This window comes from Streptomyces sp. NPDC005551 (assembly GCF_042871785.1).
Classification (GTDB): domain Bacteria; phylum Actinomycetota; class Actinomycetes; order Streptomycetales; family Streptomycetaceae; genus Streptomyces.
The window spans coordinates 112,565-170,235 of the sequence record NZ_JBIAJE010000008.1 but is presented as its reverse complement, the minus strand read 5'-3'; the positions used below and the strand labels follow the sequence as shown (position 1 = coordinate 170,235).

At 71.2% G+C, this 57,671-nt stretch carries 40 protein-coding genes, 1 pseudogene and 1 riboswitch (2 of these 42 running past the window's edge); of the genes and pseudogenes, 22 read left to right on the top strand and 19 right to left on the bottom strand.

The features are described 5' to 3' along the window. On the bottom strand, positions 1–98 hold the beginning of the coding sequence (locus ACFYP4_RS23800) for a glycosyltransferase family 4 protein (protein ID WP_388787857.1). 2,116 nt of this gene lie to the left of the window's left edge; only the first 98 of its 2,214 coding nucleotides appear in the window; it begins with the start codon at positions 96–98; the stop codon falls past the left edge of the window. An 840-nt stretch (positions 99–938) separates the two neighbouring features. On the opposite strand from ACFYP4_RS23800, the gene ACFYP4_RS23795 reads away from it, so the two are divergent. The 4 genes from ACFYP4_RS23795 (at position 939) to ACFYP4_RS23780 (ending at position 13,450) form a co-directional block, all read left to right on the top strand. Beyond that, positions 939–2,333: an integrin alpha gene (locus ACFYP4_RS23795; protein ID WP_358852846.1), complete on the top strand. Its 1,395-nt coding sequence runs from the start codon at positions 939–941 to the stop codon at positions 2,331–2,333. 44 nt (positions 2,334–2,377) lie between these two features. Beyond that, the gene (locus ACFYP4_RS23790; RefSeq protein WP_358852847.1) at positions 2,378–6,016 is read left to right on the top strand and encodes a LamG-like jellyroll fold domain-containing protein; all 3,639 of its coding nucleotides are present in this window, start codon (positions 2,378–2,380) and stop codon (positions 6,014–6,016) included. A gap of 94 nt (positions 6,017–6,110) precedes the next feature. Continuing rightward, positions 6,111–13,001, top strand: coding sequence for an RHS repeat-associated core domain-containing protein (locus tag ACFYP4_RS23785; RefSeq protein WP_388787853.1), 6,891 nt, complete (start codon positions 6,111–6,113; stop codon positions 12,999–13,001). A gap of 8 nt (positions 13,002–13,009) precedes the next feature. Beyond that, positions 13,010–13,450: a hypothetical protein gene (locus ACFYP4_RS23780; RefSeq protein WP_388787850.1), complete on the top strand. Its 441-nt coding sequence runs from the start codon at positions 13,010–13,012 to the stop codon at positions 13,448–13,450. A 115-nt stretch (positions 13,451–13,565) separates the two neighbouring features. Here the strand turns inward: ACFYP4_RS23780 and ACFYP4_RS23775 are convergent, their stop codons facing one another. The 5 genes and pseudogenes from ACFYP4_RS23775 to ACFYP4_RS23755 form a co-directional block, all read right to left on the bottom strand. Next, the gene (locus ACFYP4_RS23775; RefSeq protein WP_388787847.1) at positions 13,566–14,675 is read right to left on the bottom strand and encodes a tyrosine-type recombinase/integrase; all 1,110 of its coding nucleotides are present in this window, start codon (positions 14,673–14,675) and stop codon (positions 13,566–13,568) included. After that, positions 14,675–14,899 (bottom strand): helix-turn-helix domain-containing protein, encoded by a 225-nt coding sequence (locus ACFYP4_RS23770; protein ID WP_388787844.1) that lies wholly within the window; start codon positions 14,897–14,899, stop codon positions 14,675–14,677. The genes ACFYP4_RS23775 and ACFYP4_RS23770 overlap by 1 nt, the downstream gene beginning before the upstream one ends. A gap of 31 nt (positions 14,900–14,930) precedes the next feature. Further along, positions 14,931–15,326 carry a replication initiator gene (locus ACFYP4_RS23765; protein ID WP_388787841.1) on the bottom strand — a complete coding sequence of 132 codons (396 nt, stop codon included), beginning with the start codon at positions 15,324–15,326 and terminating at the stop codon, positions 14,931–14,933. 336 nt (positions 15,327–15,662) lie between these two features. Beyond that, positions 15,663–15,767 (bottom strand): annotated as a pseudogene (locus ACFYP4_RS23760) (replication initiator); the annotation flags it as partial. Positions 15,768–15,847: 80 nt separating this feature from the next. After that, positions 15,848–16,225, bottom strand: a complete 378-nt coding sequence (locus tag ACFYP4_RS23755) for a replication initiator (protein ID WP_388787838.1) — start codon at positions 16,223–16,225, stop codon at positions 15,848–15,850. Between the two features lie 167 nt (positions 16,226–16,392). Here ACFYP4_RS23755 and ACFYP4_RS23750 point away from each other — a divergent pair, with 167 nt between their 5' ends. Together ACFYP4_RS23750 and ACFYP4_RS23745 are read left to right on the top strand one after the other, a co-directional pair. Further along, on the top strand, positions 16,393–18,054 hold the full coding sequence (locus ACFYP4_RS23750) for a succinic semialdehyde dehydrogenase (protein ID WP_358852850.1): 1,662 nt from the start codon (positions 16,393–16,395) through the stop codon (positions 18,052–18,054). A 114-nt stretch (positions 18,055–18,168) separates the two neighbouring features. Continuing rightward, positions 18,169–20,034 (top strand): GMC oxidoreductase, encoded by a 1,866-nt coding sequence (locus tag ACFYP4_RS23745; protein ID WP_388787835.1) that lies wholly within the window; start codon positions 18,169–18,171, stop codon positions 20,032–20,034. Between the two features lie 97 nt (positions 20,035–20,131). Here ACFYP4_RS23745 and ACFYP4_RS23740 read toward each other — a convergent pair whose 3' ends face one another. Beyond that, positions 20,132–21,127 carry an LAETG motif-containing sortase-dependent surface protein gene (locus tag ACFYP4_RS23740; protein WP_388787832.1) on the bottom strand — a complete coding sequence of 332 codons (996 nt, stop codon included), beginning with the start codon at positions 21,125–21,127 and terminating at the stop codon, positions 20,132–20,134. A 347-nt stretch (positions 21,128–21,474) separates the two neighbouring features. On the opposite strand from ACFYP4_RS23740, the gene ACFYP4_RS23735 reads away from it, so the two are divergent. Then, positions 21,475–22,269, top strand: a complete 795-nt coding sequence (locus ACFYP4_RS23735; protein ID WP_388787829.1) for a hypothetical protein — start codon at positions 21,475–21,477, stop codon at positions 22,267–22,269. A gap of 345 nt (positions 22,270–22,614) precedes the next feature. Here ACFYP4_RS23735 and ACFYP4_RS23730 read toward each other — a convergent pair whose 3' ends face one another. Further along, entirely contained in the window at positions 22,615–22,899 is a 285-nt protein-coding gene (locus tag ACFYP4_RS23730) for a chorismate mutase (RefSeq protein ID WP_358852853.1), read from the bottom strand. Positions 22,900–23,433: 534 nt separating this feature from the next. Here ACFYP4_RS23730 and guaA point away from each other — a divergent pair. Beyond that, entirely contained in the window at positions 23,434–25,020 is a 1,587-nt protein-coding gene (guaA, locus tag ACFYP4_RS23725) for a glutamine-hydrolyzing GMP synthase (RefSeq protein ID WP_388787826.1), read from the top strand. 187 nt (positions 25,021–25,207) lie between these two features. On the opposite strand, the gene ACFYP4_RS23720 is transcribed toward guaA, so the two are convergent. Next, on the bottom strand, positions 25,208–25,696 hold the full coding sequence (locus ACFYP4_RS23720) for a pyridoxamine 5'-phosphate oxidase family protein (protein WP_358852855.1): 489 nt from the start codon (positions 25,694–25,696) through the stop codon (positions 25,208–25,210). A gap of 183 nt (positions 25,697–25,879) precedes the next feature. Here ACFYP4_RS23720 and ACFYP4_RS23715 point away from each other — a divergent pair, with 183 nt between their 5' ends. From ACFYP4_RS23715 to ACFYP4_RS23705, 3 genes are all read left to right on the top strand, one after another. Continuing rightward, positions 25,880–26,674 carry a class II aldolase/adducin family protein gene (locus ACFYP4_RS23715; RefSeq protein WP_358852856.1) on the top strand — a complete coding sequence of 265 codons (795 nt, stop codon included), beginning with the start codon at positions 25,880–25,882 and terminating at the stop codon, positions 26,672–26,674. Between the two features lie 419 nt (positions 26,675–27,093). Next, positions 27,094–28,419, top strand: a complete 1,326-nt coding sequence (locus tag ACFYP4_RS23710; protein WP_358852857.1) for a hypothetical protein — start codon at positions 27,094–27,096, stop codon at positions 28,417–28,419. A gap of 481 nt (positions 28,420–28,900) precedes the next feature. Further along, the gene (locus ACFYP4_RS23705; protein ID WP_388787821.1) at positions 28,901–29,422 is read left to right on the top strand and encodes a DoxX family protein; all 522 of its coding nucleotides are present in this window, start codon (positions 28,901–28,903) and stop codon (positions 29,420–29,422) included. Between the two features lie 7 nt (positions 29,423–29,429). Here the strand turns inward: ACFYP4_RS23705 and ACFYP4_RS23700 are convergent, their stop codons facing one another. Continuing rightward, positions 29,430–29,669: a hypothetical protein gene (locus tag ACFYP4_RS23700; protein WP_358852859.1), complete on the bottom strand. Its 240-nt coding sequence runs from the start codon at positions 29,667–29,669 to the stop codon at positions 29,430–29,432. Further along, complete coding sequence (locus ACFYP4_RS23695; RefSeq protein WP_358852860.1) at positions 29,656–31,071, bottom strand: PspC domain-containing protein; 1,416 nt, start codon at positions 31,069–31,071, stop codon at positions 29,656–29,658. The genes ACFYP4_RS23700 and ACFYP4_RS23695 overlap by 14 nt, the downstream gene beginning before the upstream one ends. Before the next feature lie 141 nt (positions 31,072–31,212). Here ACFYP4_RS23695 and ACFYP4_RS23690 point away from each other — a divergent pair, with 141 nt between their 5' ends. Both ACFYP4_RS23690 and ACFYP4_RS23685 read left to right on the top strand, forming a co-directional pair. Further along, positions 31,213–32,538, top strand: coding sequence for a PspC domain-containing protein (locus tag ACFYP4_RS23690; RefSeq protein ID WP_388787817.1), 1,326 nt, complete (start codon positions 31,213–31,215; stop codon positions 32,536–32,538). Between the two features lie 5 nt (positions 32,539–32,543). After that, positions 32,544–33,317, top strand: coding sequence for a LuxR C-terminal-related transcriptional regulator (locus ACFYP4_RS23685; RefSeq protein ID WP_388788213.1), 774 nt, complete (start codon positions 32,544–32,546; stop codon positions 33,315–33,317). A 10-nt stretch (positions 33,318–33,327) separates the two neighbouring features. On the opposite strand, the gene ACFYP4_RS23680 is transcribed toward ACFYP4_RS23685, so the two are convergent. Together ACFYP4_RS23680 and ACFYP4_RS23675 are read right to left on the bottom strand one after the other, a co-directional pair. Continuing rightward, positions 33,328–33,954, bottom strand: a complete 627-nt coding sequence (locus ACFYP4_RS23680; protein WP_388787814.1) for a hypothetical protein — start codon at positions 33,952–33,954, stop codon at positions 33,328–33,330. A gap of 151 nt (positions 33,955–34,105) precedes the next feature. Continuing rightward, positions 34,106–35,182, bottom strand: a complete 1,077-nt coding sequence (locus ACFYP4_RS23675; protein ID WP_358852864.1) for an NlpC/P60 family protein — start codon at positions 35,180–35,182, stop codon at positions 34,106–34,108. A gap of 530 nt (positions 35,183–35,712) precedes the next feature. On the opposite strand from ACFYP4_RS23675, the gene ACFYP4_RS23670 reads away from it, so the two are divergent. Then, the gene (locus ACFYP4_RS23670; RefSeq protein WP_358852865.1) at positions 35,713–36,066 is read left to right on the top strand and encodes a hypothetical protein; all 354 of its coding nucleotides are present in this window, start codon (positions 35,713–35,715) and stop codon (positions 36,064–36,066) included. Positions 36,067–36,159: 93 nt separating this feature from the next. On the opposite strand, the gene ACFYP4_RS23665 is transcribed toward ACFYP4_RS23670, so the two are convergent. Next, entirely contained in the window at positions 36,160–37,422 is a 1,263-nt protein-coding gene (locus ACFYP4_RS23665; RefSeq protein WP_388787810.1) for an NlpC/P60 family protein, read from the bottom strand. A 7-nt stretch (positions 37,423–37,429) separates the two neighbouring features. Next, positions 37,430–37,602, bottom strand: a riboswitch (cyclic di-AMP (ydaO/yuaA leader). Between the two features lie 392 nt (positions 37,603–37,994). On the opposite strand from ACFYP4_RS23665, the gene pcrA reads away from it, so the two are divergent. After that, the gene (pcrA, locus tag ACFYP4_RS23660) at positions 37,995–40,502 is read left to right on the top strand and encodes a DNA helicase PcrA (protein ID WP_358852867.1); all 2,508 of its coding nucleotides are present in this window, start codon (positions 37,995–37,997) and stop codon (positions 40,500–40,502) included. 181 nt (positions 40,503–40,683) lie between these two features. Here the strand turns inward: pcrA and ACFYP4_RS23655 are convergent, their stop codons facing one another. Both ACFYP4_RS23655 and ACFYP4_RS23650 read right to left on the bottom strand, forming a co-directional pair. Then, positions 40,684–42,381 carry a peptidoglycan DD-metalloendopeptidase family protein gene (locus ACFYP4_RS23655; RefSeq protein ID WP_388787807.1) on the bottom strand — a complete coding sequence of 566 codons (1,698 nt, stop codon included), beginning with the start codon at positions 42,379–42,381 and terminating at the stop codon, positions 40,684–40,686. Between the two features lie 62 nt (positions 42,382–42,443). Next, positions 42,444–43,304, bottom strand: a complete 861-nt coding sequence (locus ACFYP4_RS23650; protein ID WP_358852869.1) for an alpha/beta fold hydrolase — start codon at positions 43,302–43,304, stop codon at positions 42,444–42,446. A gap of 378 nt (positions 43,305–43,682) precedes the next feature. Between ACFYP4_RS23650 and ACFYP4_RS23645 the strand changes: the two genes are divergently transcribed. Further along, positions 43,683–44,099 carry a cobalamin B12-binding domain-containing protein gene (locus tag ACFYP4_RS23645; RefSeq protein ID WP_358852878.1) on the top strand — a complete coding sequence of 139 codons (417 nt, stop codon included), beginning with the start codon at positions 43,683–43,685 and terminating at the stop codon, positions 44,097–44,099. A 190-nt stretch (positions 44,100–44,289) separates the two neighbouring features. Here the strand turns inward: ACFYP4_RS23645 and ACFYP4_RS23640 are convergent, their stop codons facing one another. Continuing rightward, complete coding sequence (locus ACFYP4_RS23640) at positions 44,290–45,918, bottom strand: DUF5691 domain-containing protein (RefSeq protein ID WP_358852870.1); 1,629 nt, start codon at positions 45,916–45,918, stop codon at positions 44,290–44,292. A 49-nt stretch (positions 45,919–45,967) separates the two neighbouring features. After that, positions 45,968–47,320 carry an SWIM zinc finger family protein gene (locus ACFYP4_RS23635; protein ID WP_358852871.1) on the bottom strand — a complete coding sequence of 451 codons (1,353 nt, stop codon included), beginning with the start codon at positions 47,318–47,320 and terminating at the stop codon, positions 45,968–45,970. A 132-nt stretch (positions 47,321–47,452) separates the two neighbouring features. Between ACFYP4_RS23635 and ACFYP4_RS23630 the strand changes: the two genes are divergently transcribed. From ACFYP4_RS23630 to sucD, 6 genes are all read left to right on the top strand, one after another. Next, a complete protein-coding gene (locus ACFYP4_RS23630) occupies positions 47,453–48,607 on the top strand; it encodes an AAA family ATPase (RefSeq protein WP_358852872.1) in 1,155 nt (384 codons plus the stop codon). A gap of 146 nt (positions 48,608–48,753) precedes the next feature. Then, positions 48,754–51,360: a DUF5682 family protein gene (locus ACFYP4_RS23625; RefSeq protein WP_388788210.1), complete on the top strand. Its 2,607-nt coding sequence runs from the start codon at positions 48,754–48,756 to the stop codon at positions 51,358–51,360. Continuing rightward, positions 51,360–52,565: a VWA domain-containing protein gene (locus tag ACFYP4_RS23620; RefSeq protein ID WP_388787802.1), complete on the top strand. Its 1,206-nt coding sequence runs from the start codon at positions 51,360–51,362 to the stop codon at positions 52,563–52,565. The genes ACFYP4_RS23625 and ACFYP4_RS23620 overlap by 1 nt, the downstream gene beginning before the upstream one ends. A 170-nt stretch (positions 52,566–52,735) precedes the next feature. After that, complete coding sequence (locus tag ACFYP4_RS23615) at positions 52,736–53,968, top strand: hypothetical protein (protein WP_388787799.1); 1,233 nt, start codon at positions 52,736–52,738, stop codon at positions 53,966–53,968. Between the two features lie 719 nt (positions 53,969–54,687). Then, complete coding sequence (sucC, locus tag ACFYP4_RS23610; RefSeq protein WP_121405576.1) at positions 54,688–55,866, top strand: ADP-forming succinate--CoA ligase subunit beta; 1,179 nt, start codon at positions 54,688–54,690, stop codon at positions 55,864–55,866. Positions 55,867–55,887: 21 nt separating this feature from the next. Then, entirely contained in the window at positions 55,888–56,772 is an 885-nt protein-coding gene (gene sucD, locus ACFYP4_RS23605; protein ID WP_355794457.1) for a succinate--CoA ligase subunit alpha, read from the top strand. A gap of 177 nt (positions 56,773–56,949) precedes the next feature. Here the strand turns inward: sucD and ACFYP4_RS23600 are convergent, their stop codons facing one another. After that, a protein-coding gene (locus ACFYP4_RS23600) for a helix-turn-helix domain-containing protein (protein ID WP_388787795.1) crosses the window boundary here: on the bottom strand, positions 56,950–57,671 show its 3' portion. Its footprint extends 520 nt past the window's final position; the window shows 722 of its 1,242 coding nt (coding positions 521–1,242); the start codon falls outside the window, past its right edge; its stop codon occupies positions 56,950–56,952.

Sequence of the window (57,671 nt, the reverse complement as noted above, 5' to 3'; positions counted from 1 at the left end):
ACCTCGCCTCTGGCGGGCACGAAGTGGTCATGATGCGTTCGATGGGTATTCCCATGCGCTGACATCCTCGCGCAGGCACGGTCACTGCGCTCGCCCATCCAGCCAATGGCCGAAAATGTGTCACCGCGCCGGGCGGCACGATGCCGCGATTCGACAGATGCCTGTCCGATAATCTCGCATGACCTGTGCCTGTAAAGGATTCAGTCAAACGGGACCGCTCGGAAACCTCGCACCGGAAATCTCTAGGAGAAGGTGCAGCATAAAATCGAGTGGATGCCGCGCAATCCCAGGTTCCACCGATGTGATGATGTTCTCCGGCGGAACTGAGGTCGACGCCGCGGTGATTGACAGGTTGGGTCCGCCCCGTGCGCATGAATGGCCGACGAACTGAATTGCCTAAGAAGGATAAGTGCCACGGCCGACGCATGGTCCGCTCTCCTGTTTCCTGGTAGCAGCCTTGGGCGGTTCACGGTGGTGACCGCCATTGCCGACAGGCCGTTGTGAAGAGTCCGCGAAGCACCCAGGTGATCGTGGTGAAGAGACTATGAATCGCATACAGCAGCGGTGTCAAGCGCTTACAGAGCGTACTGTCCGACTCGCGCGGTATCGGCGACAAGGTGCACTTGCGCCCTTTTGTGATTAATCGATTGCACCTTACATGCGTAAAACGGTCACGCGCTTGACATGCGTGGTTCAGGGGTCGCTAACTTTGCGGTTGTTTTGCGTGGGCTAGGGAGATCCGCGACCGGCTCGCGCAGCATTCATAGGGGTGGGGTGTGCGTATGCGAGCCGATACGGCCGGAATCGTGGGGGTGGCCGTTTCCGCCCTCTTGACGACAGCTGGATTTTCCTGTCTGGGCGTCTCTCAAGCGGCTGCGGCAGCCACTTGCACGGCAGGGACATCCACCGATTTCAACGGTGACAGCGTCGTTGACACCGTGATCGCCGACCCGGACGCAACCGTGGGCGGCGCCAAGGGTGCCGGGTTGGTGCGTGTCATTCTGGGCGGCGGAAAAGGGATGTTCGAAATTTCGCAGGCGACCAGCGGAATGAATGCCACGCCTGAGCCCGGGGATCATTTCGGTTTCTCCCGCACCTCTTATGACGCCGACCGGGATGGGTGTACCGACCTGGTGGTAGGCGTCCCGTACGAGGATGTGACCAAGGACGGCGCCAAGCTCATCGACGCCGGAGCCGTCTACGTCATCCACGGCACGCCCACCGGCCTCGGCGCCGGTTCGAAGATCGAGAGCTACAGCCAGTCCGGTCTCGACTCCAACACCACGACAGAGGCTTACGACTGGTTCGGCTACGCGGTGAAGGCAGGGGACACCTCGACCGGTTCGCCCTACCTGGCCGTCGGAGTTCCCGGCGAAAACGTCACCAGCGGCGGCAAGACCTACTCCGACGCTGGATGTGTGCACTACATACAGGGGTCCACGAAGACCACCGTCAACCAGGACGACGCGGGAGTTCCCGGCATCGTCGAGGCGCAGGACCGCTTCGGGTACTCGCTGGCAGGCACCAACCGCTACTTCGCGGCAGGTGCACCGGGGGAGGGGATCGAGGCCACGAAGTTCGCCGGCGGAGTGACGATCTTCAACCACACCGTCGCCGACGGTCTGCCCACCCCCCTGGCCGGACTCGACCAGGATGCCACCGGCATAACCGGCACCGCAGAGCCCGGCGACAACTTCGGAGCATCAGTCTCCATGACGCATTACCGCCCCGGCGACCAGACGTACAACTCCGACGTCCTCTTGGCCATCGGCACCCCTGGTGAGGACATCGGTACTGTTCCTGACGCGGGCGGTGCCGCGGTGATACGTATCCAGCCCTCCGGCGCGTACACAGAGATCACAGCGATCGACGCCACCGTCCCCGACGTTGAAGGGGAGGCGGTCGCCGGGGACTTCTTCGGTCAGCGAGTGACGATCGCCAACACCAACACCGATGTCGTCACCAGCGCGGACACCGTGCGGCTGGCAGTCGGTGCTCCGGGTAAGGACACCGGTTCGGTCAAGGACGCGGGCGCCGTGCAGATCTTCCGGCCGCTGGCCGCCATCGGCGCTGCCGACAAGCTCCTGACCCGTGGATCGGGTCTGCCAGGTACGGCCACAAATCGCGACTACAACGGCTTCGCCCTGACTTCGGGTGCCAGCAAACTCTACGTCGGCGTGCCCTACAGCAAGGCCTCGTCCGCACCCAGGGGTGCGCTCTACGTCCTCTCCTGGACGGACATCGACGGGACGACGAGTACCGGCACCACCACGTACCAGCCGGGCTCGGGCGGACTGCCCGATGTCGGTGTCGCGTTCGGAACGGTCGGGTGACCGGCGACATGCGAGGAGAGAGACCAATCACTGTGAAGTCCCGGATGACGGCCCATCACCGTACAGCCACCATCGCCACGGCCGTCACCGCGCTGCTGGTCGCGGGTCTGGGGGGCTTCCCGTCCCCGGGCAGGGCAACCCCCGCCGCCGCCGAGGCCAGCAGCGCCGGCGGTTCGTCGGACCCCGCGCTCACCCAGGACGCCGCGCAGTCAAAGGCTGCCCGGACGGGCAAGTCCGTCGAGATCGGCAGCTTGCGCGACGAGCGGAGCAGCACGGTCGCGAACCCGGATGGCACCTTCACTGTTTCCGAATACGTTCAGCCTGTCCGCACCCGCAAGAACGGGAAGTGGACGCCGATCGACACCACTCTGGTCAAGCAGGCGAACGGGACGTTCGCTCCCAGAGCCGCCCTGAGCGCGATGCGGTTCTCTGGTGGCGGTGACGACACGTTCGCGCAGATCGAGAAAGACGGTCGTTCTCTCGCGCTGGACTGGGTGAACAAACTGCCGAAACCGAAGATCGACGGCTCGACCGCTACCTACGGAAACGTCCTGCCCGGCGTGGATCTGAAGGTCACGGCAAGCGCCGAGGGCTTCTCGCACGTCCTGGTGGTCAAGAACGCCAAGGCGGCGGCCAGCCCCGAGCTGGCCGAACTCGTCCTGCCGGTCGACTCGTCGGCCGTCAAGCTGGAGGAGTCCGAGGGCGGTGGTCTGACGGCCGTGGACAGCGCGTCCGGGGGCACGGTGTTCGAAGCCCCGCAGCCCCTGATGTGGGACTCCAGCCACCAGGCCGACATGTCGACGTCCGCCGAACCGTCCGTCTCGCCCTCCTCGGCCGAAGCGGAGTCCGAGGCCGCTACGCCGCCTGACGGCGCGCAGGTGGCCGACGTGTCGCTGGACATGGCATCGGGCGCGATGAAGCTCACGCCGGACGCGGATCTGCTCTCCAACAAGGACACGGTGTACCCGGTCTATATCGATCCCGTGGTAAAGACCGCCAACCGTTCCAGCTGGACCATGGTGTCCTCGAACTTCTCGTCGTCCTCCTTCTGGAAGTTCGACGACGACGAGGGCGTCGGCAAGTGCCCCTCCGACGTCTCCTACCGCTGCTCCAGCAGCGTGGACGTGAAGAGGCAGTTCTTCGCGATCCCGACGGGGACGTTCGAGAGCAAGGACATCGTCGAAGCAGAATTCGCCGTGACGATGGTGCACACATACAGCACCTCGGCCCGCGAAGTGCAGTTGGCCCGCGTGAACAGCAGTGGCGCGAGCGCGATCAGCGCGTCGACGAACTGGTCGAATCAGCCGTCCTCCAAGGGCACGTTGGACTCGAAGTCACCCACGAATCCGGCCGGTTCATGTACGTCGACCAATCAGAACGTGCGGTTCGACGTCAGGAGCACCGTCCAGAAGGCGGCCGACAGCGGCTGGGACACCACCACGTTCCGCCTCAAGGCGGCCAGCGAGTCCGACACCGCGTACTGGAAGCGCTTTTGCGGCAACGCCCACCTGGAGGTGACGTACAACCGCCCGCCGCTGCAGCCGGACACGGACCAGCTGGAGATGACCCCGGGTGGCGCCTGCGAGTACGGGCATGCCACCGAGCACTACGTGGCAGAGACTCCGCACGTCACAGCCGTCATCAAGGACTACGACCACAACGACACCGGAGGCAAATCCGAGAGCCTGCAGGCGCGCTTCAAGGTCTGGTGGACGAGCAGCTCGGGTGCCACGGTCACGCACTACGCGACGACCGGCAGGGTGAGCACAAGGGGCAAGGGCCAGACCGGCCAGGCCTTCTTCTCCTACACCATCGGCAGTGACGTCTCAGGTGACGGCGAAGCGGGGTTCACCATCCCGCCGGCCACCACGATCGCCTGGGCGGTCCAGGGATACGACCAGACCTCCTACGGTCCGTGGTCCACCGACGGCGACCAGAACCGCTGTGAGTTCATCTACGACACCGGCAAACCGAAGTCCAGTGTTGTGACCTCGCCTCAGTATCCCAACGACGAGGCGTGGCACGCGGGCACGGGGGACTACGGCAGCTTCACCATGGACTCGCCTTCCGCCGACGTGGCCAAGTACAGGTACTACTTCACCGGTCCGCTCGCCGTGAACACGCCTGTGACCGTGACCGCCACGTCCGTCGGCGGTCCGGCGACCATCCGCTGGATGCCGCCTGGTGAGGGTCCGTATTACCTGCATGTCTCCGCCATCGACGGAGCGGGCAACATTCAGAAGACGCCGACCACGCACGTCTTTCTCGTCAGCGACGGCCGTGCTCCAATCGCCGCCTGGACGCTCGGTGACGCGAAGGGATCGACAGCGGGCGCGGGCAGCAGCGGTGCGCCCAACGCGGCAGCCGGGTCGGGTGTGACCTTCGGTGCTCAGGGGCCGCTCGGCTCCACCGACACCGCGGCTTCGTTCGACGGCACGGCTAACGCCTACCTGACCACAAGTAGGCCGGCGGTCGACACCAGTGGCACGTTCTCTGTGAGCGCCTGGGTCATGCTGCCCTCGCTGCCCACCGAGAACGTCACGGTCGTCAGTCAGGACGGCACGGCGCAGCCCGGCTTCGAGCTCGGCTACGACGTGGACAGCGCGTCCTGGACCTTCCGGATTCCCCTGAGCGACATGGAGTCCCTCGGCACCTGGAAGGTCTCGGGAGCGGCTGCTGTCGCAGGCAGCTGGACTCACCTCATCGGGGTGTACGACGCCGAGGCCGGTGTGACCGGCAAGATGATGCTGTACGTCAACGGCGTCCTGGTCGCGGACGACGTCCAGGCGCGGCACACCAGGTGGAACGCTACCGGCTCGCTGCAGATCGGCCGCAAGATCTCGCTGGGCGGCTACACGAATTACCTCAGGGGCAGTGTCGCGGACGTGAAACTCCACGACCGGGTGATCCCGGAGACAGAGGGCCAGGAGCTGGGCGGCATTCAGCCGCACCAACTCGCCTATTGGCAGGTTGACGAGGCGACGTCCGGTGTTTCTCCTGAGTCCAGCGGTGGTACCGGGCTGGCGCTGGCCGGCGGAGCCTCCGTCTATCTGCCCGATGACTCCTGTGACCCCGAACTCGACCCGGACTGCCTGCCTCCGGCTGAACCCCTCTGGGGCGACGGCCACCTGGCTTTGAATGGCACGAGCGCCTACGCGTCCAGAGCCGCGGGTCTGCTGACCGCGGAGGACAGCTTCACGGTCACCGCTCGTGCCCGGCTCGCCGCGGCGAATCCCTCGGCGAACCAGACGGTGATGTCGGTGTCGGGCACCAACGGAAGTGCGGTATCCGTGAAGTACTCGGCCGCGGACCGTCGTTGGCAGTTGACCGTCACATCCGCGGACGCGGCCACTGCCGTGACCACCACGGTGCTCGACAACGGTGACGTGCCGAGCTCGGAGGGGGACGGCGACCACGTGGCACTCGTCTACAACGCGGTCTTCGGTGACGTACTCCTGTATGTCAACGGTGTGGCGGTGGCGACCGCGCCATGGGACAACACCTGGGACTTCACCAAGACGAGTCTTCAGGTCGGCCGCTCACTGAAGGGTGCGACCGCGAGCGAGTACTTCGCCGGTGCGGTTGACGAGGTGCGCATGTACCAGGGGCCGCTGGATGCCTCATTGGTGACGCTGGTTGCGGTCATGCCGGCCGGCGCCAGCATCGACGAGACCTCGGCATAACCCCGACGCGCGGGTGGGCGGCAGTTCGCCCATCCGCGCATTCCCTTTTACGTCCATCAATTCCCCAGCATGCCCCGAGTCCGATGGAGATGTCATGTCCTCGCCCCCTTGGTTCCGGTCGTCCGGACCGGCATTGCGCAGCGGTAGACGCCGCGCCGCGCTGGTCCTCGGCCTGGCGCTGTCCATCGGGCTGCTGCCCCAGTACGCACCCCCGGCGACTGCCGGGGACGGAGGCCTCACCAGGCCGAAGGCGCAGACGGACCTCGATGATCCGGTCCGCGGCACGAATGGCAAACCCAAGCAGTTCGGCAAGGTCAACGCTGCCGGGAAGGCCGCTGTCAAGCGTGCGGACGAAGCGCACTGGCCGAAGGCGGGCAGCGCCGAGATAGCCCTCTCAGGCAAGGCGGAAAAGGCCAAGGGGCTTCCGTTTACCGCCAAGGCCACCGGGGGCAAGAAGGACGCGCGGTCCGTGCGGGTCGAGGTACTGAGCCGCAAGGCCACCTGGGCTGCCGGCGTGGACGGCATGCTGTTCACCGTCGCTCGTGCGGACAGGGGAGGAACAAAGGGGACCGCTCAGGTGTCCCTGGATTATTCGGACTTTGCGGATGCCTACGGCGGCGGCTACGGCTCGCGGCTGCGGCTGGTGCAGTACCCGGAGTGTGTACTGACCACGCCTGATAAGAAGGGGTGCTCCACACCGACGTACTTGCACAGCAGCAACGACGCCGCGGGGCAGACTCTCACAGCGAAGGTGAACGCGGCCGCCGACACGTCGGGCGACACCGCGCAGCTGGTCACCGCAAGTGCCGCCGTCGCACCGTCGGCTACGGTACTCGCCGCCACCGCCAGCGCCGGCGGTGACCAGGGCGACTACAAGGCGACCAGCCTGGCTCCCTCCTCGGAGTGGGGTGTGGACACCAGCTCCGGAGCCTTCACGTGGTCGTACCCGATCACGACCCCTCCGGTGCCGGGTGGGATGCAGCCGACGGTCGGACTGAGCTACAACTCGCAGTCCATCGACGGCCAGACAGCCACGACCAACAACCAGGGTTCCTGGGCCGGTCAGGGATTCTCCTACGATCCCGGGTTCATCGAGCGCAGCTACAAGGGCTGTGCGGATGACGGTCAGGCAACCAACCTGGGTGACCAGTGTTGGGCGTTCGACAACGCGACGCTCTCGCTCACGGGCGGCACGTCCGGGGAGATCATCAAGGACGACACCACCGGCGGGTGGCGGATCAGTAACGATGACAACTCCAAGGTCGAGCATCTGACCGGGGCCTCGAACGGTGACAACGACGGTGAGTACTGGAAGGTCACTACAGTCGATGGCACCCAGTACTTCTTCGGTCTGAACCGGCTGCCCGGCTACGCGAGCGGTAACGAGGAGACCGACTCCACCTGGGCCGTTCCTGTGTACGGCGACGACTCCGGTGAGCCGTGCTACAACGCGACCTTCGCGAACGCGTACTGCACGCAGGCCTGGCGCTGGAACCTCGACCACGTCATCGACCCGCACGGCAACGTGATGTCGTATTTCTACGGCAAAGAGACGAACTACTACACGCAGGGCTTGAAGACCGGCGAGAACGGCAAGTCGTACGTCCGCGGCGGATATCTCAAGCGCGTCGACTACGGTCAGCGCGAGGGCAAGGCCTACTCCACCAAGCCCGCCGCCCAGGTCGTCTTCACCACAGCGGAGCGTTGCATCGGCGCACTGACCGATTGCTCGGCGAGCGCCCTGACGGCCTCCACGGCCGCTGACTGGCCGGACGTGCCCTGGGATCAGAACTGCAAGGCCGACACCAAGTGTGCGGGCCAGAACTCGCCGACCTTCTGGACCCGCAAGAAGATCACCAAGATCACTACGCAGATCCGGACCGGTGACTCTACCTATACCCCGGTCGATGAATGGGGCCTGTCGCACATCTTCACGGACAATGGTGACGGCTCCAAGTCCCTGTGGCTGAACGACATCAAGCACACCGGCAAGGTCGGCACCGACGTGTCGGTGCCGTCCGTCGAACTGCACGGCATACAGCTTGCCAACCGCGTCGACGATCCGAGTGACAATCTGCAGCCCTTCTACCGCTTCCGCCTCGCCGGTGTGAAGAGCGAGTCCGGCAGCATGCTCAGCGTCAACTACGCGGACACGCAGTGCACCACGAGCAGCGTGCCCGCCGAGGACTCCTCTGCCAAGCGCTGTTTCCCGGTGAAGTGGAACCCGCCGGGAGTCGCCGACCCGATCGTGGACTGGTTCCACAAGTACGTGGTCGCCTCTGTCGTCGAGCAGGACCTGACCGGTGGCAACCCGAGCCAGGTCACTTCCTACACGTATCTGGGTGACGCGGGCTGGCGGAAGGCCAGGGCGGACGGCATCACCAAGTCCGAGTACCGGACCTGGGGCGACTGGCGTGGCTACGGCAAGGTTCGCGTCGAGACCTCCGACGGCACGAACTCCGCCTCGAACACGAAGACCGAGCACACCTTCTTCCGCGGTCTCGACGGAGACGTCAATGCCGTGGGGACGACCCGCTCGGTCTCGGTCACGGACTCCGACGGCACCAGCTATGCCGACTCGGACTGGAAGGCAGGCTCCGAGCTCGAGACGATCACCTACAACGGCGCCGTCATCACCGAGAAATCCGTCAGCAAGCCGTGGTCGGCGGTGACTGCCACCCGGGCCAAGGACTGGGGCACGCGTTACGCGCGCTACGTCCAGAAGAGCGGAAGCACCACCACCAAGACGGCTCTGACGGCAGGCACCTGGCGCACCACGAAGTCGGTCAACACGTACGACGACAAGACCGGGCGTCTTCTCCAAGTGGCCGACTACGGTGACACCGGGGTGGCGGCCGACAACCAGTGCACGCGGACCGAGTACGCGGACAACGCGAGCAAGAACATGTACGCGTACGTCTCGCGGACCGAGAAGGTCTCCGTCGACTGCGCCACCACCCCGAAGCGAGCCACCCAGGTCATCTCAGACGACCTGACGCTGTACGACGGTTCGACCACCTTGGGCGCGGCACCCATCAAGGGCGACGCGACGCTCACCAAGCAGCTGACTGCGCACGACGGCACCCAGGCGACGTACCGGTCGACCGCCGACACGACGTACGACTCCTACGGGCGCCCGCTCACCGTCAAGGACGCGGAGTCGCACACCACCAGGACCGTATACCAGGAGAACGCCTACGGTCTCGCCACCAAGTCCACGGTCACCAACACCCTGGACTGGACGACGTCGACCGAGTACGCCCCGCAGTGGGGCATGGCGACCGCCAAGGTCGACCAGAACGGCAAGCGCACCGAGCTGGCCTACGACGGCCTGGGCCGGCTGACCTCCGTCTGGCTTCCCGACCGCGTCGGTCTGACCCCTTCGCTGAAGTACGAGTACCTGATTCGCGGTGACTCCGGACCGGTCGCCGTCCACACGGAGAAGATCGAGAAGAACGGGACCTCGTACGGCAGCGAGTGGACCCTGTACGACGGCCTGCTGCGACCGCGCCAGGAGCAGACCGAGGGTGCGGACGGCGGCCGCATGGTCGCCGATACTCTCTATGACGGTTCCAACCGTGTGGTGAAGATCAACGACACCTACTACGCGTCCGGTGCCCCGTCCGCCACACTCTTCAAGCCGCTCAACTCGGACCTGCACGCGCAAACGGTCACGGAGTACGACGGCGCGGGCCGCACCAAGGCGACGATCTTCAATGTCGCCGGGACCGAGAAGTACCGTACGTCGTACACCTACGGCGGCGACCGGGTGACGACGAACCCGCCTGCGGGGCAGCCGACCACGACGGTGGTCTCCGACGCACGGGACCGGGCGACGAACCGTATCGAGTACCCCGCGGTAGGCGCCGCGGTCACGACGTCGTACGGGTACACGCCCGCCGGCCAGCTGTCGAAGGTCACCGACGACGCCGGGAACGTCTGGACGTACGAGTACGACCAGTTGGGCCGGAAGAAGAAGACCTCCGACCCGGACACCGGTGACGCCACGTTCACATATGACGTGATGGACCGGCAGACCTCCGTCACGACCAACGGCGACAAGACTTCGACGAAATACGACGAACTGGGCCGTGCAGTCTCGACTTGGCAGGGCGAGCCGGACACCGGAACCAAACTGTCAGTGACGAAATATGACACCATTGTCAAGGGCGAGTTGTACGGCACGTACACGTACAAGGATGGCGCGGTCTACTCGTCGGTGATCTACCCGGTCCTCGACGCGGACAACAATTACCAGCCGACCTCGGCGAAGTACACGTTGTCGAAGACGGCCGAACCGCTGCTCGGTGGCACCTACGAGTACACCACGCAGTACAACGACGACGGGACGGTGCAGGGGCAGGGGCTGCCTGCCGCCGGTGACCTGACGCCCGAGGCTCTTTCGTACGACTACGACGACCTTCAGCGGCTGGCCGGCCTCAAGACTTCGATCGGCGGCCTCAGCTACGTCAGCGACGTGACCTACTCACCCACCTCCAACCTTGAGCAGTTGGAGCTGTACACAGGTGGGTCCGCGGACAAGAAGTCCTGGCTGTCGTACACCTACGAAAAGGGCACCGACCGGCTCAAGAACGCCAGTGTGAGAGTCGAGGCTGCCGCAAACGCCGCGTACGAGGCCGACTACACCTACGACGCCAGCGGGAACATCCTCTCCATCGCGGACACCCCGAGCGGTGGCACGAACGACGTGCAGTGCTTCACCTACGACGGGCTGCGCCGCCTTACGGATGCCTGGACCTCTTCTACGACGCCCAACGGAGCGTCCGGAACGGGAAATGCGGACGCGGCATGCTCTTCGGACGCGTCGGCCTCGACGGTCGGCGGAGTGTCGCCCTACTGGACGGAGTACGACTACGACTCCATCGGAAACCGCACGAGCGAGATCCGGCACGGTCTGAAGGGAGCCGGTACCGCGACCCGCTCGTACAAGTACGGGGTGGGTTCGGGACCGAACGGGACGAACTCCGGTCCGCACACGGTTTCGTCGGTCGTGGAGAAGACCGCGGCCACCGGCACCACACCCGAGGTCACGTCCCAGGACTCGTACACGTACGACGCCAAGGGCAACACCAGGACACGTGTGCTGTCCGGTGACTCGCAAACCCTGGACTGGGACAAGCAGGGCGAGCTGACGCAGGTCACCAACGCCGACAAGACGGTGACGTCGTACAAGTACGACGCGTCCGGTCAGCGCATCCTGCGCGACACGACGACCGAGAAGACCCTCTACCTGCCGGGCATGGAACTCCGCCTGGACAAGGCCACCTCCAAGGTGACTGCCACTCGCTATTACACCTTCGGCGCGACGACGGTTGCGATGCGGGATGCGAGCGGGGTGCACTTCCTCGCCGCCGACCACCAGGGCACGGCGGAACTCTCGATCGACGCCAAGACGGGCGCGACGTCCCGCCGACGGACGGATCCGTTCGGCAACACACGTGACGAGACGTCGTCCTCCGGCTCCTTGTGGGTCAACGACAAGGGATTCGTCGGTGGCACGATCCAGAAGTCCACGGGATTGACCACCCTGGGCGCCCGCGAGTACGACTCCGACACCGGTCGCTTCATCTCGGCCGACCCGATCATCGACTACAACGACCCGCAACAGATCAACGGCTACGCGTACGCCAACAACAGTCCGGTCAGCTTCAGCGACGCGTCGGGGCTGCGGCTCGCGGACTGTGTGGGCGGTTGGAACGAGTGCGGACCCGGGCCGTCGAAGAAGCGCGGCGCCGTAGCCGACACCCCTGACTACGGCGCGTCGTACACGCCCGCCGACCAGAAGCGGGACGAGGCGCGCGCACGGGAGGACGCGGCCAAGCAACGCGCGATCGCCATCGCCAAGGAACTCGGCAAGATCATCGCCGACGAGCTGGGCATCACGGACGCGCTGGACTGCTTCACCACGGGCAGTTTGGGGGCCTGTGGTTCTACAGCAGTCAACGTCGTCTCCTCACTCATCAGCGGCGGTCCGCTCGGCCGACTCGCGGCGAAGTACGGACTCCGGGTCGACAAGGCCATCGCGGTGGGTAAGAGGATCGTCGGGCTCGGCAAGAAGCTGTGGGGCGAGTTCAAGGGGTGGAAGCGCAGCAAGAAGGCTGCGGACAAGGCCGCAGAGATCGCTGTGGGCTGCGAAAAGGAAAAGAATAGCTTCACCCCTGACGTCAGGGTGTTGATGGCCGACGGCTCGACGAAGAAGATCAGAGACGTCGACATCGGCGACAAGGTCTTGGCAACCGATCCGGAAACCGGCAAGACCGAGAGCGAGACGGTTACTGCCGAGATCAAGGGAACCGGACTCAAGCATCTGGTCAGGATCACGATCGACATCGACGGGAAGGCGGGATCCAAGACGGCGTCGGTCACGGCGACCGACGGCCACCCGATCTGGGTTCCCGAACTCGGTGAGTGGATCAAGGCGACTGATCTGCGTGTGGGCGAGAGCGTCCGGGCCAGTGACGGCATGGACGCGCAGATCACTAAGATCAGGCGCTGGACGGCCCTGACGGCCACGGTCCACAACCTCACTGTCAGCGCACTGCACACGTACTATGTACTCGCTGGAACTACCCCGGTCTTGGTGCACAACTGCAATGAAGCGGGCGAGTATCTCTATCGCGGAATTCCCAAGGGGCATCCTGCGTATGACGATGCCCTTCAGGGACGCGCAGTGCCCAGAGGTGGCCATTCCGACCCTGGGCGCCATGCAGGAGGTAATACCGAAAGCGAGTTCACCTCGTGGACCCACGACTATGAAGGCGTGGCCCTTGATGCCGCAGAGGAGCTTGGTCCGGGTGGAATCGTTCTGAGGATTCCAAGATCCAGTGTTCCGAAGGGAATCGACACTCAGATTCACGGCACGGACTTGGAATCGTACGAGGAGATGGAGCACGCGCTCCGAGGCCCGGTAGGAGGCGCGGAGATCAGCATCAACAGAGGGCCGTGGACTCTGCCAGGGGGGTAGGGTCCTGCATGAGACAGCCTGCTGGGGTCGAGCACGACAACTTGGCCCCAGCAGGCTATGACCTGGAGGTAAGTGACTTGGAGCGGATGGAACTCGCCGAACTCCTCGTAGGTGATAGGGAGATCTTCCGCCTTTGTAGGTCCGCATTGACTGGCGGTGCCGATTTTGAAGTATGGATCGAGCCGACATCGACGCGGGAGATCGCGTCCATCTATTCCCGTCGGATGCGGACCATGAATCGAACCGGGCAACCTTCAATCGGTGTAGCTGAGGCAGTTGCCGATCTCAAAGCGTGTGCAGATACGGAACTCCTCATCGGATATGTCGATGATCGCCCGACGGGCGGGTACTACTTCCAGATCTTCCTGACGTCGAGCTTCGAGAAGGTAATTTCATGCCTTGGGGTCCGACTCTCAGTGACGGATTCTGATCCGGCGGATTCGGAATAATTCTGTGCGGCTGAGAACTTCCGAGGCGACCCTTTGGAAATAGTGCAGAGGCCCCACCGGAGATTTCTTCCGGTGGGGCCTCTGGGGTATCTGACGGCAGTAGTTGACGGCAACGTCAGCGGACGGGTGCGGCGCAGAGGGGCGGTTCGCCGCCTTCATCGAGCCGGTTGACGGCCCCGGCGGGGCCATGGAGGGCGTGGCTGAGGAGGTCGATGGCGTCGCGCTGGAGGCGGAGCCGGACGTGGGCGTACACGGTGGCGGTGACGCCGATGTGGGCGTGTCCCAACAGTTCCTTGATGACGACGAGTTCGACGCCCTGTTCCAGGAGGAGGGTCGCGGTCGAGTGGCGGAGGTCGTGGAAACGGATCCGGCGAAGCCTCGCCCGGTGGAGCAGAGCGGTGAAGTGCCGGGTGAGGGTGGCCCCTTCGATCGGGGCACCGTTGGGTCGGGTGAAGACGTAGCCGCTGTCCTGCCAGTCCTTGCCTGCCGCTTTGCGTTCCTGGCGTTGTCGGTCGCGGTGCTGTTCGAGGGAGCGCAGGCATGGTGTCGGCAGGGCGATGCGCCGTTCGGAACTCTGTGTCTTGGTCGGGAGGGCGGTCAGGCCGCCGGAGTTGGTGCGCTGGAGGGTGCGTCGGATGCTGGCGGTTCCGCCGGCCAGGTCGAGGTCTTCCCAGCGCAGGCCGAGGAGTTCGCCTTTGCGGAGTCCGGTGCGCAGGGCGAGTTCGAACAGCGGCTGCAACCGGTGCCCACTGGTGGTGGCCAGGAACGTGCGCGCTTCGTCGGCGGTGAGGGGTTCGAAGCGGCGGGGGCGGGGTGTGCCGGTGCGGACATTGCGAGCGACGTTGCGCGGGATCTCCTCCTCACGTACCGCGTGCTCCAGGGCGGACTTGAGGACGGAGTGCACGTAGGCCAGGGTCAGGGGTGAGAGCTGCTTGGAGCAGCACTTTCCGGCGGCGCAGCAGAGGGGTTGGTCGCGGGCGGTGTCGAGGCCGCGGGTGCAGCACTGGCAGGTGGTGCGGAGCTGGTTGAGCCAGGTGCGGACGTCCTTAGCGGTGAGCTTGGCCAGCGCTTCCTTGCGGGTTGTGCCGTAGACGCGGACGCGCTTGCGGGCGTTGCTGGGGGCGAGGACGTATCCGGCGGCTTCCCAGCGGCTGTCCTTGCGCTGGGTTTCGTCGCCGTTGGCGCGTACGCGGCGGGAGGCGGGGTTGTCTCGGGGTGTGGTCATCAGGCGACTTCCTGTTCGAGGCGGGTGCGGATGAAGTCGGTCAGCGCGTGGGTGGGGATGCGGCGGGCGCGACCGAGGGTGATCGAGGCGAGCTGGCCGGTGCGGAGCAGGTCGTAGACGGCGGAGCGGCCGAGTTGGAGGCGGGCCATGACCTGGGGCACGGTCAGCAGCTCTTCCGGCGTACTCAGTCCCCGCCGGGTCGGGGCGGGTTCCTGCGCGTTCATCCGCAGCCCCCTTCGGCGATGAACCGGCGTTTCAGTTCCCGGCGGTGCCAGACGTGGGCCGCGAGGAGCGCGCCGCCGGGGTTGTAGCCCGAGCCCTGGTAGTCCCAGTGGCCGACGACGAGAGTGGTTGTCGGGTCCAGTTCGGGGAGGCCGGCGTGGGCCTGTTCGGTGCGCCATGTGCGGCCTCGGCGCGCAGCGCGCCGAGGGTGGTGGAGTAGCGGCGGGACTTGGTGGAGAAGTGGCCCCGGAAGCCGAGCATGTGCGCCCACTTCCAGAGCTTCAGTTCGGCGAACTCGGGCAGCTTGCCCAGCTCCCAGCAGGTGCGGATCATCTGCCGCACGTGCCGGGCGACGGCGAGCTGGGGCAGGGGGCGGGCCTGTCCGGTGCCGTCGCAGGCGGTGCAGGGGAGCGGGGTGCCGTGGGGCAAGAGGGTGGCGCCGCGTCCCTGGCAGGGGCGGCAGAACAGGCGTGGTCGAGAGTGCCGGAGGCGTCGGCGGACTTGGTGGCGTACTACTTGGCCACGTAAGCGGCCACGGCCTGATCGGTGAGTTCGGCGCCGGCGCCGAAGGCGGCGATCTCGCGCACGTCGAGCTGCGTGCCTCAGGTGAGTTCGCGCTCCCCGATGGCGTCCGAGGCGACGGCCACCCGGACCCGGAGGGCTGCGGCCCGGATGGCGTCCGTAAGCACGGCGACGGTCGCAGACGGGGCGGGGCGTGATGTTGCCGTCGGGGCCATCGAGCCGAATCACGGCGTGGAAGTGAACCAGGCCGCGCTTTTGGTACTCGGCGACCTTGGCGAAGGAGATCCGCAGCACAGCGCGGGCGGCCTTCTGCGTGAGGCCGAGCCGGGCGGCGAGCTGGCGGCGCAGGTAGATGGTGAAGCGGGCTCACAGGGTGGAGGCGTGGGCGTTGAACAGGACCGCGCCTGTGTAGTCGTACGTCGCCGGGTTCAGCAGCGTGCCCAGCAAGGCGTCCGTGGGTCCGTGGGTCCGTGGAGTTGGTGGCAGCGGCAGGGCCTGGTGTCGCCGCCGGGAGCGGTGGGGCGGTTGTGGATGGGGCCGAAGGAGGGTGCGGTGAGGGTGGCGAAGACGCGGGGGTGGGTGCGGACGGTGTCGGGGACGGTTTTTCCGCCGGACAGGCCGGCGCGGATGAGGTGGTAGGTGTCGGCGGCGTAGAGGCGGGAGCAGGCGGGGCAGCGGGAGGCGCGGCGGTTGCCGCAGGTGGTGAGCAGACTGCCCGTCGGCTCGGCGGAGGAGGTGTAGGTACGTAGTACCTCGCCGGTCGTGGTGTCGACGGTGGTGGTGCGGCCGGTCAGGCGGACGGGCATCACCCTTTGCTGCGCTCCGCCACGAGTGACCATTCCGTGATCGCCGGAGCCACAACGCGCTGATCAGCGCATTCGTTGCCAGCGATCACTGGCACCGTGTGTGTACTCCGTGAAAGCCCGTTACCGACGGGTACCCAAAGCGTACGGGCGGGCATACGCTGCGGCTCATGACGGACTCGCAGGCCCCGGAGAAGACCGGCACCGACGACACGGCCGGGACGGGCACCACCGGCACCGGTGCCCACGGCACCAACCCCCTCGCGCCCGCCCCCAAGGGCGCCCGCACCGCCGCCGACGTCGTCACGCCCGAGCTGGTCGCCCAGCTCACCAAGGGCGTGGCCGGCTCCGGCCGTACCGCCAACCACACGCCGCTCACCGGCGCGAAGCTGGCGGATCTGCCCGAGTCCACTCCCGACGACGTCCGTACGGCCTTCGAGCGGGCCCGCGAGGCGCAGGCCGTCTGGGCCGCGGTCCCGGTCCGCGAGCGCGCCGCCGTGCTGCTCCGCTTCCACGACCTGGTGCTCGCCCGGCAGGCCGAGGTCCTCGACCTGATCCAGCTGGAGACCGGCAAGGCCCGGCTGCACGCCCACGAGGAGGTGCAGGCGGTGGCCGTCGCCGCCCGGCACTACGGCCGCAAGGCCCCTTCGTATCTCGGGCCCAAGCGGCACGCCGGCGCCGTCCCGACGCTCACCAAGGTCACCGAGCTGCGTCACCCGCGCGGTGTCGTCGGCCAGATCGCACCCTGGAACTACCCCCTGGAGCTGTCCGTCGGCGACGCGCTCCCCGCCTTCGTCGCGGGCAACGCCGTCGTGATGAAACCCGACACGGAGACCTGCCTGACCGCGCTGTGGGCACGTGACCTGCTCATCGAGGCCGGGCTGCCCGCCGAGGTCTTCCAGGTCGTCATCGGCGAGGGCCCGGTCGTCGGCCCCGAGGTCGTCCGGCACGCCGACTACGTCTCCTTCACCGGTTCCACGCGCACCGGCCGCGAGGTCGCGCAGGGCGCCGCCGCCCGCCTGGTCGGCGTCTCCCTCGAACTCGGCGGCAAGAACGCCATGCTGGTGCTCGCCGACGCCGACCTCGACAAGGCCGCCGCGGGTGCCGTCCGCGCCTGCTTCTCCTCCGCCGGCCAGCTCTGCATCTCCATCGAGCGGCTGTACGTCCACGAGTCCGTCGCGGACGCGTTCCTCGAGCGGTTCGCCGCCCGCACCAGGGCGATGCGCCTCGGCACGTCCCTCGCGTACGGCGCCGACATGGGTTCGCTGGTCGGCGAGCGGCAGCTGGAGACCGTCACCCGGCACGTCGCCGAGGCGGTCGCCAAGGGGGCCCGGGTCGTGGCCGGCGGTGTGGCCCGCCCGGACATCGGCCCGTACTTCTTCGAGCCGACCATCCTCGACGGTGTCGAGTCGCCCATGGCCGTCTGCACCGAGGAGACCTTCGGCCCCGTCGTGTCCGTCTACCGCTTCCGGACCGAGGACGAGGCGGTGGAACGGGCCAACGACACGCCGTACGGCCTGAACGCCTCGGTCTGGACGAAGGACGGGCGGCGCGGACGCGCCGTCGCGGCCCGGCTCCGCAGCGGCACCGTCAACATCAACGAGGGCTACGCGTCCGCGTACGGCAGCGTCCAGTCGCCGATGGGCGGCATGAAGGACTCCGGCCTCGGCCGCCGCCACGGCTCCGAGGGCATCCTCAAGTACACCGAGGCGCAGACCGTCGCCCAGCAGCGGCTGCTGCCGATGGCGCCGTCGCTCGGCATGGACGACGAGAAGTACGCCGCGTTCATGAGCCGGAGCCTGCGGGCCATGAAGGCCCTGCGCCTTCGCTAGGCCGTGTCCGCGAAGTCCCGCCTGTTCCGCCCTCCGGGCGGACGACGGGACTTCGCGGACACGACCTGGGGAGTCCCGGCAGCCCAGACAGCCCGCTTTCAACGAGGAGAGCACGTGTCACAGGAGAACTCTGTCCGGAAACCGGATGCGGCCGCCCCCGCGGACGCCCTCGCCGAGACCGCGGCCGGCCCCCCTGAGGTGAGCCCCGACGAGGCGTACGACTACGACGTCGTCGTCGTCGGCTCCGGCTTCGGCGGGTCCGTCACCGCGCTGCGCCTGACCGAGAAGGGCTACCGGGTCGGCGTGCTGGAGGCGGGCCGCCGCTTCACCCGCGCATCGCTGCCCAAGAGCTCCTGGGACGTCAAGAACTATCTGTGGGCTCCGAAGCTCGGCATGTACGGCATCCAGCGCATCCATCTGCTGGGCAACGTCATGGTGCTGGCGGGCGCCGGCGTCGGCGGCGGCTCCCTCAACTACGCCAACACCCTCTACGTACCGCCGAAGCCCTTCTTCGAGGACCCGCAGTGGAAGGACATCACGGACTGGGAGGAGGAGCTGAAGCCGTACTACGACCAGGCCCGGCGCATGCTGGGCGTGCGGCTCAACCCGACGATGACCCCGTCCGACGTCCACCTGAAGGCGGCCGCCGAACGCATGGGGGTGGGCGACACCTTCCACATGGCGCCGGTGGGCGTCTTCTTCGGGGACGGGCAGGACGCCGAGGGCGACGTGCGGGCCGAGCCGGGGGAGCGGGTCGCGGACCCCTATTTCGGCGGCGCGGGACCGGACCGCAAGGCGTGCCTGGAGTGCGGCGAGTGCATGACCGGCTGCCGCCACGGCGCGAAGAACACCCTCAACGAGAACTACCTCCACCTCGCCGAGAAGGCGGGCGCCGTCGTCCACCCCATGACGACCGTCGTGTCCGTCACCGACGACTCGCGGGGCGGGTACGCCGTCCGGACCCTGCCCACCGACGACCGCCGCAAGGGACAGGGCCGTACGTTCACCGCGCGCCGCGTCGTCATAGCCGCCGGCACCTACGGCACGCAGACCCTGCTGCACCGGATGAAGTCGGGCGGCCAGCTGCCGTACCTGTCCGCCCGGCTGGGTGAGCTGACCCGCACCAACTCCGAGGCGCTGGTGGGCGCCCAGACCGACAACCGCCGCTACCGCAAGGCGCACGGCGAGCCGAAGGCCGACTTCACCCGCGGGGTCGCGATCACCTCGTCGATCCACCCGGACGACGACACCCACATCGAGCCGGTCCGCTACGGCAGGGGCTCGAACGCGATGGGCAGCCTGTCCATCCTCCAGGTCCCGTACGCGGAGAACTCCTCGCGCGCTCTCGGCTGGCTGCTCAACGCGGCCAGGCACCCGGTGCAGACGGTGCGTTCGTTCTCCAACCGGCGCTGGTCCGAGCGCACCATCATCGGACTGGTGATGCAGTCCCTGGACAACTCGCTGACGACGTACCTGAAGCCGACGGGAGCCGGCAAGGGGCTGCTGACGGCACGTCAGGGACACGGGGCGCCCAACCCCAAGCAGATCAGGGCGGCTTCGGAGGCGGCCACCGCGCTCGCCGCCGAGATCAACGGGTTCGCCGGCAGCAACGTCGGTGAGCTGATGGGGACGCCGCTCACCGCCCACTTCCTCGGCGGCTGCCCGATCGGCGACTCGCGGGAGACGGGCGTGATCGACCCGTACCACCGGCTCTACGGACACCCGGGCATCTCCGTCGTCGACGGTGCCGCCGTCTCCGCGAACCTCGGCGTCAACCCGTCCCTCACCATCACCGCCCAGGCCGAGCGCGCGATGTCGTACTGGCCGAACAAGGGCGAGGCGGACCCGCGTCCGGCCCAGGGAGCGGCGTACGAGCGGCTCAAGGCGGTCGAGCCGCGGTCGCCCGCCGTCCCCGCGGACGCGTTCGGCGCACTGCGGCTGCCGTTCCTCGGGATGCCGGCGGTGCCGCCCAAGAGCTGACCTCCGCGGGCCCCCGCACGCATGAAGAAGGACCTGTGCCCCCCTCCGAGCACAGGTCCTTCTTCAGGTGCGAGGCGTGAGCCCCGGGTGGTCCGCCCTACGCGGCGGCGTCACCGGACTTGCGGCGACGCACCACGAACACCGCTCCGGCACCGGCGACGACGGCGACACCGCCGACGAGACCGATGACCGGCAGTGCGGAGCTGGAGCCCGTCTCGGCGAGGCTGCCGGTCGGCAGCTCGGAGACGTCGCCCTGCGGCCTCTTGACCGGGTCCTTCTCGTCGTCGTCACCCGGCTCGGCCTCACCCGGGTTCGGGTTCTCGGAGCCGGGCTTGAGGACCACGAAGTCGTACTGGGCCCAGCCCTCGGCGACGCAGTCCTGACCGTCGACGTTGTCGAGGTAGGCGCCGGAGCCGAAGGAGTAGGCGTCGCCCGCGGGGGCGTTCTTGTCGATGCTGACGCGCAGGTCGACCGACTCGGTCTGCTTCGACTTCAGCGTCTCGGCGTAGAAGAAGTAGTCACCGGCCCACGAGTCGTCGCCGATGCGGGTCCACTTGCCGGACTCGGGGTTCTTGAACTCCAGGTCCACGTACTTGCTCAGGTACTTCGACTCGTCGAGCTCGTAGTTCTCGATCTCGGCGTAGAAGGCGACGCCCTCGATGTCGATCTTCGAGTCGTTCGTGACGGTCAGCTCGAACGCGTGGTAACCGCTGCCCGCGACGATCTTGCCGGGGAGGCCCTTGATGTCGGCGGACACCTTGGCGTCGCCGTACTCCTCGTCGACGTCCTCGCAGTACGGGACCTCGGGGTCGGTCGGCTCGTCGCCCGGCGTCGCCGACGGCGTGCCCGAGGGAGTCGTGGAGGCCGCGGGGGCCGACGTCGACGGCGCCGCCGTGCTGGGCGTACCGGCGGGCGTGCTGGACGGAGGTGTGGCCTCGGGGGTGCTGGGCGCGGGCACCGTCTCCGTGACGGTGGCGCTCGGCGTCAGGGTCGGACCCGGCTCCTCCGCGAACGCGGTCGGTGCCGACAGCAGTGCCAGCGGGGCTATGGCGGCCGCCGCGGCCGTGACGGCCATGGCACGGCGAAGCTTCATGAAGACCTCGTAAGTCCGGCGTGCCGCGGTGACGCGGCACGCGAAAAGTTCGGGAGGCCTCCGCGGTGGGGCGCGGGTGTGGCCGTTGGTTCAGCAGGTGTGACCTGTGCCGGTGGGGAATGGTTGCCCTCTCGCTCACAGGATCTTTATGTGGGCTGGGTCACACGGTGATCGCGCCGTGCGGCGGGGCAGTGGAGCCACGGGGCCGCGGGGCCGCGGGGCCGCGGAGCCGTGGGGCGGGGCGGCGGAGCCCGGTGCCCCGCGTGCCGGAGCCTGTGTCATCGTGGCGCGCCGGGTGCGTCGGTCTCGACGCGGCCCCCGTGAGGAAGAACCTGAAGGTGGGGAACGTGAAGTCAAAGGTGTCGCGAGCCACGGCGGCGCTCGCGGTCGTGGCTGCGCTGGGGTGCAGTGCGGCGTGCGGCGGGGGCGACGACGGCAAGGGCTCGAAGCCGGTGAAGACCGCCACGGCGACCGCCGGCGCCTCCGGCGCGGCGAAGAACGCGGAGGAGCCGGAAAGCACCGACGGGCCGCAGGACGCCGGCAAGGCGAAGGAGAGTGCGACCGCCGACGCGTCCGCCGTGCTGACGCGGGCCCAGCTGGACGAGGCCGCCCTCGCGGACGGCGAGGTCAAGGGCTACGGGGTGGAGAAGACGGCCGCCTCGGACGTCTCGCTCGACTCCGTACCGGCCACCCCGGACGCGTGCCAGCCGATCGCCGACATGTTCCTGTTCACCACCGACCCCACGGCGCGGGCCGGCGTCGGCCGCAGCTTCACCGCCAAGGACGACCTCGACGCCTCGGTCACCTCCCTCGCGCTCCTCTCGTACAGGTCGGGCGAGGCCGACGAGGTACTCGCGGGACTGCGCACGGCGACGGGCAAGTGCACGGCCTACAAGCACACCGGCTACCGCTACAGCGACGTGAAGGCGCTCAAGGACCCGGACCTCGGGGACGAGTCCGTCGCCTACCGGCTCCGGGGTTCCATCGAGGGCGCGGAGGTGCCCTCGGCCTTCACCGTCGTCCGGGTCGGGACCGTCGTCGTGGCCTTCACCTCGATGAACATGCTGGCCCCGGACAAGGTGAAGGTGCCGTCCGAGATCATCGAGAAGCAGCTGGCCAAGGTCGAGAAGGCCACCGGCTGAGGCCGAGGCGGAGACCGTGCCTGAGGCGGCGGACACGGGGGCCCGCGGGACGATTCCGGCGGCCGGCCCCGGGCGTCCCCGGAGCCGGCCGTTCTCTTGAATGACCGGGCCGCTGTCCCCTGCCGTCCGGTCACGATTCTGAGGCGAGGTCCCACGACGCACGGCACGATCCGTACGTCTCATCGCCCCAGCGGAGCCACGCGTGGTTCTTTCGGGCCCGCCCCTGGCTGGCACGGACACCACGGACAACGAAGCCCGCGCCGTCCGGTCACGCGCCGTACGGGTGAGAGGGCATACGGACGCGGCTGCACCCGGCCGCCCGTGACGGCCGCGACCCGGACGGCCTCAGACGCGGCCACGGCACAGCTCGAGGAGCGTCATCGCCAGGGAGGTGCCGGGCCCGCCCAGCGCGTCCCGGTAGTGGCCGAGGATCTCCATCTCGCGCGAGAGGTTCACCCGGCGCCCGCCCGAGGTGATCCGCGCCTCCTGGATCACCGCGGAGACGGCCATCCGTTCCTGGACGAGACCGATGATCCGGTCGTCCAGGGCGTCGATGCGCTCACGGGCGCCGGTGATCACGTCGGCGGCCTCGTCGGTGCGCGCGCCGGTCCTGTCGAGTACGTCGGCCATGGTGGGGCTCCTTTGCGGAAGGGTGCCCCGGAGCGGCAGGACCCGGGAAACGCCAGACGCCCCGGGCCTTGTCGGCCCGGGGCGCCTGGGAAGTCGCTTGTCAGTTGCTCAAGCAGCACGACCATGGCAGCCGGTGGGCCGGTTGCCATAGGTAAAGACGAACGTCTGGTGCGAGAGCATGCGAGCAGTATGCACGGCGCGGCCGTCCGGCGGAAACCCTTTCGCCCGGCACCGGCAAGGATGTGCCGCCCGTCCGGAGTCCGAGGACGGGGGCGCAGGCGCGCAGGGGGTGAGGGACGACGTGGGCGCAGGCGCGGCATGGGGTCGGGGAAGCGGGGGCGCAGGCGCGGCGTGGGGTCGGGGGGCAGGGGGGCGAGTCGGGGCGGAGGTCCGGGACGAGCGCGCAGGCGCGGCAGCTTAGGCAGGGGCCCGGGAGCGGAGCCCATGGGGACGGAAACGGGGACGGAAACGGGTTCTCCGCGCACCCCGTTAGAATCGGACGTACAGACTCTGCAGCCCGCCGGAAGGCAAACCGTGCCATCAGCACCCTCCGCTGCCGCCACCCCCGACACCGTCCTGGTCGTCGACTTCGGCGCGCAGTACGCCCAGCTCATCGCCCGCCGCGTCCGCGAGGCCCGGGTCTACAGCGAGATCGTGCCGAGCACCACGCCGGTCGAGGAGATCCTCGCCAAGAACCCGGCGGCGATCATCCTCTCCGGCGGCCCCTCGTCGGTGTACGCGGAGGGCGCCCCCCGCCTCGACCGCGCGATCTTCGAGGCCGGCGTCCCCGTCTTCGGCATGTGCTACGGCTTCCAGCTGATGGCCACGGCCCTCGGCGGCACGGTCGACAACACCGGCGCCCGCGAGTACGGCCGGACGCCGCTGCACGTCTCGAAGCCCGGCTCCACCCTCTTCGAGGGCACCCCGGACGAACAGTCGGTCTGGATGTCGCACGGCGACGCCTGCTCCGCCGCCCCCGAGGGCTTCACGGTCACGGGCTCCACGGACGTCGTCCCGGTCGCGGCCTTCGAGAACGACGAGAAGAAGCTGTACGGGGTCCAGTACCACCCCGAGGTCATGCACTCCACGCACGGCCAGCAGGTGCTCGAGCACTTCCTGTACCGCGGCGCGGGCCTGAGGCCGGACTGGACCACCGGCAACGTCATCGACGAGCAGGTCGCCCTCATCCGCGAGCAGGTCGGCACCAAGCGCGCCATCTGCGGCCTGTCCGGCGGCGTGGACTCCGCGGTCGCCGCCGCCCTCGTCCAGAAGGCCATCGGCTCCCAGCTGACCTGTGTGTACGTCGACCACGGCCTGATGCGCCAGGGCGAGACCGAGCAGGTCGAGAAGGACTTCGTCGCGGCGACCGGCGTCCAGCTGAAGGTCGTCGACGCCGAGGACCGCTTCCTCACCGCCCTCAAGGGAGTCTCGGACCCCGAGGAGAAGCGGAAGATCATCGGCCGCGAGTTCATCCGGGTCTTCGAGCAGGCCCAGGCCGAGATCGTCGCCGAGGCCGCGGAGGGCGAGGACGTCGCCTTCCTGGTGCAGGGCACGCTCTACCCGGACGTCGTCGAGTCCGGCGGCGGCACCGGCACGGCGAACATCAAGTCCCACCACAACGTGGGCGGACTCCCCGAGGACATCGAGTTCCAGCTCGTCGAGCCGCTGCGCAAGCTGTTCAAGGACGAGGTCCGGATGGTCGGCCAGGAGCTCGGCCTGCCGGAGGAGATCGTCCAGCGCCAGCCCTTCCCGGGCCCGGGCCTCGGCATCCGTATCGTCGGCGAGGTGAACAAGGAGCGGCTCGACCTGCTCCGGCACGCCGACGCCATCGCCCGCGAGGAGCTGACGAAGGCCGGCCTCGACCGCGACATCTGGCAGTGCCCGGTGGTCCTGCTCGCGGACGTGCGCTCGGTCGGCGTCCAGGGCGACGGCCGCACGTACGGCCACCCGATCGTGCTGCGCCCCGTCTCCTCCGAGGACGCCATGACGGCGGACTGGTCGCGCCTGCCGTACGACGTCCTGGCGAAGATCTCGACCCGGATCACGAACGAGGTCGCGGACGTCAACCGCGTCGTGCTCGACGTGACCTCCAAGCCCCCGGGCACCATCGAGTGGGAGTGAGCCCTCCCCTGCCTCTCACGCGCCGCGGCACGTGAAGGGTGACGAGGACCGTTGACAGGGGCGCCGTCCGTACCGGGCGGCGCCCCTTCACATGTCTCTTCACGTGTGCCCGGGCGCATGGTCGGAACCCGGGGCCCCTTCAGGTGGGCTCAGGGCTGCGTCCCGTACCGGAGGCGCCCCCGTGTGCTCAGGTGCGTCTGACGGTTCGCACCGGCGCCCCCGGCTGCCAGACCTGCACGACCAGATACGTGTCGTCCTGCACACACGTCCGCACGACCTCGGTCAGCTCCGCGCGGAAGAGGTGGAAGGCGGCCGGGTCCGGCGGGTTCACGGCGTCCGCGTAGCGCCGTACGACCTCGGGGTCGCGCACCTCGACGGCCCGCCCGGCGACGCGCACGTCACCTCCGCCCAGGTCCGTCCCCGGTCCCGGATTCGCCTGGAGCGCGAAACGGGAGTCCCGGCGCAGGTCCAGCGCCTTCAGCGAGCCCGGCATCATGCCGAGCCACAGCTCGCCGTGCAGGAAGCGCACCTCGATCCCGGTCGTGCGGGGAGAACCGTCCTTGCGCAGGGTCGCCAGGACGTGATGGGTGAAGGCTCCGAAGCGGTTCTGCACCGTCCGGGCCAGCTCGGGTTCGGCGGCGGCGAAGGCCGCCCAGTTCGTCGTCGTACCGGTCATACGAGGAGTCTCGCCCGGATACCGGACATCTTCTGTCGGGTATCCGGGCGACCTCACGTGGGTACCCGGGGACCAGGAACCTCGCGTAACGGTTGTGCACTCACTTCCCGGAGCGGCCCTGTTCTCCTGCGCTGACCCCGGGTAACTTCCGCTCCGTACCGACACGCCAGTGCTGGAGGACATATGCACGGGCCCAAGCCGCCCCTGCCCGTACCCACCGACCGGCTGCGGTTCGCCATGCCGCCGATGCACGAGTCGCTGGACGACGAGCGGCGCCACCGCAAGGAGCGGCTGGCGGGCGCGCTGCGGATCTTCGGGCGGTTCGGCTTCGAGGACGGGGTCTCCGGCCACATCACCGCGCGCGACCCGGAGTACAGCGACTGCTTCTGGGTCAACCCCTTCGGCATGCCGTTCAAGCACGTCACGGTCGGCGACCTGGTCCTCGCCAACCAGGACGGGCAGGTGATCGAGGGCCGCTACCACGTGAACCAGGCCGCCTTCACCGTGCACGCCCAGGTGCACGCCGCCCGCCCGGACGTGGTGGCCGTCGCCCACTGCCACTCCGTGCACGGGCGCGCCCTCGCCGCGCTGGGCGAGTTGCTCGACCCGATCACCCAGGAGTCCTGCGCGTTCTACGAGGACCACGCTCTGTACGACAGCTACAGCGGAGTCGCCGTCGACGCCGAGGAGGGCCGCCGGATCGCCTCCGCGCTCGCCAGCCGCAAGGCACTCGTACTGCGCAACCACGGGCTGCTGACCGTCGGCGACTCGGTGGACGCGGCGGCCTGGTGGTTCCTCTCGATGGAACGCTCGTGCCAGGTCCAGCTCACCGCACGGGCGGCCGGGCGCCCGGTCGTCATCGACCACAGGCAGGCGGTCGCGACCCGCGAGCAGCTCGGCGGCGACCTGGTGGCGTGGATCAACTACCAGCCTCTGTGGCAGGACATCAGCCGCAGCGAGCCCGATCTGCTGAGCTAGCGAGGCCGGTCAACACGGGATCCGGTCCTTCACCCCCGCTGACCGCACCCGGTGAACGCGGAGTGTGTCCGGTACGGCACAATGCGCTGTCGTCGCGGGGCGGTTGTCACGCAGTTGTGAGGCGGTCAGGCGTACGGGAGGCCCGGCGGCACGGGAGCATGTGACGCGGGATCCCCCGGGATCCCCGAGCTCGCAGGAACCTGCGGGAACTCTTCGTTGTGGGGAAGGCGGCAGCGGGCGTGGCGGTGCAGGAGGGGAGACACGGCGGGGAGCGCGGTGCGGGGGGTGGCCCCGGGGACGGCTCCGGGGACGGCTCCGGGACCCGCGCGGGGGCGTCCGGCGCGGGAAGCGAAGCGGGGGCCGCCGGGGCCCGCACGGGGCTTGGTGCTGGTGCTGGTGCGGGCCCGGGTGCGGGTGCCGTGTATGGGTCCGGGTATCGGGCTGGGTACGGGTCCGGGTACGGGGCCGGAGCCGGGTCGGGTTCGGGGCGCGGGTCCGGGCAGGGGCCGCACGGGGGCGGGTGCACGTGCGGGGACTGTCCGCACGGGGCCCGCGAGGGGCACCGGCGCGCGGTCGCCGCATTCCTCGCCAGACGCGATGAGTTCGCCGCCGGGCAGGGGCTGCCCGCCGCGGTCGCGCACTCCGTGTCCGCGTCCCGGCAGTGGGTGTCGGACGAGCTCACCCAGGCCGCGGACCTCGTCGCCGAGCGCGCGCGCGTCGAGGGCGAGGCCTGGCTGGGACGGCTGTGGCACCGCACCGCGGTCGCGGTCTGGGCGGTAGTGGGAGTACTGCTCCTGGTACAGGCCCTCACCGCCATCGGAGCGGGGTGGACGGACGCGCGGACCGCGGGGCTGGCGGCCGCGCTGCTCGTGGGCGCGCTGCTCACGGGAGCGGGGTACGTCCACCGGGCGCGCGGCGGGGTACTCGCCCCCGTCGTCGGCGAGGACAACCGGCTCTCAACCTCCCGTGCGGTGGCGGCGAGTTGGGTCGTCCTCGTGGTGTACGCCGTGCTCGTGCTCGTGGGACAGCTGGCCGTGGCGTCCGGGCACGGTGAGCGGGACCGGCTCATCGCCGGACTCGAACTCGCCCGCGGCGCGGGCACGGTCGCCGTGGTCGCCGTGGTGTGCGGGATCGCGGTGCTGGTGCGGCGGGTGGTGGGCCTGCGGGTGCTCGGGCAGCGCCTGCAGAAGGTGCGGGCGGACCGGCCCCGGGCCGCCGATCTGCTGACCGACGACTCGGGCCGGGGCAGCTTCACCGACATCCAGTACGTGGTGGTCGGCGCGGTCGCGCTGCTCTTCGCGGTGGTGCGGCTGGCCCGGCGGCCGGAGCAGCTGCCCGACCTGCCGTGGGGGCTCGCTGTGCTGGTGCTCGTCTCCGCCGCGACCTATGTCGCCGGGAAGTACGCGGAGGGCGGGCGTCCGGTGATTCTCTCCGTCGTCCGCGCACGGGAGGCGGGTGACCTCGACGCGCCGATCCGTACGGGGGACGACATCGAGATCCGGGGGGCCGGGTTCGTGCCGCCGGGGGCGGGGACGGCGGACCGGCTGTCCCGGATGGTCGTCCGGATCGGGCCGGTCCACGTGCACGTGCCGCTGGTGCCGGTGCCCGGGGGGTTCAGCAACCCCACGGATGCGGTGCTGACCGTGCCGGTTCCGGTGGATGTGGAGCCGGGGCGGGTGGAGGTGCAGGTGGTCACGGCGGCGGGCGTGGAGACGAACCGGTGCGCGATCGACGTGACGGACTGAGGGGGTCGGGCGGCCGGCCGGCTGTGCCGGCCGGCTGTGCCGGGTGCGTGCCGGGGCTCGGGCCGCCTGGCGCGCGGTGGCTTCGGTCCGGTGGGTGGGGCGCCCGCGCTGCGGTGGTGGGTCGGGGCCGCGCCGGTACATCCGCCCGTCGCATGTCGGGCGTGCACCTTGGACACGGGAGTGGACCGGAGCCTTCTGCCCGACCTGCAACGGGCATCTGATGTACCGGCACGGCCCCTTCGGTGGGAGCGCGGGTGCGGGCCTGTTGCCACCGGCTGCGGACACGCGCGCCGGTGGGGGAGGGTGGGCGTCGGCGGCACCCTGTCGGCGCCGGGTGCCGGTGGGCAGGGGGCGGGGCCCCCGAGTTCGCAGGGGCGCGTCGGTCGCGTTGAGCGTGACGGGGAAGCGTGAGTGCCTGCGGGACGGCGTACGTATGGTCTGGTGAGGGCAACGGCTGGGCGGGGCGAGAGGCGGCGGCACGATGATTCACGGCATGCGTCCGGACACGTACTCCGAAGGAGACCGGGGCTGGCGGGACACCGCCACCCGGTACGCGCTGCTCCCTCTGCGTCTCTTCCTGGGCGTCACCTTCATCTACGCCGGCCTGGACAAACTGACCGACAGCGCCTTCATGAAGGACGCCGGAGCGGGCTCCATCGGCGACCTGATGAACTCCGCTCGCGGCTCCTCGGCGATCCCGGCCCTCGTCGACCTGGCCCTCAGGAACCCCGTCGGCTTCGGCTACGCCATCGCCCTCGGCGAGCTGGCCGTCGGCATCGGCACCCTCATCGGGCTGCTGGCCCGCCTGGCCGCCCTCGGCGGCGCACTGATCTCCCTCAGCCTGTGGCTGACGGTGAGCTGGGCCTCCGATCCCTACTACTACGGAAACGATCTCGCGTACCTGATCGCCTGGCTGCCCCTCGTCCTCGCCGGTGCCTCGGTCCTGTCCGTGGACGCCGCCCTGCGCGCGCGGCGCATCCGACGCGCGGGCGGTCGTCGCTGAACCTCCGCTAGCGGGACACCCTCACGTCCCCGGACGTCCGGTCCGCCCGGGCCGACCGGCGCCGGCGTATCGCATGGGAGACCGACGCCACCGCCCCCGCCAGGCACAGGCCGCCCGCGACGATCGGGATCACCGCGAACCACGGGGTCTCCCACAGGCCGCCCGCGTCACCCGCGTACACGATGCCCGCGAGGATGAGGAAACAGCCCGCGACCAGCTTCCCCGGCTGGAACTCATGACGTGGCACGAGCCACCTCCGCCTGTCCGACGCCGACTTCCAGCTGGAGGTCGAGCGTGCCCCCGCTCCTGCCGCCGGTCGTCGGCGGAAGCGTCAGATGCTTGGTCCTTCCTGGCTGCACGTCCACGTCCTTGCTGTCGTCGCCCGGCAACTGGATGTCCCCGACGCCCACTTCGACGTCCAGCCGCACGGTCACGTCCTCGGGGACCACCACCCTGAGCCGGCCCGCACCGACCTCCGCGTGCGTGCTCACCGTCTGCCCCTTCGCGAGGTCCAGGCGGCTCAGGTCCAGGGTGCCGACGCCCGTACCGAGGTCGTAGGTCCGCTCCACGTCGGAGACGGCCGCGGGGGTCCATTCGGTGCGGACCCAGTGGGTGCTGATGTCGCCGGGCAGGGCCGCGGCGCAGGCGAGCAGCCCGGCGGTGAGGACCGCCAGCAGGACCGTGCCGGCGCCCGTACGCCCGAGGAAGGAGCTGATCGCGATGCCGGTGCCGAAGACGACGAGCGCGCAGGCGAGTCCGGTCTGCACGCTGGTGCCGAACGCATGGTCGTCCCAGGTCAGGCCCGTGCCCAGGGCACCCGCGACCAGGGCGGTCAGGAAGACCCAGCCGCCGATCCAGCGAGGGCCGCGGGGCTGGGGCTCGCCGGTGGCGCGCAGGTGGCCGCGTGCCGTGCCGCGGGCGATGTTCACCGCGGCTGCGACATCCCGGTCCCGGGAGGTCGGGGGACCCCAGAGATAGCCCGTGCCGCCGACGTGCGTGCCGTCCTTGACTATCGGGTCGCGCCACCAGGACGGGGAGGAGTAGGGCACGGGCGGCGCCTTGGCCTCGGGCGGGGCGTCTGCCGCGGCCTGCGCTGCGAGCGGGTCGGGGTCGGGGGCGCCGCGCTGCTGCGACCAGTACCCGGCGCCCGCCAGGAGGATGGCGAGTATGACGGCGAATGCGAGCACTCCGCCGTTGTTCAGCATGGAGAGGAAGACCCCGCAGCCGACCAGGGCGAAGAGGACCGCCGCCAGCGCCTGGCCGTCGACGCGGCCCGTCAGCAGCTTGCGTACCTCGTTCTCCTCGTCGTCGTCGGGGGGGACGAACAGCCAGACGAAGCCGTAGAAGATGAGGCCGAGGCCGCCCGTCGCGGCGAGCACCGCCAGCACGATCCGGAAGATCACCGGGTCCATCTCGCACTGCCGGCCCAGCCCGGCGCAGACGCCGCCCAGCATCTTGTGCCGCGGGTCGCGCCGGAACTTGTGCGGAGCCCCGGAGGCGGCGGGCCCGGCCGCGCCCTCGCCGGCTCCGTGCGCGCGCGGCTCGTCACCGGCCGCCGGGCCCGCCGCGGCGGCCCGCGGACCGGGACCGGCCGGCCGGGCGCCCGGGCCGGGGTCCGGCTCCGCTGCCGCGTGCTGCTGATCTGTCATGGGTCCATGGTGACGGGCGAGGGGCCGTGAGGGGAGCCGGGATGACCCTGGCCCGACCCTGAGATCGTCCCTGACGAGGCCGGGGGAACCGTTCGGACACCGGGCTTCCGAAGATCAGGGGAGTCTCGGGGGCCGACCCTGATGCTCCGGCCCGCCGCTCGTGTGAACATCGATGGCATGCCGGAAGCCGCAGCACTGCCCCTCGACGTTCCGTGGCCCCCGCGCAAGCTCTACCGCAGCAGCGACGGCCGCTGGCTCGGGGGCGTGGCGCGGGGGCTCGCCGGGCATCTCGGGCTGCCCGTCGTGTGGCTGCGGCTGGTGTTCGTCGGCCTGTTCATGGCGGACGGGCTGGGCGCGCTGCTGTATGCGGCGTTCTGGTTCTTCGTGCCGCTGGGAGTCGGCGGCGTCGATGCCGGGCGGCCGCCGTCCGTGACCACCGAGTCCGCGCCCGACGGCCGGCGCAGACTCGTGGCCCGCAAGCCCGACCGGGGCCAGATCGTCGCGCTGCTGCTCATGGTCGTCGTGGCCATGGTCTTCGTCGGCAATGTGAATCTCGGCGGGGGAGCCAAGGCCTACCTGTGGCCGACCGTGCTCGTCGGCGCGGGCGTCGCCCTGGTCTGGCGCCAGGCGGACAACGCGCGGCGGGCCCGCTGGATGGAGGTGGGCCGCCGCAGACGCACGCTCACCCTGCTGCGCTCCGCCGCCGGCGTCCTGCTGGTCACCGCGGGCGTGTCGGGCATCTTCGTGCTCCAGGGCTCCGCGGCCCACCTCGGCTCGGTCCTCCAGGCGGCGCTCGCGGTCCTGGTCGGCATAGCGCTCCTCGCCGGCCCCTACCTGGTCCGCATGACCCAGGACCTCTCCGAGGAGCGGCTGATGCGCATCCGCGCCCAGGAGAGGGCGGAGGTCGCCGCCCACGTCCACGACTCGGTGCTGCACACCCTGACCCTGATCCAGCGCAACGCGGAGAGCGCGGGCGAGGTGCGGCGCCTGGCCCGCGCCCAGGAGCGCGACCTGCGCGCCTGGCTCTACAAACCGGAGGGCACCGGCAAGGACGAGGCGGAGGAGCCGGACACCCTCGCCGAGGCGGTCCGGCGCAATGCCGCGGAGGTCGAGGACAAGCACGGCGTCCCCATCGAGGTGGTCGTCGTCGGGGACTGCCCGCTCGACGACGGGCTGGGCGCACAGATGCAGGCCGCGCGGGAAGCGATGGTGAACGCCGCCAAGTACGGTGGCGAGGGCGGCGCGGTGCAGGTCTTCGCCGAAGTCGAGGGCAGGACGGTCTTCGTGTCCGTCCGGGACCGCGGTCCCGGCTTCGACCTCGACGCGATACCCGCCGACCGCATGGGCGTCAGAGAATCGATCATCGGCCGCATGGAGCGCAACGGCGGCACGGCGCGGTTGCGCGCGGTGCCGGACGGCGGCACGGAGGTCGAGCTGGAGATGGAGAGGGCGGAGAGTACGTCATGAGTGACGTGAGCGGGCCGGACGAGGCCAAGGGGTCCGCAGGGCCCGGAAGTTCAGCCGAAACGGGCGCCTCGGCGGCCGGCGAGTCCACGGGGGCGGCCGGAGCGCCCGCCACGGGCGGGCGCCGGGCGCGGGTCGTCCTCGTCGACGACCACCGCATGTTCCGTACGGGGGTGCAGGCCGAGATCGGGGAGACCGAACGGACCGGCGTGGAGGTGGTCGGCGAAGCCGCCGACGTCGACCAGGCGGTCACGGTGATCACGGCCACCCGACCCGAGGTGGTGCTCCTCGACGTCCACCTGCCGGGCGGCGGCGGCGTCGAAGTGCTGCGCCGCTGCGCTCCGTTGATGGCCGACCCCGAGCAGCCGGTGCGTTTCCTCGCCCTGTCCGTCTCGGACGCGGCCGAGGACGTGATCGGTGTCATCCGCGGCGGCGCCCGTGGCTATGTCACCAAGACGATCACCGGCAGTGACCTCGTCAACTCCATCTTCCGGGTCCAGGACGGCGACGCGGTCTTCTCGCCCCGCCTGGCCGGGTTCGTCCTCGACGCCTTCGCCTCGACCGACGCCCCGCCCGTCGACGAGGACCTCGACCGGCTCACCCAGCGGGAGCGCGAGGTTCTGCGCCTCATCGCCCGCGGCTATGCGTACAAGGAGATCGCCAAGCAGCTGTTCATCTCCGTCAAGACGGTCGAGTCCCACGTCTCCGCGGTGCTGAGAAAGCTCCAGCTGTCGAACCGCCACGAGCTGACCCGCTGGGCGACGGCGCGCCGGCTGGTGTGAGCGGCCGGGCTCAGCGGGGTGTTCCGGCCGCCGCCGGTCCGAGCATGCGCAGCGCCCACCGGTAGTGGCGTACGGCCTTCGCGATCCCGATCAGGCCGGTCAGCCACAGGATCAGACCGGTGCCCGTCCCGAGGGCGACCTCACTGTGGGCGGTCGGCTCGGCCCCCGCGACCGCCGCGAGGGACGCCCACAGGCCGATCGCGCACATGCCGGCCGAGGAGAGCAGCCAGAAGAGGCTGAGGCCGGGTGAGCGCAGGCGCGCGTCGGTCGGCGGGTGGCTGTCCAGCACCAGCCAGGCGTCCAGGAGTTGCTGGATCTGGCGGTCGCGGCGCACGCCGACGGCGATCGCGACGACGGGTGGGGCGAGGGAGGCCAGGCCGAGGAGCGCGAAGATCGGCCCGAGGACGAAGCCGGTGGGATCGCCCTGTTCGAACTGCTGGAGCGGGAGCACCAGCAGCGCCCACCCGATGATCGCCGCGAGCGACAGCAGCCAGAGCAGCAGCACCCGGTGCACCCCGAGGCTCCGCGCGCGCAGCTCCTCCAGGGCCCGTCCCCGGTCGGCAAGCAGCGCCGACCGGTCCGGCCAGGTCCGCGGGTGCCACGGCGGCGGAAGCGGTGGCAGCGGGGAGTGCGGCATCGGGACCTTTCGAGCGGCGGCGGGCGTCGATGATGCGGGGCGACGACGGGCGGCGGTACGCGACTGTCGTCGACGCTACCGCGCGAACGTGCCCATGCCATCAGCGCGTACCCGCGTCCGGCCGGAATCCTTCACTTGCCGTACGGGGTCCTCACACCACCCGCGTAGCCCCCGCGAACGGCATCTGGTCGATGGGGGCCAGCCGCACCGGCGCCGACGGGTTGGGGGCGTGGATCATCCTGCCCTGCCCCACGTAGATGCCCACATGGCTGATTCCGGAGTAGAAGAAGACCAGGTCGCCCGGGCGGAGTTCGGCGCGGGAGACCCGTCGTCCCGTGCCGATCTGCGCGTACGTCGTACGCGGCAGTGCGACGCCCGCGGCGCGGTACGCGGCCTGCGTGAGCCCCGAGCAGTCGAAGGCGTCGGGGCCGGTGGCGCCCCACACATAGGGTCGGCCGATCTTCTGGTAGGCGTACGCGACCGCGGCGCCCGCGCGGGAGCCGGGCGCCGTGGCCGGGGCGGCCTCCGCACCGCCGCCGGAGGGCAGGACGCCGGGGGCCCGCGCGGACGAGCGGGACGCGTGTCCGGTGCCGCCGGCCGCCCCGAGCCGCGCCCGCTGCTCGTCCGTGAGCCGGGACAGCAGTTCCCGGGCCTTCCCGAGCTTCTCGTTGATCTTCTTCTTCTGGCGTTTCAGCTCCGCCTGCCGTGACGTGAGGGAGGCGAGCTGGACGTGTGCGGCGCCGCGCAGCTGCCTGATCTCCCGCAGCTGCTCGCGTACGTCTTCCACGGCCGAGGCCTGCCGGCTCCCGGCGCGTTCGGCGAGCGCGGCCCCGTCCAGATACCGGTCGGGGTCGTCGGAGAGCGCGAGCTGCACCGCGGGGTCGAGGCCACCGCTGCGGTACTGCGCGGTGGCGATGGAACCCAGCGTGTCGCGCGCCGAGTTGAGGCGGTCCGTCCGGCGAGCCGCCTCGTCCTGCAGCGTCTCCAGCCGCTGCTGCCCCTTGTCGGCCTTCTCCTTCGCCCCGTTGTACTTCTCGGTGGCGGCCTCCGCCTCCTGGTACAGCTTGTCGACCCTGGCCTTGACCTGCGCCGGGGTGAGCTGCGGTTCGGCGTACCCCGTGCCCTCGAACGCCGTGGCCGTCGCCGCGCCCGCGAGGGCGATGGTGGCGGCGGTGCGGGCCGTCCTGCCGCCGAACGGACGGTGTCCGGGCTTGCGGTGCGATGCCACGAGGGCACACATCCTTTCGTGAAGACTCGGGCCGCACGACCGTCCGAGCGGGAGGCGGTGACGCGTCCGGCGGCGGCCCGCACAGGGGAACGGGGCGCCGCCGGACCTTTCGGCGGAAGTGACCGGTGCCGCCCCTGGCCAGGGGCGGCGGTGGAGAGCCGGTCACCTGGGGGAGGACGCTAAACGCGGGCGGGCGGGGGCCGTGACGGCATGTGCGGAAGTGGCGGGAGTGGACCGCCGGGTGACCGTATGCGACCGCGATCCCGGGCCGCGGGTGTCGGCTCGACGCCGAGTCCTGACCGATGCGGCGGTTGTCCGGGTGGCGGGGGAGACCCGGGTGCTATGAGCCCACCAGGTGGCTCGGGTGGCTCGGGTGGCTCGGGTGGCTCGGGTGGCTCGGGTGGCTCGGGTGGCTCGGGTGGCTCGGGCGGGCCGGGTGGCTCGGGCGGCCCGGGTGGCCCGGGTGGGCAGGCGGCCCGGGGGAGGCCGGTGCGGGGAGACACCGGGGCGCCCGATTAGGCTCCGGCCCCATGGACGTACTCATCCATCTCTTCGTCGGCCTGCACATCATCGGGATCGCCGCGCTGCTCGGCGGCTTCCTCACCCAGTTGAAGGCGATGGGCCGGGGCACGGCCCGGTTCGTCCCCGCGATGCTGCACGGCGCGCTCACCATGCTGGTCACCGGCGTCGTACTGGTCGGCCTCAACCAGGCCGAGGACAACCCGCTCGACAACATCAAGCTCGGCGTGAAGCTGGCCCTGCTGATCGTGATCCTCGGTCTCGTCTACGTGAAGCGTGACGAGGAGAAGGTCGAGAAGGGCGCCTTCGCCGCGGTCGGCCTGCTGACCACGGCGAACATCTTCATCGCGGTGCTCTGGACCTGAGGCCGTGAGCCTTCTCGGACCGCCGTCGGCCGGTGTCCGGCGTGACCGTGGGATCACGCCGGACACCGCGTCACGCCTAACGCGGTCCAGCCCTCACGCCGGGCGCACGACGCTGTGGACCGACGACTCGCCGCCGTGGTGGAGCGGCTCCTCGCGGACGTGGGCACCCGGCCTCGGGGCGTGGATCAGCATCCCGTGGCCGGCGTAGAGCCCGACGTGGCTGCTGTCGTCGTCGAAGAAGACCAGGTCACCGGGGGCGATCTCGGAGAGCGGGACGCTGGTGCCCGCGTCGGCCTGGTCCCGGACGGTGCGGGGCAGAAAGACACCGGCGGCCATCCACGCGGCCCGCGTGAGACCGGAGCAGTCGTACGAGTCCGGACCCATGGCGCCCCAGACGTACGGCTTGCCGATCTGCGCCCGGGCGTAGGCGAGCACCTTGCCGGCCGTGGTGGCCCGGGGCGGGTCGTTCGTGGGGAGCACCGTGTCGGCCGTGGTGGCCCGGGGCGGGTCGTTCGTGGGGAGCACCGTGTCGGCCGTGGTGGTCCAGGACGGGTCGTTCGTGGGGAGCACCGTGTCGGCCGTGGTGGTCCAGGACGGGTCGTTCGTGGCGAGCACCGTGTTGGCCGTGGTGGCGTACGAGGGGGCGTCCGCCGTGCCGTCCGGGCCGTCGGCCGGGGAGCCCGGGTCCTGCCGGGCGGGCGCCTCCGGGCGCTGCTTCTCCTGAGCGGTCTGCTGGCGGGCCGGCTCCTCGGTCCTGCGCTCCGCGGCCTCCCGCTGCCGCTCCTCGACCGACGTGAGCCGCGCCTGCTCCGCGGCGGTGAGCTGCGCGAGCAGTACGCGGGCGTCGGCGAGCTTCCGCTGCACCTGCGCCTTGGCCGACTTCAGCGTCCGCTGCGGGACGGCCGGTTTCGCCGAACCCCCCGCGGCCTCGGGCCCCTTCCGCACCCTCGCCGCCTGCTCGGCGGTGTGGCCGGCCGGCAGGAGGGGCGCGGCGTCGGAGACGGCGGCCCCGGTGCGGGACAGGGTGACGGCGTACGGAACCGGTTCCGCGCGCGTGGTGCCGGGCCTCCCGGTACGGCCGGCCGTGTCGTCGCGGGGGGTGTCGTCCCGCGTGCGCGGCTGGGAGCTCTTCCCCCTTGCCCCGGTGTACCGCTGGGCGGCCGTCCCGGCCTGGTGATAGAGGTCGTCCACCTTCTTCCGGACTTCCTCGCGACTCGGCTCGGAATCGGCCGAGGGTGCGGCGTTCGCGGTCTGCGAGAGCAGGGCCACGGAGGTGAGGGCCGCCGTGGCGAGACCCGGGACCCGTGCGCCCGCTACGCGCGTCACTGCGGGACGCGTGGTGCGTTGCGACGCCAAGAGAGGCGACTCCTTCCATGATCCGCCTACCGGGTTAGCTGTCGGGTTCGGGCGGGTGGCTCGGAAGGGTTGCCCTACGGTCCTCGCCCGGACAGGCGGTCGGACCGATTCACCCCGAAGATCGGTGGGTCCCCGGTTCCGGCTGCCGCGCGGGCGCGCCGGATTCGGCGGAGGCCGCGCGGCCCGGCGTCGTTCGCCGGTTGGGTCGGGCGGCCTGACCGGCACGTTAGCCAACTCGTGTGGCTTCTGTGAAGGTTGATGGCCGATATGCCCGATACGTTTTCGTGACCTTCTTTCCGGGGGCCGCTTCGCGCCGTCGGACGACTCGGTGTCCGGACGGTCCGCGCGGTCCGCGTGACGTGGCGTGCGTCTCGTCCGCGCCGGTCACCCCAGGTGACGACACGGACCCGGAGGGCGAGGCGGAGTCGGGCCATGGGCTCCAGGCAGGGAGAACGCGTCCGGCGGGCAGCCTCCGGGGCGGCACCGGAGGTGGTCCGTCCGCTTTCGGGAGGCCGGTGGAGTTCCCGGCGTGGCCACGGGCTGTCAGTGGGGCGGCCTAGACTCGGATGGCGATGAGCAGCCTCTTTGACGACAGCTTCCTGGCGGACCTCAAGCCCTCCGGGGCCCACGGGGAAGAGCCCCCGCCGCCGCCCGAGGACGGGACGCCGGAGCAGCTTCCGGACGACCTGTTCGGCGGCCGTTTCGACGTGCCCCCGAGCCGGGACGCGTACTACCGCGACGGTGCGGCGCGCCCCGCCGTGGACCCGGCGGCGCTGCTGGACGGGCTGAACGAGAACCAGCGCGCGGCCGTGGCGCACGCCGGCTCGCCGCTGCTCATCGTGGCCGGTGCCGGGTCGGGCAAGACCCGCGTGCTCACGCACCGCATCGCGTATCTGCTGGGCGAGCGGCACGTGCACCCCGGCCAGATCCTCGCGATCACCTTCACGAACAAGGCCGCGGGCGAGATGAAGGAGCGCGTCGAGCAGCTCGTCGGCCCGCGCGCCAACGCGATGTGGGTGATGACCTTCCACAGCGCGTGCGTCCGCATCCTGCGCCGCGAGTCGAAGCGGCTCGGCTTCACCTCGTCGTTCTCGATCTACGACGCCGCCGACTCCAAGCGGCTGATGGCCCTGGTCTGCCGCGACCTGGACCTCGACCCGAAGCGCTACCCGCCGAAGTCGTTCAGCGCCAAGGTCTCGAACCTGAAGAACGAGCTGATCGACGAGGAGGACTTCGCCGCCCAGGCCGGCGGGGCCTCCCGGACGGAGTCGGGGGGAGGTTTCGAGGAGACCCTCGCTCAGGCCTACGCGCTCTATCAGTCGCGGCTGCGCGAGGCCAACGCGCTCGACTTCGACGACCTGATCATGACGACGGTCAATCTGCTGCGCGCCTTCCCGGACGTGGCCGAGCACTACCGCCGCCGCTTCCGCCATGTCCTCGTCGACGAGTACCAGGACACCAACCACGCGCAGTACGCCCTCGTCCGCGAACTCGTCGGCACCGCCGAGCACCCGGTGGACGTGCCGCCGGGCGAGGACGACCTGCCGCCCGCCGAGCTGTGCGTCGTGGGTGACGCCGACCAGTCGATCTACGCCTTCCGCGGCGCGACGATCCGCAACATCCTCCAGTTCGAGGAGGACTACCCGGACGCGACGACGATCCTGCTGGAGCAGAACTACCGCTCCACCCAGACGATCCTGAGCGCCGCGAACGCGGTCATCGAGCGCAACGAGTCCCGCCGCCCCAAGAACCTGTGGACCAACGCGGGCGCGGGCGCGCGGATCACCGGCTACGTCGCCGACACCGAGCACGACGAGGCCCAGTTCGTCGCCGACGAGATAGACCGCCTCACGGACGCGGGCGAGGCCAAGGCGGGAGACATGGCCGTCTTCTACCGTACGAACGCCCAGTCCCGTGTGTTCGAAGAGGTGTTCATCCGCGTCGGCCTGCCGTACAAGGTCGTCGGCGGCGTCCGCTTCTACGAGCGCAAGGAGGTCCGCGACGTCCTCGCGTACCTGCGCGTGCTGTCGAACCCGGAGGACTCGGTCCCGCTGCGCCGCATCATGAACGTGCCCAAGCGCGGCATCGGAGACCGGGCGGAAGCCATGATCGACGCCCTCGCCCAGCGGGAGAAGATCAGCTTCCCGCAGGCACTGCGCCGTGTCGACGAGGCGTACGGCATGGCGGCCCGCTCGACGAACGCCGTCAAGCGGTTCAACACGCTGATGGAGGACCTGCGGACGGTCGTCGAGTCCGGCGCCGGCCCGGCGACGGTCCTGGAGGCCGTCCTCGAACGCACTGGTTATCTCGCCGAGTTGCAGGCCTCGACGGACCCGCAGGACGAGACCCGGATCGAGAACCTCCAGGAACTCGCCGCCGTGGCACTGGAGTTCGAGCAGGAGGCCGGCGAGGGCGAGACCGCCGGCACCCTCGCCGAGTTCCTGGAGCGCGTCGCCCTCGTCGCCGACTCCGACCAGATCCCCGACGAGGAGGACGGCAACGGCGTCATCACCCTGATGACCCTCCACACCGCCAAGGGCCTGGAGTTCCCGGTCGTCTTCCTCACCGGCATGGAGGACGGCGTCTTCCCGCACATGCGTGCGCTCGGCCAGACCAAGGAACTGGAGGAGGAGCGGCGCCTCGCGTACGTCGGCATCACGCGCGCGCGTGAGCGGCTGTACCTGACGCGTTCCTCCATGCGCAGCGCCTGGGGCCAGCCTTCGTACAACCCGCCGTCCCGCTTCCTGGAGGAGATCCCGGACGCGCATCTGGAGTGGAAGCGCACGGGAGGCATGGGCCCGGTGGCCGCGGGCCCCGTCTCGGGTGTGGCGGCCTCGCTCTCCTCGTCGCGGTCGCGGTCCGCGGCCTCCGGCGCGTCCGGTTTCGCGACGCGCCGAGGTGTCGCCGAGAAGCCGGTGGTCTCCCTGGCCGTCGGCGACCGGGTCACCCACGACCAGTTCGGCCTCGGCACGGTCGTCGGCGTGAAGGGCACCGGCGCGAACGCGGAGGCCACGGTCGACTTCGGCGAACCGAAGCCGAAGCGGCTGCTGTTGCGGTACGCGCCTGTCGAGAAGCTGTAGGGAAACCCGGCGCGTCCGGCGTCCAAGGGCCCGGCCCGGGCCTCACCGCCGGGGCCTCACCGCCCGGGGCGCCCGCGCGGGGACAGGTGCGGCGCAGAGGGGTGGCGCAGAGGGTGCCCGCAGGGTGCGCCTCAGCGGACGCGCGGCGATGGGGCTCGGGGGACGCGGAGCGGGGTCGGCCTCAGGTGGGGTCGATGTCGTGGCTGCGCACCCACGACAGCGGGTCGATCGCCGAGCCGCCCGCCGGACGGACCTCGAAGTGCAGGTGCGGGCCGGTCGAGTTGCCGGAGTTCCCGGAGAACGCGATCGGGTCACCGGCCTTCACGACGGTCCCCGACGGGACCTTGTACGTGGACAGGTGGCAGTACCAGGTCTCCGTACCGTCCTTGGCGGTCACGATCGCCATGTTCCCGTACGCGCTGTTCCACTGCGTCCGTACGGTGCCGTCGGTCGCGGCCATCACCGTCGTGCCGTAGGAGACCGGGAAGTCGATGCCCGTGTGCACGGACATCCAGTTGATGCCCGACTGCCCGTAGTAGGCGCTGAGCCCCTTCTGCGCGACCGGCAGCGAGAACTTGGGGCGCAGCCGCTCCTTGCGGGCCGCGTCCTCCGCCGCCTGCTTCCTCTTCGCCTCCTGCTCGGCCTTCAGGTCGATGCGTTCCTGCGTCCGGCTCGCCCGGTCGGCGAAGTCGTCGGCGTCGGCGGAGAGGTTCGCGAGCTGGGTGTCCAGCTGGTTGTTCGCGGCGGACGGCTTCACGGACGTCGTCTCCGGAGCGGCGGCCGTCGTCTCGGTGTTGTCGTCCGCGCTCACGCTCACGACGGAGGCGGCGGCGATCCCCGCGACGCCCATCACGCACGCCGAGGGCACGGCCACCGTCAGCAGGGCGGAACGCCTGGCCGGGGCGCGGCGCCGGGAACGGCTCCCGGAGCGCGATGCCGAACGCGAACCTGGAACGGGCCCGGCCGCTTCCGGGGCGGTCTCCTCGACGCCGTCGAGAAGCAGCGACTGCGATTCCTGGTCGTCCTCGCCGTCGCCCGCGTCGAACTCGTCGGCAGGGCGGCCTGCTTGGTCGTACTGCACCTGCTCGAAGGTGGCGGTCGCCTGCTGGTCGAAGGGCACGGCCTGCGGCTGGTCGTACGTCTCCGACGACGAAGCGGCCCGGTCGTACGTCTCGTACGCGTCCTGGCCGCCGTCGCCGTTCCACTGGGTGGCGTCGTACGCACCCGTGTCGAGCGGCTGCGTGCCCCACTGCTGGGTGTGGTCGCCCTGGTCGTCGAGGGGGTTGGCGGGCGCGGCCTGGTTCCAGGCGGTCGCGTCCCACTGGCCGGAGGAGTCCTGACCCTGCGACTGCGCGGGAATACCGCCCAGTTGCTGGTGGCCGCCGGCCCAGTCGGTGGTGTCGTAACCGCCGGTGTCGTACGCGGCCTGGTGCTGCGCCGCGTACGGGTCGAAGCCCGGTGTCGCCTGGTGTGCGCCCGCGAGGGGGGAGGAATCGCCGTTGGCGGACCACTGCGTGGCGTCGTACGACCCGGTGGCCGCGCCCGGGTCGGAGCCCGGCATGTCACCGAACAGCGGGTCGGTCGCGAAACTCGCGGTCTCGTAACCGCCGCCCCCTGATTGAAATCCGGTGGCGGGGTACCCGTCGTACATGGTGAAGTCGCCGTACGGGGCGTCCTGGTGGCCGTACGGCGCATGGTGCGCCTCGGCGGCATCGGGAGCCGGAGCCGGGGGGGTAACGGTCCCCGACGGGTGACGGTCGTTCACCAACTTCTCTTTCGCCTCGACAACAGGGGCTGGCAGAGCAGTGCGGCGACTGTACCCGGCGGTACGCGGGCGCGACAATCTTCGGCAGGTTTCGTGCTGGCGGGAAACGGGCATTCGGCCGTGTTTCGGGGGACTGCAGGCACGACCTTGGCCTGGCGTTCGATGAATGTTCGATATCAGGCGACCGTCAGGCCCTCGGCGCGGCCGTCCGCGGGGGCTTCCGTCTCCTCGATGTCGAGCGCCTGGCGTATCCCGGCCGCGACCGCCGGGTGGACGGGAAGCGCGAGATGTCCGACGCCGCTCACCCGCACGTTCTGCCCGAGCAGGTCCGGATGGTCGACGCAGGCCGTCTCCAGCGGGTCCATCAGCTGGTCGAGATCGCTCCAGAAACCCACGAAACGCGTACGGCAGCCCGGCGCGGGCAGCCGCAGTTCGCCGATCACGGGCGAGTCGGGGCGCATCTGGCGGACGATCGGGTGGGCGTTCATCAGCGGAGCGACCCGGGTGCCCGAGTGCGGCGTGCCGAGCGTGACGAGGGTGCGCACACGGTGGTCGCCACCGAGGCGTTGCACGTAGTAGCGCGCGATCAGGCCGCCGAGGCTGTGCCCGACGATGTCCACCCGAGCGTGGCCCGTGCGCTCGCAGATCTCCTCCACGTGCCGCCCGAGCAGCTCGGCGGCGGTGCGGATGTCACACGTGAGCGGGGAGTAGTTGAGCGACTCGACGCGCTGTCTGCCGTGCAGGGCGAGGCTGCGCCGCAGCAGCACGAAGACCGAGCGGTTGTCGATGAACCCGTGCAGCAGCACCACCGGGGGTTTGGTGCCGCCCGGCAGCGTGGCGGTGTCCGGAGGCGGGAGCGGCGGGGCGGCCCGGCGCTCCTGGGCGATGCCGGACGGATAGAGGAGCAGATGCCCGGCGAGGATGGTGATCTCCAGGGCCGTCGCCTTCAGGAGAGCCGTCGAGAGTCCGGCCGGGCTGCCGGGGAGGATGCGCCGGCAGAGAGGAAGAAGGGGTCGCACTGCCCAGGTGGCCTTCATGGCCGACCTCCCGTCGGCACGCCGGAGGACGCCTCTGTCCCCCGTGTGCCCTCGTGGAAAGCCGTGGTGCGGTGGGTCGGTGGTGGCCGGTGGCCTCCGCCGCGCCCCGCTCGCGGCGCCGTGGTGCGGCGACCCGAGTCGGCTCTCCTGTCGCGCGCACCCCTCCGCGGCGTGTGCCCCAGGTCCCCGGAGGTCCCCGCGGCGCGTGTGCCGCGGAAATCCGAGACGAGCGCGGCGAACGTGTCCCACCGTGTGATTTCCCCCTCGGTCTCCACCGTGAAACTGCCGGGTGCGGGATGCTGGCGATAACGTTCGTTCACTTCCCCGGTCCGTGCGGCGCGGGGCACCGGGTTGTGTAGTCGGTTCATGGAGGCAGTGATGGGTGTGGCAGCCGGTCCGATCCGCGTGGTGGTGGCCAAGCCGGGGCTCGACGGCCACGATCGCGGGGCCAAGGTGATCGCGCGTGCGCTGCGCGACGCCGGTATGGAGGTCATCTACACGGGACTGCACCAGACCCCGGAGCAGATCGTGGACACGGCGATCCAGGAGGATGCCGACGCGATCGGACTCTCCATCCTCTCCGGCGCCCACAACACGCTCTTCGCGGCCGTGATCTCGCTGCTCAAGGAGCGCGAGGCCGAGGACATCAAGGTCTTCGGCGGCGGCATCATCCCCGAGGCGGACATCGCGCCCCTCAAGGAGAAGGGTGTCGCGGAGATCTTCACACCGGGCGCGACGACGGCGTCGATCGTGGACTGGGTACGGGCCAACGTGCGGCAGCCGGCGGAGGCGTAGCGCGTGCGGCGGCCCGCGGGGGCGTAGCGCTTCCTGGGCGGGATGACGGAGCGCGGGTGCGGGGTGCCGTCTTCGACGACCTGCGCGAGCCCTGCACGCACCGTCGCGCCCCCGGCGCCGGGTGCGGGCTCCCGCTGGGGTGCGCCGGACGCCCGTGCCGGGTGCCCGGAGCCGGCCGCGGGGTGCCCGGTCACCGGGACGGCTCCGTGAGCTCCGCCGACATGGTGGCTCGCAGCCGCAGGGTGGTAGTGAGGCGCTGGAAGGCCTCGGCCCAGTAACCGCCTGCCCCCGGGGAGGCGTCCTCCGGCTCGTCCGGTATCGCGGTGAGGCCCTCCAGACGCCCCGCCTCCCCGGGATCCAGGCACCGCTCGGCCAGCCCCATCACCCCGCTGAAACTCCACGGATAGCTGCCCGCGTCCCGCGCGATGTTCAGCGCGTCCACGACGGCCCGTCCGAGCGGCTCGCTCCACGGCACCGCGCACACCCCGAGCAGCTGAAACGCCTCGGACAGCCCGTGCGTGGCGATGAACCGCGCCACCCACCCGGCCCGCTCGGCGGCGCCCAGCGTCGCGAGCAGTTTCGCCCGCTCCGCCAGCGACACCGCGCCCGGGCCGCCGGCCTCCGGGGCGGACGGCGCGCCGAGAAGCGCCCGCGACCAGTCGGGGTCCCGCTGCCGCACGGCCGCCCGGCACCACGCCCCGTGCAGCTCCGCCTGCCAGTCGTCCGTCACCGGCAGCGCCACGATCTCCTCCGGCGTACGCCCCCCGAGGCGCCGGGGCCACGTCCCGAGCGGGGCGGCCTCCACCAACTGGCCGAACCACCAGGACCGTTCCCCCCGGCCCGCCGGCGGCTTGGGTACCACCCCGTCGCGCTCCATGCCCGCGTCGCACTGGTGGGGGGCCTCCACCACGATCGCCGGCTCACTCCGCGTACGGTCCAGCGCGACGCAGGAACCGGCGCGGTCCGCCATCCGCGCGGCGAGTGCCGACGCGGGCAGCGCGGACAGCAGCTCCGCCGCCGTGGCCCGCACGTTGCGGCTCCGGTCGGCCAGCGCCCGCTCCAGGAACGGCTCGTCCGCGGCCTCCAGGCCCGTGCGCAGCGAGTCAAGGAACATCAGGCGGTCCTCCGCCCGCTCCGTCGTCCATGTCGTCGCCAGCAGCTCGCGGGCCGTCGCCGCGTCCTGCGCCCGGATCGCCGACAGGAGCGCGACCCGCTCGGCGAACAGCCCCTCCTCCCACAACTCCCGTATCCGCTCCGGCTCCCCGGGCCCCGGCAGTGACGCGCCGCCGCCGGGTGCGGCGCGCAGCGCGAACCGCCAGTCCGGGTTGAGCCGCGCCAGCCACAGCGCGCGCGGGCCCGCGAAGGCCAGCGCGGCGGGCCGCAGGTCGGTACGGCCCCGGGCGGCGTCCAGCAGCGCGGGCAGCGCCTGCGGCGGCGGGGCGAAACCGCGTGCGTTCGCCAGGGCCAGCCACTGCGGCAGCAGCTCCATCAGGTCGGGCGCCGAACCCCGGCGACCGCCGGACCCCGCGCCGGACCGGTCCGCCAGCAGCAGCGCGAGCCGTCGTGCCGCGGCGGGCGGCAGCGGCGGACGGGGGTCCCGCGCGGCCGGTTCGGGCGGGGCGGCGGCCCGCGCGGGGCGCAGCCCGGCCCGCCGCCGCACGGTCTCCACGGCCGCCGCGTCCAGCAGGGCCGCCGGTGCCTCCCGTCCCGGCGCCCACCCCGGTGGCGTACGCCGGTCGGTCCCCAGCAGCGCGGAGGTGACGAGCTCCTCCCAGGCGTCACCGGCGGGCGCGCCGGCGGAAGCGGCCGTGCTGTTCATGAGCGTCCTTTCGGTGGCCCGCCCGCGACGGGCGGGGAGAGATACGTCGTCAGCACAGAGGCACCGCCTCTCCCCGGCCCTGCGGCCAGGCCGTCAGGGGCGTGAAGCCGCGGTGGCCGCACTCGCCGAAGACGGTGACCGGTGCGCCGCCGGAGAGCGCGGCCAGGCGCCACAGTCCCGGGCGGGAAGCGGCGGACGGGGCCACCGGCAGCGCCAGATCGCCCTCCGCGTCGGCCAGTTGCCAGGAATCGCCGTCCGGGGTCGGTACGACCCTGCCCAGCGTCACCGGGTAGGAGTCCAGCCAGGGGTCGGACCGCAGGGCCTCGCCGTAACGGGCGGTGGCCTCGGGCGTGGTCATGCCCGGCGGGCGTATGTCCGTGGGCGCGGGGGCCGTGAACCGCTCACCCAGCGCCGCCCGCAGCCGGCCGTCACCCGCGTACGCCGAGAGCTCAGCCTCGAAGGCCAGGCCCACCGGCAGCGCCGGCTCGGGTGCGCGGCCCGCCGCCCCGTAGGAGAGAAGCAGCGCGGTGCGGCCGGACCCGGCGCCGTGCAGCCAGATGCGGCGCGTGGTGAGGGTGCCGTCAGCCGTGTCGTACTGGGCGAGGACCAGCCAGTGGTCCCGCACCGGCGGCCCGTCGGCGGAGCCCGGCAGCCCCACCCGGGACCGGACCGTGGCCGCAAGGCCGTCCGGCAGCCGCTCCCGGCGCAGCCACCCCTGGTCCAGCAGATGGAGCAGCGCGCACTCCTCCAGCAGCCGCACCGGCCACCCCGGACCGGACGCCGGGATCGCCCCCAACTCCCGCACCCGGGATGCCAGCCCGGGCGCCTGCGCGTCGACCATGCGGGCCGCCGTCTCCTCCCACATCCCGTACCCCGACTGCTCGGCCCGGGCCAGGCCGCCGCGCAGCAGATCGGTCAGCCGCTGCTCCAGCTCCGCCGCCCCCGCCGTGATCCGTTCGGCCCGGCGCTCCGCCCGGCGCCGCGCCGCCTCCGGATCCCCCGCTGCCGGGGAACCGGACGTCCCCTCCGCCCGCTTCTCGTCCGCGCGTCTTCTCCTCGCCTCCAGCCACTGCTCCGCCCAGTCCGGTGCCTGCCCGGGCGGCACCGCGCCGTCCTCGGCCGTCCAGAGCAGGAGCAGCCCCAGCGCGTGCTTGCACGGGAACTTCCGGCTCGGGCAACTGCATCTGTACGCGGGCCCGGTGGAGCCCGCGAGGTCGACGACCGTCTGATACGGCCTGCTGCCACTGCCCTTGCACAGTCCCCACACCGCCCCCTCGCCCGACCTGCCCGCCTCCGACCACGGTCCGGCTGTCCCGAGCCTGCTCCCCGCCTTGCGTGACGCGACGTCAGGCGCCAGTGCCAGCACCTGATCCGCCGTCCAGCGCACCCCCTGCTGAGTCATGACAACGACGGTAGATCCCGCCACTGACAATCGATCCGGACGAGGGTATCCGCGCAGGTCAGAGCGCATTGTCAGTGGCGTGGTGCACGGTTGAGCCAGATCGAACCGGCCGAGCTGGAGGGGGACCGAGCCATGTCCGTGTCCGTTGACCCGTCGTCCATGAATCCGCCCGCGGGAAAACTCGCGGGGCGGCCCGCGGAGGGGGCGGGCGAGGTGCTGCGGCCGCATGCCGAGACCGCCTTCGCCGCCGAACTCGCCGCGCTGGCCGCGCAGGACGACCGACCGCGGCCGGCCCGCTGGCGGATGTCACCGTGGGCCGTCGCGACGTATCTGCTGGGCGGCACCCTGCCGGACGGCACGGTCGTCACACCCAAGTACGTGGGCCCGCGCCGCATCGTCGAGGTCGCCGTCACCACGCTCGCCACCGACCGGGCCCTGCTCCTGCTCGGTGTGCCGGGCACCGCCAAGACGTGGGTGTCCGAGCATCTCGCCGCGGCCGTCAGCGGCGACTCGACGCTGCTCGTCCAGGGCACGGCGGGGACTCCGGAGGAAGCCATCCGCTACGGCTGGAACTACGCGCAGCTGCTCGCGCACGGCCCCAGCCGCGACGCACTGGTGCCGAGCCCCGTCATGCGGGCCATGGCCGAGGGCATGACGGCCCGTGTCGAGGAGCTGACCCGGATCCCGGCCGACGTCCAGGACACGCTGATCACGATCCTGTCGGAGAAGATCCTGCCGGTACCGGAGCTGGGGCAGGAGGTGCAGGCCGTCCGCGGCTTCAACCTGATCGCCACGGCCAACGACCGGGACCGCGGGGTGAACGAGCTGTCCAGCGCCCTGCGCCGCCGTTTCAACACGGTGGTGCTGCCGCTGCCGGAGAGCGCCGACGCCGAGGTCGACATCGTGTCGCGGCGCGTCGACCAGATCGGCCGCTCCCTCGACCTGCCGGCCGCGCCCGAGGGCATCGACGAGATCCGCCGCGTCGTCACGGTCTTCCGGGAGCTGCGCGACGGCGTCACGGCCGACGGGCGGACGAAGCTGAAGTCCCCGAGCGGCACGCTGTCCACCGCCGAGGCGATCTCCGTCGTCACCAACGGCCTGGCCCTCGCCGCCCACTTCGGCGACGGTGTCCTGCGCCCGAGCGACGTGGCCGCCGGCATCCTCGGCGCCGTCGTCCGCGACCCGGCCGCCGACCGGGTCATCTGGCAGGAGTACCTGGAAGCGGTCGTCCGTGAGCGGGACGGCTGGAAGGACTTCTACCGGGCGTGCCGGGAGGTGAGCGCGTGAGCGTGCCGGGCGGGCCGCCGATCGGGGCGGGGGAGGACGAGCCGGAGGCGGGCGCCTCGGAGGGAACGGGCGTCTCGGCGGGAACGGGCGTCTCGGCGGGAACGGGCGTCTCGGCGGGAACGGGCGCCTCGGTGGCGCCGGACGCCATGGCCACCGTGGTCCCGGAGGCAGGTGCAGGTGCAGGTGCGGGCGCAGGTGCCTCCGCAGGAGAGGGAGGCGGGCCGGCGGGCTCGCGCGGCGGTGGGCCGGCGGGTGCGCGAGGCGGCGGGCTCTCGGGCCGGGGGCGGGGGCCGCTGCTGCTCGGGGTGCGGCATCACGGGCCGGGGTCGGCGCGGGCGGTGCGGGCCGTGTTGGACGAGGCCCGGCCCCGGACGGTGCTGATCGAGGGGCCGCCGGAGGCCGACGCGCTGATCCCGTTCGCCGCCGACGCGGACCTGCGGCCGCCCGTCGCGCTCCTCGCCCACGCCGTGGACGAGCCGGGACGGTCGGCGTTCTGGCCGCTCGCCGAGTTCTCACCGGAGTGGGTGGCGATCCGCTGGGCCGTGGAGCACGGGGTCCCGGCCCGTTTCATCGACCTCCCGGCGGCACACACGCTGGCGTGGGGGAGGCAGGACACGGAGCCGGACGACGCGGCTGCCGAGGCCGGGTCCGGCACCGACGCCCTGCGCGTCGACCCCCTGGCCGTCCTCGCGGAGACCGCCGGCTACGACGACCCCGAGCGGTGGTGGGAGGACGTGGTCGAGCACCGGGGCGGTGCCGGAACCGACGTGTACGCGCCCTTCGCCGTGCTGGCCGAGGCCATGACCGCACTGCGCGAGGCGTACGGGATCGGCGGTCACGACCGGGACCCGGTGCGGGAGGCGCACATGAGGCTCCAGCTGCGTTCCGCACAGCGGGAGTTCGGGGACGACGTCGCCGTGGTGTGCGGGGCGTGGCACGTGCCGGCCCTGCGTGAGAAGCACACCGTCACGGCCGACCGCGCCCTGCTGAAGGGGCTGCCCAGGGTCAAGGCCGACATGACGTGGGTGCCGTGGACGCACCGCCGGCTGTCCCGGGCCGGCGGGTACGGAGCGGGTATCGACTCGCCCGGCTGGTACGGGCACCTCTTCCGCGTCCAGGACCGCCCGGTCGAGCGCTGGTTGACGAAGGTGGCCGGACTGCTGCGCGACGAGGACCGCATGGTGTCCTCCGCGCACGTCATTGAGGCCGTGCGCCTGGCGGACACGCTCGCCGCGATGCGTGGCCGCCCGCTGCCGGGGCTGACCGAGACCACCGACGCCGTCCGCGCCGTGATGTGCGAGGGCTCGGACGTGCCGCTCGCGCTCGTGCACGACCGCTTGGTCGTCGGGGACGTCCTCGGGGAGGTGCCGGAGTCCGCGCCCGCGGTGCCGCTGCAGCGCGACCTCACCCGGCTCCAGCGGCGGCTGCGGATCAAGCCGGAGCCGCTGGAGCGGGAGCTGGAGCTCGACCTGCGCAAGGAGACCGACGCGGCGCGCAGCAGGCTGCTGCACCGGCTGCGGCTCCTCGGCGTCGGCTGGGGCGAGCCCGCCGTGTCGCGGGGGAGTACGGGCACCTTCCGGGAGACCTGGCGGCTGCGGTGGGAGCCGGAGCTGTCCGTGCGGGTGGCCGAGGCCGGGGGGTGGGGCACGACCGTCCTGTCCGCGGCGACCGCCAGGGCCGCGTCGGACGCCGTCGCCGCGGGTTCCCTGGCCGACGTCACGGCACTCGCCGAGCGTTGCCTGCTCGCCGAGCTGCCGGACGCGCTGCCCGTGGTGATGCGCGTCCTCGCCGACCGCGCCGCCCTCGACGCGGACGTCGGGCAGCTGGCGCAGGCACTCCCCGCCCTGGTCCGTTCCCTGCGCTACGGCGATGTGCGCGGCACGGGTACCCAGGCCCTCACCGACGTCGCGGCAGGCCTCGCCGAGCGCGTCTTCGTCGGGCTGCCCCCGGCCTGCGCGGCACTCGACACCGACGCCGCCGAGGAGATGCGGCGCCATGTGGACGCGGTCCACGGAGCCGTGGGTCTGCTGGCGGAGGCACAGGCCGCGGCGCGCGAGACGGCGGAACCGGAAGGGACGCGGGACCAGGGCCTCGTCCGGGACCGCTGGCACTCGGTGCTGCGGGTGCTGTCGGGGCGGGACACCGTGCCGGGGGTGATCCGGGGGCGCGCCGTCCGGCTGCTGCTGGACGGCGGGGAGCTGGAGCAGGACGAGGCCGCCCGGCTCATGGGGCTCGTGCTGTCCCCGGGGACGGCGCCGGGCGACGCGGCGGCGTGGATCGAGGGGTTCGTCGGTGGCGGCTCGGGCGGCGGAATGCTGCTCGTGCACGACGAACGGCTCCTGGGGCTGGTGGACGCGTGGCTGACGGCGGTGCCGGCCGACGCGTTCACGGACGTACTGCCGCTGCTGCGGCGCACGTTCTCGGCGTACGAGACGGGCGTGCGCCGGACGCTCGGCGAACTGGTGCGGCGCGGGCCAGGACCGGGGGCGCGGGTCTCCGCGACCGCGTCGGCGGTACCCGGGTTCGCGGCGGGCCTCGACGCGGAGCGCGCGGACGCCGTACTGCCGGTGCTGCGCCTGCTGCTGGGCTTCGGGGAAGCCGACGGTCCGCCGGGCACCGACGGTTCCAGCGGCACCGACGGTCCGCCGGGCACCGGCGGCTCGTGCGAGGGCGGCGGCTTTGCCGACAGCCCCGCCGGTGGCTCTGGTGGCTCCGGCGGCGATGACGACGACGACCTCAGGGGGGTGGCCTGATGGCCGCGGGAGTGGCGAACGGCGCGGAGACGGGGAGCCGTTCCGGGGCCGGCACGGGGACCGGGGCCGATGAGCGGCTGCGGCGGTGGCGGCTCGTCCTGGGAGGGGACGCCGCGGACGGCACCGGGTGCACGCTCACCGGTGAGGACGCGGCGATGGACGGAGCGCTCGCCGCGCTGTACGGGAAGGGGGGCAGCGCGCGGTCGGGACGGGAGCGCGGAGCGGGGCTCGGAGCGTCGGCGCCGTCCGTCGCGCGGTGGCTCGGGGACATCCGGACGTACTTCCCCTCCTCCGTCGTCCAGGTGATGCAGCGGGACGCCATCGACCGCCTCGGGCTGGCCACGCTGCTCCTCGAACCGGAGATGCTGGAGGCGGTGGAGGCCGACGTCCATCTCGTGGGCACCCTGCTCTCGCTGAACAAGGCCATGCCCGAGACGACGAAGGAGACGGCGAGGGCCGTCGTACGCAAGGTCGTCGAGGACCTGGAGAAGCGGCTCGCCACCCGCACCCGGGCCACGCTCAGCGGCGCGCTCGACCGCAGCGCCCGGATCAGCAGGCCCCGCCACCACGACATCGACTGGAACCGCACCATCGCGGCCAACCTCAAGCACTACCTGCCCGAGTACCGCACGATCGTGCCCGAGCGGCTGATCGGCTACGGGCGGGCGTCCCAGTCAGTGAAGAAGGAGGTCGTCCTCTGCATCGACCAGTCGGGGTCGATGGCGGCGTCCGTCGTCTACGCGTCCGTGTTCGGGGCCGTCCTCGCGTCCATGCGGTCCATCGCCACCCGGCTCGTCGTGTTCGACACGGCCGTCGTCGACCTCACCGACCAGCTCGACGACCCGGTGGACGTCCTCTTCGGCACCCAGCTCGGCGGCGGTACGGACATCAACAGGGCGCTGGCGTACTGCCAGTCGCAGATCACCCGGCCGGCGGACACCGTGGTCGTCCTGATCAGCGACCTGTACGAGGGAGGCATACGGGACGAGATGCTGAAGCGGGTCGCCGCGATGAAGGCGTCGGGGGTGCAGTTCGTGACGCTGCTGGCGCTGTCCGACGAAGGGGCGCCCGCGTACGACCGGGACCACGCGGCGGCGCTCGCGGCCCTCGGAGCACCGGCGTTCGCCTGTACGCCCGACCTGTTCCCCGACGTGATGGCGGCGGCGATCGAGAAACGGCCGTTGCCGATACCGGACAACACGTGAGGAGAGCCTGATACCGGTCATGTATACCCATCGGTAACAGGGGGCTTGCGCAACCTCCGCAGTCCCGTGCGAGTATCGGCACCTTCTTCGAATTCAGTGGTGTGTGCTTCATGTCCTGCACAGCGCCGCCGGATTCTGCCCAGTTCCGCCGCACGGGAGCGTTCGCCGTCTTGGCCCTGTCAGTCGCACCGCCCTTCCCCGGTGCCGCTCTGCGCGTGATGCGCACGGCGGCCGGGCGGCGTGCGCTGCAACTGGGCCTGCTGGTGAGCGGTTTGTTCGCGCTGGGGGCACTCGGCGGACAGCAGGCGCAGGCGGCGGACACGGCCTCGCCGGCCCCCGTGGGTGTCGTACGGCCGGCCCCCGCGGGTGTCGTACGGCCGGTCCATGGAACGGTCGAGTCCCTGCGTGAGGGCGCCGACTCGGCCGGGAGCCGGGTCGAACACGCCGTCAGGAGCGCGCTGGGGGAGGCGGCCGGGCACTCGGACCGGGGTGCGCACTCCTCCGGGCGGCCCCAGCCCGCGGCACCCACTGGCCGGCCCGGCCCCACGGTCACGGACAGGGGCCTCCGCCCCGCGACCGACCCGCTCGCGCACCCCGCGACCGACGTACGGGCACGCCCCGCGACGGACGCGCTCGTACGCCCTGTCACGGACCACGTCCTGCGCCCCGTCACCGTCGCCGCTGTGCGGCCGGTCGCGCAGACCGTGCGGCCGGTCACGCAGACCGTGCGGCCGGTGACTCGCGTCGTGCGGCCCCTGGGTGACCTCGTGGGGACCGTGGTCGGGACGGTCGTCGAGGGGCTGGACGAGGCTCCGGTGCAGCTCCCGGAGCTGCCCGCGCAGCCGCCCCTCCCGTCCCTTCCCTGCTTCCCGTCCGTTCCCTCCCTCCCGTCGGTCCCGTCCGTTCCCTCTCTGCCGTCGGTACCCGGGGTCCCCCAGACACCGGAGTCACCGGAGTCGCCCGGGCTGCCGGGCGCGGGCCAGGCCCTCCCGGCCCCGGACTCCCCGCAGGAGCCGGACACCACCGCCACGCCCCGGCCGGACACGGCGGGGCACGGAGCGGGCGCCGCGAACGCCGGGCCGGCCCTCGCGTACGGGCCGGGGCCCGCGTGGACCGGGGCGGCGGCCGAGGACGCGCACGGGCGGCACCGGCAGCACCCGCACGCCGTCGCCGTGCGCACCGCGCAGACGCGGCCCTCGCATCAGGCGCCCGGCCGCGACCCGGCCGACGCACTGGCCGACCGGTCGGCGGCCGACAGCGGCGCGCCGCGCCACGGCGACCCGCACGCCGCCGTCACCCCGGACCACCGGGCACCGCTGCGGCTCGTGCCCGGCGCCGCCGCGACCGTCACGGCGGCCGGAACCAGGGACAGGCACCGGGACATCCGCGAGTTCCCCGGCTAGGGCGGCGCTCTCCGCGGCGGCCGACCGCGCGGGGACGGAACAGACCTGCCCGTCGTCCGGGCGTCCCTCCGTACCCGTGCCCGTACGGGGCTGCGAAGCCCCGCGCCGAGCCCTCCGCCGGACACCCCCAGGACGCCCAGGACGCCCAGGACACCTTCGGGCGCCTCGGCACGCCGGTCCCGTAAGGGGCCGCGCCGGGCCGAACCGAACCCGAAGCACCACGTCCGACAGCGACGCCCGCCCCGTGGCAGAACGCCGGGGCAGGGCCGTCGTCAGGCGTCCCACCGACTCCGCGGGGGCGTAAGCCCCGGACGGCCGAAAACCGTCGGTCCGTCCACCTAGACCCCCGCGGCCGGGCCCGCACGGTCCCCATTGGGGTGGGGACCTGCGAGCCGGGCCTCTCGGCACCGTCGAGAGGCCGGGGCCTCCACATCCGGTGGCGGCCCTCCCAGGGACCTCACCGGGCCAACCCCAGCCCGGTGAGGTCCCGCTTTCGAGGGGATCTGTGACACCCATCTGTGACAGGTATCACCGCTCAGGTGTGATCTGCGATTTAGGGACCCACGGCGTGCGGCGATAACCTGCGGGACGGACATGCCGCGCGCTCGGACACCGTGTGCGCCACCCTTGTGACAGCGGACGTCACGTTGCCCTTCGCGGCACGCCCACGGAGATAGCAGACCGCAGAGCGGCGAGATCACTGATAGGGACGGACGCGCGTGGACCTGTTCGAGTACCAGGCGAGGGACCTCTTCGCCAAGCACGGTGTACCGGTGCTGGCCGGTGAAGTCATTGACACGCCTGAGGCAGCCCGCGAGGCGACCGAGCGTCTTGGCGGCAAGTCCGTCGTCAAGGCCCAGGTGAAGGTGGGAGGCCGCGGCAAGGCCGGTGGCGTGAAGCTGGCCGCCACCCCGGACGAGGCCGTCGCCCGGGCGACGGACATCCTCGGGATGGACATCAAGGGCCACACGGTCCACAAGGTGATGATCGCCGAGACGGCCCCCGAGATCCTCGAGGAGTACTACGTCTCGTACCTCCTCGACCGCACCAACCGCACCTTCCTGGCCATGGCCTCGGTGCAGGGCGGCATGGACATCGAGGAGGTCGCGGAGAAGACCCCCGAGGCCCTCGCGAAGGTCCCGGTCGACTCCAACGAGGGCGTCTCGATCGAGAAGGCCCGTGAGATCGTCGCCCAGGCCAAGTTCCCGGCCGAGGTCGCCGAGAAGGTCGCCGAGGTCCTCGTGACCCTCTGGGACACCTTCGTCGCCGAGGACGCGCTCCTCGTCGAGGTGAACCCGCTGGCCAAGGTCGCCTCCGGCGACATCCTGGCCCTCGACGGCAAGGTGTCCCTGGACGCCAACGCCGAGTTCCGCCAGCCGGAGCACGAGGCGCTCGAGGACAAGGACGCGGCCGACCCGCTCGAGGCCGCGGCCAAGGCCAAGAACCTCAACTACGTGAAGCTCGACGGCGAGGTCGGCATCATCGGCAACGGCGCGGGTCTGGTCATGTCGACCCTCGACGTCGTCGCGTACGCCGGTGAGGCCCACGGCGGCGTGAAGCCCGCCAACTTCCTCGACATCGGCGGCGGCGCCTCCGCGCAGGTCATGGCGAACGGCCTGGAGATCATCCTCGGCGACCCGGACGTCAAGTCCGTGTTCGTCAACGTCTTCGGCGGCATCACTGCGTGCGACGAGGTCGCCAACGGCATCGTCCAGGCGCTGCAGCTGCTCGCCGACAAGGGCGAGGAAGTCACCAAGCCGCTGGTCGTCCGTCTCGACGGCAACAACGCGGAGCTGGGTCGCAAGATCCTGTCCGACGCCAACCACCCGCTGGTCCAGCGCGTGGACACCATGGACGGCGCGGCCGACAAGGCCGCCGAGCTCGCGGCCGCGAAGTAAGGGATAGAGGACCAGACCACCATGGCTATCTTCCTCAACAAGGACAGCAAGGTCATCGTCCAGGGCATGACCGGTGCCACGGGCATGAAGCACACCAAGCTCATGCTGGCCGACGGCACGAACATCGTCGGCGGCGTGAACCCGCGCAAGGCCGGCACGTCCGTCGACATCGACGGCACCGAGATCCCGGTCTTCGGCACGGTCGCCGAGGCGATGGAGAAGACCGGCGCCAACGTGTCCGTCCTCTTCGTGCCGCCGGCCTTCGCCAAGGCCGCCGTCGTCGAGGCGATCGACGCGGAGATCCCCCTCGCGGTCGTCATCACCGAGGGCATCGCGGTCCACGACTCCGCCGCCTTCTGGGCGTACGCGAAGGCCAAGGGCAACAAGACCCGCATCATCGGCCCGAACTGCCCCGGCCTCATCACGCCGGGCCAGTCCAACGCCGGCATCATCCCGGGCGACATCACGAAGCCGGGCCGCATCGGTCTGGTCTCGAAGTCCGGCACGCTGACGTACCAGATGATGTACGAGCTGCGTGACATCGGCTTCTCGTCCGCCGTCGGCATCGGTGGCGACCCGGTCATCGGCACGACGCACATCGACGCGCTCGCCGCGTTCGAGGCCGACCCCGACACCGACCTGATCGTGATGATCGGTGAGATCGGCGGCGACGCCGAGGAGCGTGCGGCCGACTTCATCAAGGCCAACGTCTCGAAGCCGGTCGTCGGCTACGTCGCGGGCTTCACCGCGCCCGAGGGCAAGACGATGGGCCACGCCGGCGCCATCGTCTCCGGTTCCTCCGGCACGGCCGCCGCGAAGAAGGAGGCCCTCGAGGCCGCCGGCGTCAAGGTCGGCAAGACGCCGACCGAGACGGCGAAGCTGGCGCGCGAGATCCTCGCGGGCTGACCTCCCGGCTCGACACCGAGTGGGGGCGGGGCCCCGCCGGGGGGGGGGGCCCCCCGGGGGGGCGGGGGGGGGGCCGGGGGGGGGGGCCCGCCCCGCCCGGCCCCCCCCCGGGGGGGCCCCCCCCCCCGGCGGGGGCCCGCCCCCACTCGGCGTTTCCCGGCATGCGCCGGGCTGTCGTCACCTGCCCTCCGGGACGAGCCTTCCCGGACCGTTCTCCGTCTCCGACCTGAGCTTGGAGCGCAGGTCGAGTTCGTCCTCGGAGAGGGTGCCGGGAGCGGCGCGCGGCGGTACCCCGCGCACCGTCGTGCCCGGGGACAGCGGGGGCTCGTAGTGGTCCGGGGCGGTGGCCAGGGTCAGCGCCGTGGCACTGACGAGGAGCGTCGTGACGGCGATGGCCGCGCGGGTCCAGCTGCGGGCGCGGCGCTCGCTACCGGTGCGCACCGCGGTGGGACCGGGCGCGTGCAGCCGCTCCGAGCCCGCCAGCGCGGCGAGGCGGCGGTGCAGTTCCTCGGGGGCGGAGAGTTCCGGCATGCGGGCGGCGACGGCCTCGCGTGCGTGCAGCAGCCGGTTCGCGGTCGCGGGCGTGCTCGCCTCCGTCTCGGCCGCGGTGTCGGGCAGGTCGAGCCCGACACCGTCGTACAGCACCAGGGTGCGCCGGTGGACCGGCGGCAGTCTCAGGATGGCGGCGAGCAGGGCGCGGTCGGTCGCGTCGGCGGGCGGCGGCTCCGGATGCCGGAAGCGCGGCCGCAACCGGTGCCAGGGGGAGAGCGCGTACTCGTACGCCGTCGCCCGCACCCAGCCGGCCGGGTCCCGGTCGACGGCCACCTCGGGCCAGCGCTGCCAGGCCAGTTGGAACGCCCGCTCCACGGACTCCCGCGCCAGCTCGCGCCGCCCGGTCA

What these genes read in the sequence shown, in the direction of transcription:
- ACFYP4_RS23790 (WP_358852847.1), top strand. Translation starts at nt 2,378, where the DNA reads ATGACGGCCCATCACCGTACAGCCACCATCGCCACGGCCGTCACCGCG.
- ACFYP4_RS23785 (WP_388787853.1), top strand. Translation starts at nt 6,111, where the DNA reads ATGTCCTCGCCCCCTTGGTTCCGGTCGTCCGGACCGGCATTGCGCAGC.
- ACFYP4_RS23780 (WP_388787850.1), top strand. Translation starts at nt 13,010, where the DNA reads ATGAGACAGCCTGCTGGGGTCGAGCACGACAACTTGGCCCCAGCAGGC.
- ACFYP4_RS23775 (WP_388787847.1), bottom strand. Translation starts at nt 14,675, where the DNA reads ATGACCACACCCCGAGACAACCCCGCCTCCCGCCGCGTACGCGCCAAC.
- ACFYP4_RS23770 (WP_388787844.1), bottom strand. Translation starts at nt 14,899, where the DNA reads ATGAACGCGCAGGAACCCGCCCCGACCCGGCGGGGACTGAGTACGCCG.
- ACFYP4_RS23755 (WP_388787838.1), bottom strand. Translation starts at nt 16,225, where the DNA reads ATGCCCGTCCGCCTGACCGGCCGCACCACCACCGTCGACACCACGACC.
- ACFYP4_RS23750 (WP_358852850.1), top strand. Translation starts at nt 16,393, where the DNA reads ATGACGGACTCGCAGGCCCCGGAGAAGACCGGCACCGACGACACGGCC.
- ACFYP4_RS23740 (WP_388787832.1), bottom strand. Translation starts at nt 21,127, where the DNA reads ATGAAGCTTCGCCGTGCCATGGCCGTCACGGCCGCGGCGGCCGCCATA.
- ACFYP4_RS23730 (WP_358852853.1), bottom strand. Translation starts at nt 22,899, where the DNA reads ATGGCCGACGTACTCGACAGGACCGGCGCGCGCACCGACGAGGCCGCC.
- ACFYP4_RS23720 (WP_358852855.1), bottom strand. Translation starts at nt 25,696, where the DNA reads ATGACCGGTACGACGACGAACTGGGCGGCCTTCGCCGCCGCCGAACCC.
- ACFYP4_RS23715 (WP_358852856.1), top strand. Translation starts at nt 25,880, where the DNA reads ATGCACGGGCCCAAGCCGCCCCTGCCCGTACCCACCGACCGGCTGCGG.
- ACFYP4_RS23705 (WP_388787821.1), top strand. Translation starts at nt 28,901, where the DNA reads ATGATTCACGGCATGCGTCCGGACACGTACTCCGAAGGAGACCGGGGC.
- ACFYP4_RS23695 (WP_358852860.1), bottom strand. Translation starts at nt 31,071, where the DNA reads ATGACAGATCAGCAGCACGCGGCAGCGGAGCCGGACCCCGGCCCGGGC.
- ACFYP4_RS23690 (WP_388787817.1), top strand. Translation starts at nt 31,213, where the DNA reads ATGCTCCGGCCCGCCGCTCGTGTGAACATCGATGGCATGCCGGAAGCC.
- ACFYP4_RS23680 (WP_388787814.1), bottom strand. Translation starts at nt 33,954, where the DNA reads ATGCCGCACTCCCCGCTGCCACCGCTTCCGCCGCCGTGGCACCCGCGG.
- ACFYP4_RS23670 (WP_358852865.1), top strand. Translation starts at nt 35,713, where the DNA reads ATGGACGTACTCATCCATCTCTTCGTCGGCCTGCACATCATCGGGATC.
- pcrA (WP_358852867.1), top strand. Translation starts at nt 37,995, where the DNA reads ATGAGCAGCCTCTTTGACGACAGCTTCCTGGCGGACCTCAAGCCCTCC.
- ACFYP4_RS23655 (WP_388787807.1), bottom strand. Translation starts at nt 42,381, where the DNA reads ATGCCCGTTTCCCGCCAGCACGAAACCTGCCGAAGATTGTCGCGCCCG.
- ACFYP4_RS23650 (WP_358852869.1), bottom strand. Translation starts at nt 43,304, where the DNA reads ATGAAGGCCACCTGGGCAGTGCGACCCCTTCTTCCTCTCTGCCGGCGC.
- ACFYP4_RS23645 (WP_358852878.1), top strand. Translation starts at nt 43,683, where the DNA reads ATGGGTGTGGCAGCCGGTCCGATCCGCGTGGTGGTGGCCAAGCCGGGG.
- ACFYP4_RS23640 (WP_358852870.1), bottom strand. Translation starts at nt 45,918, where the DNA reads ATGAACAGCACGGCCGCTTCCGCCGGCGCGCCCGCCGGTGACGCCTGG.
- ACFYP4_RS23635 (WP_358852871.1), bottom strand. Translation starts at nt 47,320, where the DNA reads ATGACTCAGCAGGGGGTGCGCTGGACGGCGGATCAGGTGCTGGCACTG.
- ACFYP4_RS23630 (WP_358852872.1), top strand. Translation starts at nt 47,453, where the DNA reads ATGTCCGTGTCCGTTGACCCGTCGTCCATGAATCCGCCCGCGGGAAAA.
- ACFYP4_RS23625 (WP_388788210.1), top strand. Translation starts at nt 48,754, where the DNA reads ATGGCCACCGTGGTCCCGGAGGCAGGTGCAGGTGCAGGTGCGGGCGCA.
- ACFYP4_RS23620 (WP_388787802.1), top strand. Translation starts at nt 51,360, where the DNA reads ATGGCCGCGGGAGTGGCGAACGGCGCGGAGACGGGGAGCCGTTCCGGG.
- sucD (WP_355794457.1), top strand. Translation starts at nt 55,888, where the DNA reads ATGGCTATCTTCCTCAACAAGGACAGCAAGGTCATCGTCCAGGGCATG.